Origin of the sequence: Brevibacillus sp. GCM10020057 (assembly GCF_042683565.1) — a bacterium.
Classification (GTDB): Bacteria; Bacillota; Bacilli; order Brevibacillales; family Brevibacillaceae; genus Brevibacillus.
The window spans coordinates 169,735-227,405 of sequence record NZ_JBHUJW010000023.1; the positions used below are offsets into that span (position 1 = coordinate 169,735).

The 57,671-nt window shown below is 56.1% G+C and carries 56 protein-coding genes and 2 other annotated features (2 of these 58 only partly in view); of the genes, 4 read left to right on the forward strand and 52 right to left on the reverse strand.

The genetic code is table 11. The annotated features are described in order from the left end of the window. Together ACFSO0_RS07750 and ACFSO0_RS07755 are read right to left on the reverse strand one after the other, a co-directional pair. Positions 1-671, reverse strand: the 5' portion of a protein-coding gene (locus tag ACFSO0_RS07750; RefSeq protein WP_376878606.1) for a homoserine dehydrogenase. 634 nt of this gene lie to the left of the window's left edge; 671 of the gene's 1,305 nt are visible here — the first part of the coding sequence; it begins with the start codon at positions 669-671; its stop codon lies off the left edge, out of view. A 22-nt stretch (positions 672-693) separates the two neighbouring features. Next, the gene (locus ACFSO0_RS07755) at positions 694-1,137 is read right to left on the reverse strand and encodes an ACT domain-containing protein (protein ID WP_376878608.1); all 444 of its coding nucleotides are present in this window, start codon (positions 1,135-1,137) and stop codon (positions 694-696) included. A gap of 187 nt (positions 1,138-1,324) precedes the next feature. Between ACFSO0_RS07755 and ACFSO0_RS07760 the strand changes: the two genes are divergently transcribed. Further along, a complete protein-coding gene (locus ACFSO0_RS07760) occupies positions 1,325-1,477 on the forward strand; it encodes a hypothetical protein (protein WP_376878610.1) in 153 nt (50 codons plus the stop codon). A 79-nt stretch (positions 1,478-1,556) separates the two neighbouring features. On the opposite strand, the gene ACFSO0_RS07765 is transcribed toward ACFSO0_RS07760, so the two are convergent. The 29 genes from ACFSO0_RS07765 to ACFSO0_RS07905 all read right to left on the reverse strand — a co-directional run bounded on the left by ACFSO0_RS07765 (position 1,557) and on the right by ACFSO0_RS07905 (position 32,307). Next, complete coding sequence (locus tag ACFSO0_RS07765; protein ID WP_376878612.1) at positions 1,557-2,735, reverse strand: NAD(P)/FAD-dependent oxidoreductase; 1,179 nt, start codon at positions 2,733-2,735, stop codon at positions 1,557-1,559. A gap of 37 nt (positions 2,736-2,772) precedes the next feature. Then, the gene (locus ACFSO0_RS07770; protein WP_376878614.1) at positions 2,773-3,213 is read right to left on the reverse strand and encodes a helical membrane plugin domain-containing protein; all 441 of its coding nucleotides are present in this window, start codon (positions 3,211-3,213) and stop codon (positions 2,773-2,775) included. 290 nt (positions 3,214-3,503) lie between these two features. Continuing rightward, the gene (locus ACFSO0_RS07775) at positions 3,504-4,169 is read right to left on the reverse strand and encodes a PilZ domain-containing protein (RefSeq protein ID WP_376878616.1); all 666 of its coding nucleotides are present in this window, start codon (positions 4,167-4,169) and stop codon (positions 3,504-3,506) included. Positions 4,170-4,181: 12 nt separating this feature from the next. After that, entirely contained in the window at positions 4,182-5,459 is a 1,278-nt protein-coding gene (obgE, locus tag ACFSO0_RS07780; RefSeq protein WP_376878618.1) for a GTPase ObgE, read from the reverse strand. A gap of 17 nt (positions 5,460-5,476) precedes the next feature. Then, positions 5,477-6,058, reverse strand: coding sequence for a Spo0B C-terminal domain-containing protein (locus tag ACFSO0_RS07785; protein ID WP_376878620.1), 582 nt, complete (start codon positions 6,056-6,058; stop codon positions 5,477-5,479). Between the two features lie 178 nt (positions 6,059-6,236). Beyond that, positions 6,237-6,536: a 50S ribosomal protein L27 gene (gene rpmA, locus ACFSO0_RS07790; RefSeq protein ID WP_376878622.1), complete on the reverse strand. Its 300-nt coding sequence runs from the start codon at positions 6,534-6,536 to the stop codon at positions 6,237-6,239. Position 6,537: 1 nt separating this feature from the next. Continuing rightward, positions 6,538-6,891: a ribosomal-processing cysteine protease Prp gene (locus ACFSO0_RS07795; protein WP_376878624.1), complete on the reverse strand. Its 354-nt coding sequence runs from the start codon at positions 6,889-6,891 to the stop codon at positions 6,538-6,540. Positions 6,892-6,905: 14 nt separating this feature from the next. After that, positions 6,906-7,217 (reverse strand): 50S ribosomal protein L21, encoded by a 312-nt coding sequence (rplU, locus tag ACFSO0_RS07800; RefSeq protein WP_376878626.1) that lies wholly within the window; start codon positions 7,215-7,217, stop codon positions 6,906-6,908. 10 nt (positions 7,218-7,227) lie between these two features. After that, positions 7,228-7,307, reverse strand: a sequence feature (ribosomal protein L21 leader region). Positions 7,308-7,359: 52 nt separating this feature from the next. Beyond that, the gene (locus tag ACFSO0_RS07805; RefSeq protein ID WP_376878628.1) at positions 7,360-8,850 is read right to left on the reverse strand and encodes an Rne/Rng family ribonuclease; all 1,491 of its coding nucleotides are present in this window, start codon (positions 8,848-8,850) and stop codon (positions 7,360-7,362) included. Positions 8,851-9,039: 189 nt separating this feature from the next. Continuing rightward, the gene (locus ACFSO0_RS07810; protein WP_376878905.1) at positions 9,040-9,801 is read right to left on the reverse strand and encodes a M50 family metallopeptidase; all 762 of its coding nucleotides are present in this window, start codon (positions 9,799-9,801) and stop codon (positions 9,040-9,042) included. 64 nt (positions 9,802-9,865) lie between these two features. Continuing rightward, positions 9,866-10,651, reverse strand: a complete 786-nt coding sequence (locus ACFSO0_RS07815; RefSeq protein WP_376878630.1) for a peptidoglycan DD-metalloendopeptidase family protein — start codon at positions 10,649-10,651, stop codon at positions 9,866-9,868. Positions 10,652-10,878: 227 nt separating this feature from the next. Continuing rightward, positions 10,879-11,079 carry a cold-shock protein gene (locus tag ACFSO0_RS07820; RefSeq protein ID WP_376878632.1) on the reverse strand — a complete coding sequence of 67 codons (201 nt, stop codon included), beginning with the start codon at positions 11,077-11,079 and terminating at the stop codon, positions 10,879-10,881. Between the two features lie 234 nt (positions 11,080-11,313). Continuing rightward, the gene (gene rodA / locus ACFSO0_RS07825) at positions 11,314-12,444 is read right to left on the reverse strand and encodes a rod shape-determining protein RodA (protein ID WP_376878634.1); all 1,131 of its coding nucleotides are present in this window, start codon (positions 12,442-12,444) and stop codon (positions 11,314-11,316) included. Positions 12,445-12,499: 55 nt separating this feature from the next. Next, positions 12,500-13,294, reverse strand: a complete 795-nt coding sequence (minD, locus tag ACFSO0_RS07830; RefSeq protein WP_376878636.1) for a septum site-determining protein MinD — start codon at positions 13,292-13,294, stop codon at positions 12,500-12,502. A 26-nt stretch (positions 13,295-13,320) separates the two neighbouring features. Continuing rightward, entirely contained in the window at positions 13,321-13,992 is a 672-nt protein-coding gene (gene minC, locus ACFSO0_RS07835; protein WP_376878638.1) for a septum site-determining protein MinC, read from the reverse strand. Positions 13,993-14,091: 99 nt separating this feature from the next. Beyond that, positions 14,092-16,551: a peptidoglycan D,D-transpeptidase FtsI family protein gene (locus ACFSO0_RS07840; RefSeq protein WP_376878640.1), complete on the reverse strand. Its 2,460-nt coding sequence runs from the start codon at positions 16,549-16,551 to the stop codon at positions 14,092-14,094. Between the two features lie 36 nt (positions 16,552-16,587). Beyond that, positions 16,588-17,115: a rod shape-determining protein MreD gene (gene mreD, locus ACFSO0_RS07845; RefSeq protein WP_376878642.1), complete on the reverse strand. Its 528-nt coding sequence runs from the start codon at positions 17,113-17,115 to the stop codon at positions 16,588-16,590. Beyond that, positions 17,115-18,092 carry a rod shape-determining protein MreC gene (gene mreC, locus ACFSO0_RS07850; RefSeq protein WP_376878644.1) on the reverse strand — a complete coding sequence of 326 codons (978 nt, stop codon included), beginning with the start codon at positions 18,090-18,092 and terminating at the stop codon, positions 17,115-17,117. Before mreC ends, mreD begins: the two co-directional genes overlap by 1 nt. A gap of 14 nt (positions 18,093-18,106) precedes the next feature. After that, positions 18,107-19,150, reverse strand: coding sequence for a rod shape-determining protein (locus tag ACFSO0_RS07855; RefSeq protein WP_376878646.1), 1,044 nt, complete (start codon positions 19,148-19,150; stop codon positions 18,107-18,109). A 44-nt stretch (positions 19,151-19,194) separates the two neighbouring features. Then, a complete protein-coding gene (gene radC, locus ACFSO0_RS07860; protein WP_376878648.1) occupies positions 19,195-19,893 on the reverse strand; it encodes a RadC family protein in 699 nt (232 codons plus the stop codon). A gap of 87 nt (positions 19,894-19,980) precedes the next feature. Then, positions 19,981-20,565, reverse strand: coding sequence for a Maf family protein (locus tag ACFSO0_RS07865; RefSeq protein ID WP_376878650.1), 585 nt, complete (start codon positions 20,563-20,565; stop codon positions 19,981-19,983). Positions 20,566-20,576: 11 nt separating this feature from the next. Continuing rightward, on the reverse strand, positions 20,577-20,816 hold the full coding sequence (locus ACFSO0_RS07870) for a DUF4321 domain-containing protein (RefSeq protein WP_376878652.1): 240 nt from the start codon (positions 20,814-20,816) through the stop codon (positions 20,577-20,579). Between the two features lie 161 nt (positions 20,817-20,977). Further along, entirely contained in the window at positions 20,978-22,270 is a 1,293-nt protein-coding gene (locus tag ACFSO0_RS07875) for a hypothetical protein (RefSeq protein ID WP_376878654.1), read from the reverse strand. 169 nt (positions 22,271-22,439) lie between these two features. Further along, complete coding sequence (locus tag ACFSO0_RS07880; RefSeq protein WP_376878656.1) at positions 22,440-23,465, reverse strand: ketoacyl-ACP synthase III; 1,026 nt, start codon at positions 23,463-23,465, stop codon at positions 22,440-22,442. A 243-nt stretch (positions 23,466-23,708) separates the two neighbouring features. Then, positions 23,709-25,091, reverse strand: coding sequence for a UDP-N-acetylmuramate--L-alanine ligase (murC, locus tag ACFSO0_RS07885; RefSeq protein ID WP_376878658.1), 1,383 nt, complete (start codon positions 25,089-25,091; stop codon positions 23,709-23,711). 1 nt (position 25,092) lies between these two features. Continuing rightward, entirely contained in the window at positions 25,093-26,466 is a 1,374-nt protein-coding gene (locus ACFSO0_RS07890) for a bifunctional folylpolyglutamate synthase/dihydrofolate synthase (RefSeq protein WP_376878660.1), read from the reverse strand. Between the two features lie 43 nt (positions 26,467-26,509). After that, positions 26,510-29,182 carry a valine--tRNA ligase gene (locus ACFSO0_RS07895; protein WP_376878662.1) on the reverse strand — a complete coding sequence of 891 codons (2,673 nt, stop codon included), beginning with the start codon at positions 29,180-29,182 and terminating at the stop codon, positions 26,510-26,512. Between the two features lie 39 nt (positions 29,183-29,221). After that, positions 29,222-29,461, reverse strand: a binding site (T-box leader). 32 nt (positions 29,462-29,493) lie between these two features. After that, positions 29,494-29,844, reverse strand: coding sequence for an STAS domain-containing protein (locus ACFSO0_RS07900; protein WP_376878664.1), 351 nt, complete (start codon positions 29,842-29,844; stop codon positions 29,494-29,496). A gap of 306 nt (positions 29,845-30,150) precedes the next feature. Next, positions 30,151-32,307, reverse strand: coding sequence for a PP2C family protein-serine/threonine phosphatase (locus tag ACFSO0_RS07905; protein WP_376878666.1), 2,157 nt, complete (start codon positions 32,305-32,307; stop codon positions 30,151-30,153). 169 nt (positions 32,308-32,476) lie between these two features. Between ACFSO0_RS07905 and ACFSO0_RS07910 the strand changes: the two genes are divergently transcribed. Then, positions 32,477-32,659, forward strand: coding sequence for a hypothetical protein (locus ACFSO0_RS07910; RefSeq protein ID WP_376878668.1), 183 nt, complete (start codon positions 32,477-32,479; stop codon positions 32,657-32,659). Between the two features lie 42 nt (positions 32,660-32,701). Here ACFSO0_RS07910 and ACFSO0_RS07915 read toward each other — a convergent pair whose 3' ends face one another. The 11 genes from ACFSO0_RS07915 to ACFSO0_RS07965 all read right to left on the reverse strand — a co-directional run bounded on the left by ACFSO0_RS07915 (position 32,702) and on the right by ACFSO0_RS07965 (position 44,926). Continuing rightward, complete coding sequence (locus ACFSO0_RS07915) at positions 32,702-33,697, reverse strand: hypothetical protein (RefSeq protein WP_376878670.1); 996 nt, start codon at positions 33,695-33,697, stop codon at positions 32,702-32,704. Continuing rightward, entirely contained in the window at positions 33,684-34,685 is a 1,002-nt protein-coding gene (locus tag ACFSO0_RS07920) for a phosphotransferase (protein ID WP_376878672.1), read from the reverse strand. Before ACFSO0_RS07920 ends, ACFSO0_RS07915 begins: the two co-directional genes overlap by 14 nt. A gap of 13 nt (positions 34,686-34,698) precedes the next feature. Beyond that, positions 34,699-36,300 (reverse strand): LysM peptidoglycan-binding domain-containing protein, encoded by a 1,602-nt coding sequence (locus tag ACFSO0_RS07925; protein WP_376878674.1) that lies wholly within the window; start codon positions 36,298-36,300, stop codon positions 34,699-34,701. A gap of 141 nt (positions 36,301-36,441) precedes the next feature. Then, positions 36,442-37,863 (reverse strand): protoporphyrinogen oxidase, encoded by a 1,422-nt coding sequence (gene hemY, locus ACFSO0_RS07930; protein WP_376878676.1) that lies wholly within the window; start codon positions 37,861-37,863, stop codon positions 36,442-36,444. A 12-nt stretch (positions 37,864-37,875) separates the two neighbouring features. Continuing rightward, complete coding sequence (gene hemH / locus ACFSO0_RS07935; RefSeq protein ID WP_376878678.1) at positions 37,876-38,808, reverse strand: ferrochelatase; 933 nt, start codon at positions 38,806-38,808, stop codon at positions 37,876-37,878. A gap of 19 nt (positions 38,809-38,827) precedes the next feature. Beyond that, positions 38,828-39,865: a uroporphyrinogen decarboxylase gene (gene hemE / locus ACFSO0_RS07940; protein ID WP_376878680.1), complete on the reverse strand. Its 1,038-nt coding sequence runs from the start codon at positions 39,863-39,865 to the stop codon at positions 38,828-38,830. Between the two features lie 150 nt (positions 39,866-40,015). Next, positions 40,016-40,861 (reverse strand): DUF4097 family beta strand repeat-containing protein, encoded by an 846-nt coding sequence (locus ACFSO0_RS07945; RefSeq protein ID WP_376878682.1) that lies wholly within the window; start codon positions 40,859-40,861, stop codon positions 40,016-40,018. 1 nt (position 40,862) lies between these two features. Then, entirely contained in the window at positions 40,863-41,414 is a 552-nt protein-coding gene (locus tag ACFSO0_RS07950) for a DUF1700 domain-containing protein (protein ID WP_376878684.1), read from the reverse strand. Continuing rightward, positions 41,401-41,730 carry a PadR family transcriptional regulator gene (locus tag ACFSO0_RS07955; RefSeq protein WP_376878686.1) on the reverse strand — a complete coding sequence of 110 codons (330 nt, stop codon included), beginning with the start codon at positions 41,728-41,730 and terminating at the stop codon, positions 41,401-41,403. Before ACFSO0_RS07955 ends, ACFSO0_RS07950 begins: the two co-directional genes overlap by 14 nt. 439 nt (positions 41,731-42,169) lie before the next feature. After that, the gene (locus ACFSO0_RS07960; protein ID WP_376878688.1) at positions 42,170-44,047 is read right to left on the reverse strand and encodes a bifunctional metallophosphatase/5'-nucleotidase; all 1,878 of its coding nucleotides are present in this window, start codon (positions 44,045-44,047) and stop codon (positions 42,170-42,172) included. Between the two features lie 84 nt (positions 44,048-44,131). Continuing rightward, the gene (locus ACFSO0_RS07965) at positions 44,132-44,926 is read right to left on the reverse strand and encodes an alpha/beta fold hydrolase (protein ID WP_376878690.1); all 795 of its coding nucleotides are present in this window, start codon (positions 44,924-44,926) and stop codon (positions 44,132-44,134) included. A 126-nt stretch (positions 44,927-45,052) separates the two neighbouring features. Here ACFSO0_RS07965 and ACFSO0_RS07970 point away from each other — a divergent pair, with 126 nt between their 5' ends. Beyond that, a complete protein-coding gene (locus ACFSO0_RS07970; protein WP_376878692.1) occupies positions 45,053-45,742 on the forward strand; it encodes an alpha/beta hydrolase in 690 nt (229 codons plus the stop codon). A gap of 21 nt (positions 45,743-45,763) precedes the next feature. Here the strand turns inward: ACFSO0_RS07970 and ACFSO0_RS07975 are convergent, their stop codons facing one another. From ACFSO0_RS07975 to hemA, 7 genes are all read right to left on the reverse strand, one after another. Next, positions 45,764-46,240 (reverse strand): GyrI-like domain-containing protein, encoded by a 477-nt coding sequence (locus ACFSO0_RS07975; protein WP_376878694.1) that lies wholly within the window; start codon positions 46,238-46,240, stop codon positions 45,764-45,766. A 101-nt stretch (positions 46,241-46,341) separates the two neighbouring features. Continuing rightward, positions 46,342-47,631: a glutamate-1-semialdehyde 2,1-aminomutase gene (hemL, locus tag ACFSO0_RS07980; protein ID WP_376878696.1), complete on the reverse strand. Its 1,290-nt coding sequence runs from the start codon at positions 47,629-47,631 to the stop codon at positions 46,342-46,344. A gap of 3 nt (positions 47,632-47,634) precedes the next feature. After that, the gene (hemB, locus tag ACFSO0_RS07985) at positions 47,635-48,612 is read right to left on the reverse strand and encodes a porphobilinogen synthase (RefSeq protein WP_376878698.1); all 978 of its coding nucleotides are present in this window, start codon (positions 48,610-48,612) and stop codon (positions 47,635-47,637) included. Continuing rightward, entirely contained in the window at positions 48,596-49,420 is an 825-nt protein-coding gene (locus ACFSO0_RS07990) for a uroporphyrinogen-III synthase (RefSeq protein ID WP_376878700.1), read from the reverse strand. Before ACFSO0_RS07990 ends, hemB begins: the two co-directional genes overlap by 17 nt. Next, a complete protein-coding gene (gene hemC, locus ACFSO0_RS07995; RefSeq protein WP_376878702.1) occupies positions 49,417-50,346 on the reverse strand; it encodes a hydroxymethylbilane synthase in 930 nt (309 codons plus the stop codon). Before hemC ends, ACFSO0_RS07990 begins: the two co-directional genes overlap by 4 nt. 20 nt (positions 50,347-50,366) lie before the next feature. Continuing rightward, the gene (locus tag ACFSO0_RS08000) at positions 50,367-51,185 is read right to left on the reverse strand and encodes a cytochrome C assembly family protein (protein WP_376878704.1); all 819 of its coding nucleotides are present in this window, start codon (positions 51,183-51,185) and stop codon (positions 50,367-50,369) included. A 64-nt stretch (positions 51,186-51,249) separates the two neighbouring features. Then, complete coding sequence (hemA, locus tag ACFSO0_RS08005) at positions 51,250-52,611, reverse strand: glutamyl-tRNA reductase (RefSeq protein WP_376878706.1); 1,362 nt, start codon at positions 52,609-52,611, stop codon at positions 51,250-51,252. Positions 52,612-52,886: 275 nt separating this feature from the next. On the opposite strand from hemA, the gene ACFSO0_RS08010 reads away from it, so the two are divergent. Further along, positions 52,887-53,828, forward strand: coding sequence for a DMT family transporter (locus ACFSO0_RS08010; RefSeq protein WP_376878708.1), 942 nt, complete (start codon positions 52,887-52,889; stop codon positions 53,826-53,828). Positions 53,829-53,899: 71 nt separating this feature from the next. On the opposite strand, the gene ACFSO0_RS08015 is transcribed toward ACFSO0_RS08010, so the two are convergent. The 3 genes in view from ACFSO0_RS08015 to lon are tightly spaced (at most 54 nt apart) and all read right to left on the reverse strand, a layout consistent with a single transcriptional unit that may run on beyond the window. Continuing rightward, a complete protein-coding gene (locus tag ACFSO0_RS08015) occupies positions 53,900-55,252 on the reverse strand; it encodes a protein O-GlcNAcase (RefSeq protein WP_376878710.1) in 1,353 nt (450 codons plus the stop codon). 54 nt (positions 55,253-55,306) lie between these two features. After that, complete coding sequence (gene yihA / locus ACFSO0_RS08020; protein WP_376878712.1) at positions 55,307-55,954, reverse strand: ribosome biogenesis GTP-binding protein YihA/YsxC; 648 nt, start codon at positions 55,952-55,954, stop codon at positions 55,307-55,309. Next, a protein-coding gene (lon, locus tag ACFSO0_RS08025) for an endopeptidase La (RefSeq protein WP_376878714.1) crosses the window boundary here: on the reverse strand, positions 55,951-57,671 show its 3' portion. 619 nt of this gene lie beyond the right edge of the window; 1,721 of the gene's 2,340 nt are visible here — the last part of the coding sequence; the start codon falls outside the window, past its right edge; its stop codon occupies positions 55,951-55,953. The genes yihA and lon overlap by 4 nt, the downstream gene beginning before the upstream one ends.

Consider the following 57,671-nt stretch of genomic DNA (forward strand, 5'->3'; position numbering starts at 1 on the left):
TCTTCCAGCTTCATCGGGACGCGAAAGCCCAAAGTCGCCAGAATCGCCATCTTCCGCGCAGCATCGAAGCCTTCCACGTCGGAGGTCGGATTGGCTTCCGCATACCCGAGCGCCTGCGCTTCTTTCAGCACATCGGCGTACTGTGCGCCTTCCTGACTCATTTTGCTCAAAATATAGTTGGTCGTTCCGTTGACGATCCCCATCATTTTCGTGATGCGGTCCGAGGCGAAGCCTTCGACCAGCGCACGCAAGATCGGAATGCCCCCCGCAACGCTCGCTTCGTAGAAAACGTCACAGCCTTTATCCTGGGCCTTTTTCAATATTTCCGCACCGTGCAACGCCATCAAATCTTTATTTGCCGTTACGATGTGTTTGCCGCGATCCAGCGCTTCCATGATGAACTCCTTCGCCGGATGGATGCCCCCGATCACTTCCACGATGACTTCGATCTCGGGATCACCCAGAATCTCTGCCGCATCCGTCGTCAGCTTGCCCTCCATAGACGAAATGTTGCGAGATTTTTCTGCATCCTGAACGAGAATTTTCGTGATCTCGATGCCAAGGCCTGTCTGTTTCTGCAAGTCTTCCTGATGGGCCTGGATAATTCGGACCACGCCTGTGCCGACTGTCCCGAACCCCAGTAAGCCCAGTTTGATGGTTTGCTTCTCCATGTAATTTCCTCCTACCCTCTTTCTATCCTCTTCCCACGATCATTGCTTTACGCACGCCGGGGATTTGTTGCAAGCCATCCAAAAATTCCGTGCTCGACACTTTCATATGCGCCATCTCGACTGACATGGATACGGAAGCGACGCCTTGCAGCGGAATCGTTTGATTGATGGTCAGTACGTTGCCGCCCTGATCTGCCATGTAGGAAAGCACCTTGGAAAGATAGCCGGACTTGTGCTCGAGTGATAAGGTAATGGTCATGATCGTCTCGCTCATCATGGAGTTGAACGGGAAAATGCCGTCCTTGTACTTGTAGAACGCGCTTCGGCTCAAACCGACCCGCTCGACTGCTTCATTTACCGTATCCACTTCGCCGGACTCCAGCATTTTTTTCGCTTCAATCGTCTTGACGATCGATTCTGGCAGGATGTCGGATCGAATCAAATAAAACTTTTCTTCCCGTTTCATCCGTAGTGTCCTCCTGAGAAAAACAGTTGTTTCTTCATAGAGGACATTATACCCCTTATCCAGGAGTATGACAATGCTTGTTGCCAACTTTTTTCGTGGGGTCATATTCAGTTCACTCTTGTTTACATGACATGGGCTACTTCCGCAAAGAATAGAAACGATTTACGCCACAGGAGGTGAAGCAGCGATGGCAGGACGCGGAAAGTCGGATAAATCGGAGCGCCGCAACAACCATCCGCCGGGGAAACCGAGCGATCTGGATCAGTTTGGCGCCGAAACCAAGGGCAAGAAGATGGCGCAATCCCCGAACATCGTAGAGGACCCGAGCGGAAACCGCTAGGCGGCGGATGAACACAAAAAACCCGGGATGGATGATTCCCGGGTTTTGCCATGCAAGCAGGATTTTCTTATGCTGCTGATTAGTAAGCCAAAGAAGAGAGACCGTTGATGTGGGACAGGTAACGGATGTTACTTGCTTCTTTCATCAGGGATGCAGGCAGACCTTTCAGCTTGATTTGGCTTTCGCCGATGGTACCGATCGCGTCTTTGCGGCCCAGGCTGCCCAGCGTACCGGAGAAGACAGGTACGAAGGTCTCCATTTTGGAACCGTTGAAGTGTGCGAACAGGTTGTAGCCCACTACTTCGCCCATTTGCCATGCGAGTTGGGCAGTCGGCGGGTACGGACGACCTTCTGGCCCCATCACGACAGCGCTGTCCCCTGCCAGGAACACTTCCGGATGCGAAGTGGACTGCAGGTACTCGGTCACGGTAGCGCGTCCGCGGTTCACTTCAATGCCGGATTCCGCAACGACGTGGTTGCCTTGAACGCCGCCAGTCCAGACCATGGTTCTGGTTTCGATCGTGCTGCCGTCTTTCAGGAACACGGTTGTTTCTTTCATTTCCGTTACAGGTACCCCTGTCAGGAAAGTAACACCGCGTTTTTCCAGGCTTGTTTTTGCACGCTCGACAAGGTCAGGCGCAAAACCAGCCAGAATGGAAGGACCTGCTTCCACGCAGTACATGGACACATCTGCAAAGTCTACGCCATGCTTGCGGCACAGCTCTGGCAGCATGTCCGCAAATTCGCCGACCAACTCGATGCCGGTCAAACCGCCACCGCCGACAACAAAGGTTGCGTCTGCCTTGTCCTTGCTTTGCTTGTACGCTGCGATGCGGCCTTCGATATGCTCGCGCAGACGGTTTGCTTCCTCGACGGATTTCAGCGTGAAGCTGTACTCTTGCAAGCCAGGGATTCCGAAGAACGCGGTCTCGCTGCCCAGTGCAATGACCAATGCATCGTACTTGATGGACTCGCCGCTCGCCAAGGTGACACGCTGCGAATCCAGCCCGATTTTTTCGACGGTGTCGATCACGAGGTCGATGTTTTTGCCGCGCAGCAGACGTTCCAGCGGCAGCGCCACGTTTTGCTCAGACAGATTGCCTACTGCCAGGCGGTGCAGCTCGGTGATGATTTGGTGAGTGGGGAAACGGTTTACAACCGTGATCGTCGCTTCTTCAGCCGTCATGTATTTGCGTGCAGTCAAAGCGCTCAAGAGTCCGCCATAACCGCCGCCCAAGATCAAAATATGCTTCGCCATGCTTGGTCCTCCGTCCTTTTCTTCGTTCGTCAGGTGATTAGCGTTTTTGTTGTTCGCGCTCTGCCAATACTTCCAGGAATGCTTGCGTGAAACGCAACGTTTTTTGCACTTGCGGATCTTTCAGCATTTTGAGGATGCCGAACAAGCCGATGGTCGATGTCTCCACATGCGAACGGTCGCTTGCTTCGATTGCAGCTTGCGCGATGCCTTTGGCTTTGTCCTGGATCGGTTTTACGAACTCCTCCATGCCGCCTTTCAGATCCTGGATCAGGACCTTGTCGTTCGCAACGGTCTGCACCAGGTCATACGCCTTGGTCAGGATCGTGGTCATTTCTGCCAGCTTGGGCAGGTTTGCCACCAGTACGTTGAGCGACTCCTGGATTTCCGGTTTCATCAACTGATCGAGTACGTCCGTTTGTTCCGGCGCCAATGCCGCTGTGCTTGCTACTTCAGCTTGTTGCATAGTTGTTTGTGACATAGGAAAACGTCCTCCTTTGCTTTGGGATAGAGGCCTGATTTTCTCGTTGCCTGCTCATCTGAGTGACGGCCAGTTTTCACCCTGTATCCGATAGTCTTACCTTTTTGTTATATTTTTCACAAAGTGCAGTATGCAAACGGATGGAAATATCAACGTGCAAACTTTCACAAGTTGATACAGCAGGATTGTCGCTCTGAAGGCTTGCTGCAATGAAACAGGCACGATTTAGAACTCTATGCCTATACTATATACTTTCTGGAGACGAACATCAAAGAAAAAAAACCGCTTCTTCAGGAAGAAGCGGCGGACAGTTTATGATAATAATCTTTGATGATCTGATGATGCTTCTCGTGAATATCTGTAAAAATCAGTTCAATGACGGTCTCGTTGTCCTGAAACAACTTTTCGACCACTTTGGCCATGCCGACAATCTCTGTGCGCGACTGCGGCAAAGTAAAGGACAGATGGAGGAAGTCTCCCTTGGACACATAACCGTTGGTGCTTACCACCAGCCTGTACGGAGAGAATTTGAGCAGCGTGGCAACGCCGCTTTCTTCGATCGGCCTTGCTCCCATCAACTTGTACGGAACCTTCACTTGTGAGTCCAACTCGATGAGGCCGTTTTTTCCTTTGCCGATCACGCTCTCCACGCCCACTGCGATCGGGATCAGGGCCAGCAGCTTGACTGGCCACATCGTCTGTTCCTGCACCACTTCCAGGTCGATGGTGTTGATCGCAGCGTCCGTCTCCCACCGCATCCGTACGGTCGATCCGACCAAATCTGACCTGGCTTCATACTTCAGCTCCGTCGAGACAATGAGATAGCCGCCCTTGACGTGTTCCACCATGACTTGCAGGGGTGTCTTTACATGCTTGGAAATCATCATCTGCAAAACGGCACCGCGCTGGAGCTGCTTGTCTGACAGAAAAGGGGAAAGAGATGGAACATCCGTCATAGTCTGCCTCCCTTACTCCACGAATTCAAACTCGAGCCCGCCGATGCGGACGGTGTCTCCGTCGCGGGCACCATGCCTGCGAAGCGCATCGTCCACGCCCATGCTGCGCATGATTTTGGCAAAGCGCTGTGCTGCGTCGTAGCTGTTCAGATTGGTCATCCGCACCAGCTTTTCGATCTTCTCGCCGCTGACGACGTATACTTCGTTGTCGCGGGAAACCTCGAATGGTTCCGGCTCTTTCTCCGCCTTGAACACGACCCTCTCTTCTGCTTCAGCCACTTCTTCTACAGCCGGCTTGTCCGGCAGCGTAGCGAGCAGGTCGCTGATGGCATACATCAACTCCTGTACGCCCTGTCTGGTCGCGGCGGAAATTTCGTACACCGTCACGTCCGGGACTTTTTCCTTGAAGCGCTTCAGATTTTCCTGCGCCTCAGGAACGTCCATCTTGTTGGCGACGACGATCTGCGGACGGCTTTCCAGCTTCATGTTGTACAGGACAAGCTCGCGGTTGATCTGCAGGTAGTCTTCATACGGGTCGCGGCCGTCCACGCCCGCCATGTCGATCACGTGCACGATCACGCGCGTCCGTTCGACGTGGCGCAAAAACTGGTGGCCCAGCCCGACACCCTCATGCGCCCCTTCAATCAGCCCCGGAAGGTCAGCCATGACAAAGCTGTTTTCGCCCACCTCTACCACGCCCAAATTTGGCGTGATCGTCGTGAAGTGATACGCCGCGATTTTCGGCCTCGCCGCCGTCACGCTGGACAACAGCGTCGACTTGCCTACGCTCGGGTAGCCGACCAGACCGACATCTGCAATCAGCTTCAGCTCCATCACAATATAGCGCTCCTGGCCCGGCTCCCCGTTTTCGGAGATGTGCGGGGCCGGATTGGAAGGATTGGCAAAGCGCATGTTTCCTCTGCCGCCCCGTCCGCCCTTGGCGATCACGGCTTGCTGTCCGTGCTCGATCAGGTCCGCAATGACTTCCTTCGTGTCGTCGTCAATAACGGTCGTCCCCGGAGGCACACGCACATACAGGTCTTCTGCCCCCGCTCCGTGCTGCCCTTTGTTGCGTCCGTGCTCGCCGCGCGGAGCCTTGAAATGCTTTTGATAGCGGAAATCTACCAGTGTCCGCAATCCTTCGTCGACGATGAAAATGACATCCCCGCCGCGGCCGCCGTCGCCACCGGCCGGCCCGCCTAACGGGACGTATTTCTCCCGACGAAAGGAGACGGCTCCATTCCCACCGTCTCCGCCTTTTACATAAACCTTTACCTGATCGACAAACATGGTGTCACCTCTTTCATTTACGCGAATGGAATCCGCAAGTTCAAAATCCATTCTTCATCCGTATGTATCCACTCGGTGACCTCCACCGTACTCTGCTCGCTTTTACGTATCAGTTTTTCCAGTTCTTCCAATCCGGATGCACATAGCTTCCCGGCCAGGTCAAAACGAAAATGTACGCCGCACGCATCCGCCGCCAGCGAGAGCTGCATGCTGGCAGACCCGTCGCTGCTCTGGTCTACGTGATCGTTCGCTGTGCATAATATCTCTGACAATAGCTGAAACAGCTCCTGTTCATTCAGCGAAAGCTGCGTGAGATCCACCTGGTTGCAGACCTCCACCTCCAAAAACATTTCCTTGTTCAGCGCATTGAATGTCAGGAAGAAGACAGACAACAGGGAACTGTTGAGACGGGCGACCATGGCTTCCTGCATCGCCATTTCCGCGATGCGCCTAAGGTGCGCCTCACCCTGTTCAGTACGGTTCAAATGCAAATATCCGAGCAGAACCTGAACGTGGTTCAACCAGTCATGCCGCTGCCGGTTCAGTACGGCAAGCAGCTGGTCTGTCTGTTGCGTAAACAGCCTCCGCTCGTGCTTCATCACATTCACCCAAGTCGACAAGATTTCTTTTCAGTATATTGTACCATAAAAGATTCCGCTTGATAGGAGAAAACTTGCGCTCCCTCTGCCCTCATTTTTATCGACACGACCGTATTGGCATGCCGCGAAAAAAAGAAAACCCAGCTGGATGGCTGGGTTTTCAACACTTCCTTTTCACTTACGCTTCAGAAGCTACTGGTTCGATCACAACCTGTTTGCGATCGCGGCCCAGACGTTTGAAACGAACAATGCCGTCTGCGGTTGCAAACAGAGTGTCGTCTCCGCCCTTCATTACGTTAGCACCCGGATAAATCTTCGTACCGCGTTGGCGAACGAGGATGTTACCAGCTGTAACGAATTGACCGTCACCACGTTTCACTCCCAGGCGTTTGGAAATGGAATCGCGACCGTTCTTTGTGGAACCTACCCCTTTCTTCGATGCGAAGAACTGCAGGTCTACAGGAAAACGAAAGTTCATGTCAGACACCTCCTTGCCATTTTGTATCATGAACCGTAACGTATTTGCCGTATGATTCAGCGATCATCAGCAAAGAGACAACCATGCCCTCCGCCAAAAGCTGCTGCTTCTCGCTTACCAGCGGGTCGTCTGCGGGATGCAGCTCCCACTTCAGGAAGCCGCCGTCCTTCTCTGCCAACTGAACATCCGGGTTACTATTGAGCAAAAGATCAGCCGCATTGATCGCTCCCATGCTGACAGCGGAAACGGCGGAACAGACGATGTCTGAGCCGTACTTGCCCGCATTGGCATGTCCCGAAACAGTGATGGCTTCAATCTCATTTTGCTCATTTCTTTGCACTTTTACGGTAATCATCGCATTCGCCAAAATTAAGCGTTGATTTTTTCAATCACAACTTTGGTGAACGGTTGACGATGACCTTGTTTGCGACGGTAGTTTTTCTTGGCTTTGTATTTGTACACGATAATTTTTGCTTGTTTACCGTGTTTTTCTACTTTACCAGTTACCGTAGCACCAGCAACAGTCGGAGCGCCTGCAGTTACTTTGCCGTCCTTATTTACCAACAGAACTTTGTCAAAAGTAACAGCCTCGCCTTCGTTGCCAGCCAGTTTCTCGATGAAGAGAACAGTACCCTCTTCAACTTTGTATTGCTTTCCACCGGTTTCGATAATTGCGTACACTGTGTGCACCTCCTATACTCAGACTCGCCTTGACAGGTGCGCCGCAGAGGCGACGACTTCTGTACCTGATTCGAGCGGTTACAGTATGCACGAGGCATATCTGCATGACAAACATTAGGTTATCACAGCAGCAAACGCCCAGTCAAGTCATTTGCGATTGATTTCCGTACAGGCGTGCCGCTTCTTCCTCACGTCCGGCGTATAAAATCCGGTACTCCTCCGCTTTTCCTTGGGGAGCGTTCAGCAAAAACAGCTTCGCCGGCCACTCTTTGAGCCGTTCTCCGTCCAGCTCGCTCATGACGCGATAAAGCCGCTGGGGCAACTCCAGCAGCACCGCTTCCGCCTCCTGGCCTTTTGCCAGAGCCGCGACTTCCTGCCAGAGCCGCTGCTTCATTTCCTCCACTGCCAAGACTCTGCCGCGGCCATCGCATGCCTCACACGCTTCCGTCAGCCGCTCCGCCAGGCTGGCCCTTGCCCGTTTGCGCGTCATCTCGACGAGACCGAGCGCCGTCATGCCCAGCACCGTGGTCGGCACCGGATCGCGGGCGAGCTCCCGCTTGAGAGCTGCCAGCACCCGCTCTTTGTTTGCCGCCTCTTTCATATCGATAAAGTCGATGATGATAATGCCGCCGATGTCGCGCAGCCTGAGCTGCCGGGCGATCTCCACTGCTGCTTCCAGATTGGTCGCCGTAATCGCCTGCTCTCTTTGCTGACCGCCTTTGCCTGTGAACGCTCCGGTATTGACGTCGATGACTGTCATCGCCTCCGTGCGGTCAATGACCAGATGGCCCCCGCACTTCAACGGAACGTGGCGCTTTAAGGCCTTCTGCAGCTGTGGCTCGACGCCCAGATGGTCCAGCAGCGGCTCCTTCCCCTGATACCAGCGCAGCTTGTCCGCAAATTCTCCTGCGAAAACTTGCACAATCTCCTTCACGGCCTGAAAGGTGGGGCCATGCTCCACCAGCACTTCCTCTACCCCTTGCGCCGCCGAGTCGCGGATGACGGCTTCGAGCAGCGACAAGTCCCGGCTGACAAAGCCTGGGCCTGACAGCTTCTCTGCCTGCCCCTGAATGCCCTTCCACCGATTCCGCAAATACGCGAGTTCAGCGGAGAGGCTGCTCTCTGCGGCATCCGCCGCTTCCGTCCGGACAATCACGCCCTCTCCCGGGGCAAGCCACGCTGCAAGCGTCTCCATCAGCCGCTGTCTGACAGCGGCGTCCGCGATCTTGCGCGAGAGGGACACCCCTGCTTCCTGCGGGAGGTAGACCAGGTACCGGCCCTGCAGACTGACGCGCGTAGTCACTTTTGCTGCTTTCAACTCTGTCGCTTCCTTGCTTACTTGTACGATGACCTTTTCACCGACCTGCACCCGCTCGCTGATGGTTGGCTTCCCCGACGCAGTGCCGTTTCTGGGCAGGGCGTCGTCGACGTACAGGTACGTATTTTGCCCGCTGCCGATATCGACAAAGGCTGACTGGATGCCGGGCAGAACATCCGCCACCTTTCCGCCATATATATCTCCCGCAAGCACATCCGTTCCTTCATTTTCCACCCGATATTCGCAAAGACGGCCGTCCTCCAGCCACGCTGCCCGCAACCTTCCTCCGCTCCCGCTGATCGCTACCTGTCTCACGCCCTCACGCTCCCGTCTCCCGTACGAACTATACCCGGAACAGGACATTCCGGACTCACAGGAGTAATCTATCACAGGCACCCGGAAAAGGAAAGGGAAGCGCATGAAGCTGCCATGCGAGGTTGCTCCTGGCTTATGGCGTGGAAGTGCCGACCGCTGATTATTGACTTGTTGACCGTTGCCGGCGTCTTATACGAGCTGCCCAACGGCTTCATCGTGCTTCTGTTCAAACAGCAGGGCGTGCAAGAGCTGTTCCTCCGCAAGCAGTCCTGCGCCCTGGACGTAAAACAGATGAGAGCAGCCGCGGCGCAGCTTGTGTGCGACCTCGAGAACTGTCTCTGCCGGATGGACGCTGACAGCGTGGACGGTGTATTCTTCGGGCTGTCGCACATATTTTTCCATCAAAAAACGCAAGAACTGGTACGGAAAACGCAAAAACGTCTGGATATTCACCGCCAGCAAATAAAGTCCGATCACCAGCACGTTCACTTTCAGCTCCTGTCCGGACACTCCTGCCATGATCGCCGCCAGCAGCGTGCTGACGCTCATGGAGACAATCGCCGCCTGGCGGTACGGCATAAACCAGCAGAGCACCGCCTGGACAATGCGCCCGCCGTCGAGCGGCCAGATCGGCAGCAGGTTGAACAAGGCGATCGTTACATTGCTGACCAGAAAAAACCTCGCCCACTCCTCCGTCCACACCCCGCTGTACCAAAGCAAATACGAAAAGGCCATCATGACGAGGTTCAAAAACGGCCCCGCCAGCGCCACGACGATTTCATCCAGCGGATCGGTCGCATAGGCGTCCTCTATGGTCGCTACCCCGCCAAACGGCAAGAGTTGCACCTCTGTCACCCTCCAGCCCAGCTCGCGCGCCATCGCCACATGTCCCAACTCGTGAATGAGCACGATCACGAACAGGGTCAGTACCTCCAAAAAATGGCCTGTCATGACAGACAGGCCAATCACCGCCCAGAAAAGCAGATGTATCCGGATGCGGATGCCAAACCAGATGTTACTCAAACGGGATCACATCCAAGGGGTTGACGAACTGATCCTCTGACTTGACCCCCAGGTAGAGATGGCGGGCCGTACTGCTCACCGCACGGGCTACCCCGATCTCCTGCCCTGCCTGCAGCACCTCGTCTTTTGCCACCATGACTTGCTCCAGATTGCCGAACCACACTTCACGGCCTTTTGTCAGCTTGACAATCACGGTCGTGCCGTAACCAGGCTGTTCGCCAACGTATGTGACCCAGCCAGTCTCTCCTATCGTCACCACGTCCTTTGTCCCTGTGTTAAGCACGACCTTTGCGCTCTGCGGCTCAAACGACTTGACTACCTTCCAGCTGGCCGGCAGCTTCCATACTGTTCCTTCTTTCGTTGTCGTCCCGGCGGCAGGCACGGAGCTCGGGCCATGTAGGGACGGCAGCAGTGTCGGCAGCGAGCCGAACCGCGCCTCGTACCAGTCGGCGACTCCCGCGAAGTTGAAATCCCGTGTCATGACCTCGCTCGCTGCGTTTTTCCACGCAGCAGGAATGAACGAGGTCTGAAACAGCAAGTATGCCATGCCGACCAACCCCACGGACAGGAGAATCTGCAGTCCCCACGTCTCGTGCGAATCGCGGCGTTTTCCCGGATCTTCATCCCTCAGCGGCGAAAAGGCGAATGGCTCTTGGGCAGGCTCTACAGGGTCCTTCCAGTCATCCACAAAAGGTGAAAAGCTGTCGCGCGATTGCAAGCGTATCCGTTCCAATCTCTCCCGTCTTCTTTCCTTTACCCGATCCACTTCACGAAACATCCTTATCCCCTCCGCAGGCCAAGCCTTTGTACCATCCTATGACTTGTCTACCTGCATTATGACGTCGCAGCTGGTCCCACCGACGGAGGAGAGAGGAATCGGCTCGCACCATCCGCTGCTGGGCGGCAAGGTGAAACACAGATATGGCCAGCTTCTTGCCATACACCCTTTTGAACAGCAAAAAAGACAGCCTCCCGATCGAGAGACTGCCTTGAATTGGCCGAAGTTTACAGTTTTACTACGCTAGCAGCTTGAGGACCACGGCTACCTTGAACGATTTCAAATTCAACCTTTTGACCTTCGTCCAGAGATTTGAAACCTTCTGCTTGGATCGCACTGTAGTGTACGAATACGTCGTCGCCACCCTCAACTTGGATGAAACCGTAGCCTTTTTCTGCATTGAACCATTTTACGATACCTTGTTGCATGAAACAAAACCTCCCTGAACATTCCGCCCCACGAGGCGCCAAAGTGTTGCGTCAACCGTTTTTTACAGAAATGCTTTTTGCGTCAAGGAAAAAAGTCGTACACTATCGAATTTGACAAATGGCTCGTCACACTCAACCGGTACGACTCCATCACCAATCCATCAAACACTATTACTTGTAAAAATGGTTAACTTAGGATGATTTTATCACAACGCGAGCCATTTGTCACGTATATTAGTCAAATCTGAGCTTGTCTTTGCGCATGCCAATATTGACGACCACACCGATGATCAGGAAGTTGGTGATCAAGGAGCTACCCCCGTAGCTGATGAAGGGGAGCGGAATCCCTGTGATGGGCATCAGCTGGATCGTCATGCCGATGTTCTCGAATACCTGGAACGTCAGCATCCCGACCACGCCCGCCACGACGTATGCCCCGAACGGATCTTTGGCCTCCATGGCAATGCGGATCATCCGGTAGATCAAAAAGAAGAACAGGATCATGAGCAGCCCAGCGCCGACAAAGCCCAGCTTTTCCGCGATGACCGTGAAAATAAAATCGCTCTCCCCAACTGGCACCCAGCCGAAGCTCGCCTGCGTCGGAGTATCGATCCCTTTGCCAAACAGCTGGCCCGACCCGATGGCAATGAGCGCTTGCTTGAGCTGAAATCCCCGGCCCATCGCCTCCAGGTCAGGGTTCATCCAGAAAATGATCCGGTCCCACTGGTACGGCTTGATGATCTTGAAGAAAATGTCCTGCTTGTACTGGTACAGCAAGGTCATCACAGCAAAAAAGCTGCCGACCAGCCCTGCAGCGTACATTACGTGCTTGAGCCGAATCCCCCCGACGATCAGCATTGTCGCCAGCATCCCGGTGTAGACGAGCGCAGTCCCCAGGTCTGGCTGGATCAGGATCAGCAGCAGCGGCACGCCGACGAGCATGGCCACCGGGATCAGCTTGTAAAGGTAGTAGAACTGGTCCGGATCGTCTGCGCGCTTTGCCATATATCGCGCGACTGTCAAGATCGTAAACAGCTTCATCGGCTCTGACGGCTGAAACAGGACAGGGCCAAGGTCGTACCAGCTCGTCGTATTGTTGATCGGCTTGGTCTGAAATACCCCGATCAACAAAATCAAGCCGATCGCATACAGCACGTACGACATGTTGTGAAACAGGCGGTAATCGAACAGCAGGGTACAAGTCAGCACCGCAAACCCGACGATATACCAGACGACCTGCTGATGGGCCTTCTCGATTCCTGCGGCAGAACCGGAAATCCCCAGATAACTGAAGATTCCCAGCCCCAACAATATCATGATGATGGTCCAGTCGACAGTTTTGAGATGTCGTTTTTCCAGGTCCATATTCGTCCTCCTAGAAAACGTGGCTCCCACCTAGAAGACGGGAGCCATGCCTTACCTATTTCAAGCCAAAAAACTTGCGCATCTTGTGGAACACACCTGCTTTTTCCTCCAACGGCTGCAGGGGTACGGCATCGCCCAACAATCTGCGGGCGATGTTGCGATAGGCGATGGAAGCGCGGGACTCGTGATTCATCACGGCCGGCTCCCCCTGGTTCGCCGATTTGATAACATGATCATCATCCGGCACAACGCCGATCAAGTCAATGGCGAGCAAATCCAGAATGTCCTCGACATCCAGCATATCACCATTTTTCATCATATGCGAACGCACGCGGTTGATCACCAGCTTGGGCATTCCGACCTTTTCCCGCTCCAGAAGTCCGATGATCCGGTCCGCATCGCGCACGGCCGCCTTTTCCGGCGTTGTGACGACAATCGCCTGATCCGCGCCAGCCACTGCGTTGCGGAAGCCCTGCTCGATTCCCGCCGGGCAATCGATAATCACGTAATCGCACTCCCGCTTGAGCTGGGTGACGATCTCTTCCATTTGTTTAGGCGTGACGGCCGACTTGTCCTTGGTCTGGGCAGCCGGCAAGAGCGACAGGTGCTCAAACCGCTTGTCCTTGATCAGCGCTTGCTGCAGACGGCACGCACCTTCCGCGACATCGACGAGATCGTAAATGATTCGGTTTTCCAGTCCCATCACTACGTCCAGATTGCGAAGTCCGATATCGGTATCTACCATGCACACTTTTTTCCCCAACAGGGCAAGTGCTGTTCCCAAATTGGCGGAAGTAGTCGTCTTGCCCACGCCGCCTTTCCCAGAAGTTACGACAATTCCTATCCCCACGTCCGTTCCTCCTCTTCACTCAACCATTACGCTTGCTTTTCGCCCAGTTCAGGTCGAATCCGCAACAAGTAGTTCATTTTCGCCACCAGCATCGTATCATTTTCCAGATAGGCGAATTCAGCCCCCCCGGAATTGTTCGTCCATTCTTCCCCCGGCTTGCTGATCACATCGGCGATCCGCAACTGTGTAGGACTCATGACGGCCGCGGCAATAATGACCTGTCTGTCGCCGGATATACCTGCATGAGCGTATCCGCGCAAATGACCCAAGACATAGATGTTTCCCGTACAGCGAACGATTCCCCCCGGGTTGACATCCCCGAGCAGGAGCAGGTCTCCCTCATGCTCGAGGACCTGCCCCGAACGAACTGTATTCACCTTGACGGAAAAATGGGTCTTTAGTTGTTCGGCAAAAGCCTCTTCTTTTGTAATTACATCCGCCTCGACGGTATGAATGACCAGATTTCCCTTCTGCCGGATGATCCGGGTCAACTGTTCCTGTTGCTCGGGCGACAAGTAGCGCTTGCCCAATTTAATGGAGACCCGAATGAGCGGCCCGGACAAAATCTTTTGATGGCTATGCTCTATTTTTTCACGCAAATCGGTCAGCAGTTCGTCGAAGGAACAGGTATCGTCCATGAAGAAGACGAGCCCTTCCTTTGTTCCTTTGATTGTGACCTTGCTTTTCACAGTCGTCACCTGTTTCACCTCGACCGATACCATTCGCCATACGGAAACTTTTTTCCTGCTCTGCTTGAAAAATTTGCCGAAACGGGTCAAATGACGCCGGAACTCTTGTTATTGCTTGGTTGGAGTGGAGGTGGCAGAAGCATTCGCAGATGCTGCTGCCGGATGCAAGACACCAGGATTCAGTTCATCGTACGCTTCCAGCAAGCGGCGGGCGATCGGGCCAGTTGCGTCCGAACTGGAGGTGCCGTCCTTCAAGCTGTTCGGCGCTACGACAACAAATACGATTTGCGGATGTTCATACGGAGCAAACCCGACGACCAGCGCGTTCTCTGCGCGGCGTCCTGTTTGCGCCGTACCGGACTTGGCTGCCACCTTGTACGGCAAGCCGGTAAATGCTCGGGATACGGTACCGCCCGGCTGGGTAACCATGTACATCCCTTCTTTTACCACCTGGATATATTTCGGATCGATATTGACGCGGTTCAGCACTTGCGGCTCGATCAGCGTCAATGTCTGGCCCTGCTTTTTCGGGTCCGTCGTCCCTTTGCGGATTTCCTTGACAAGATGGGGACGAATCCGGTAGCCGCCGTTGGCGATTGTCGATACGTACTGCGCAATTTGCATAGGGGTGAACAGGTCGTACTGCCCGATCATGGCATCGGCCAGGTTCCCGTAGTACAGGTTCGTGTTTTCCCAGCCTGTTTGTTCTCCGGGCAGGTCGATCCCGGTCTTCACCCCGAGGCCGAATTGGGCATTATAGAAATCAAGCACGGAAAACTGTTTTTCCCAGCCTTGCGTCCCTTTCTTCGACAGGCGGATCGCCATCTCGTACATGTACGTGTTGTTGGACACTTGCAGGGCGCGCCGGGCGTTGACCGGACCATGTCCGCCCGCCTTCCAGTTGCGCTTGTACGACGTCCCCACTTGCAGGCCCCCCCGGTCGTAGATGGTCTCGTTCGGAGTGGTCAACCCTTCCTGCAAAGCGATCATGACGGACAGCGGCTTGTACGTGGAGGCCGGCGGGTACGGAGTGTAAATAAAGCGGTTGGACTCGTTCGGCAATATCAGCGACGAGTACACCTTGTTAAACGCTTTGCGGTCATAGTACAGGTTCAGGTTGTAATCCGGATAGCTGGCCATCGCCAGAATTTCACCTGTGTTCGGGTTCATTGCCAGCACGTGTGCATCCTTGAATTCCTTCGGAGTAGACGGCCGCTTCTTGTACGCTTCGACCTCTTCCTTCAGAATCGCTTCCACCTTGCTTTGGAAGCGCCAATCCAGAGCGAGCACGAGATCGTTGCCCGGCTCCGGCGCCTGACGCATCGTTTTTTCCACGGTTTCCGAGTTTTTGTTCACGTGGACGTCCATAATGCCGTCTTTTCCCCGCAGGTACCGCTCGTAGTACGCTTCCAGTCCCGTCACCCCTACGCGGTCGATGGCATTGTAGCCCTGCGCTTCGTACTCTTTGAGGCTCTCTGGCCGAATCGCGTTGATGTAGCCAAGGAAATGCGTGCCAAACGCCCCGTCGCTCAAGCCGTCCGGATCTTGCATAATCTGCCGCACCGGCTCCATCACGACGCTGATGCCCGGCAACTCGGTCCGTCTTTCTTCAATCTGGAACATCTCCTGCTGCGAGATGTTCACCTTCACGCGCCTTGGAATATAGCTCGCCATCTGCGGAGAGCGCATCTCCTGCAAAAGAGACAGCTTGTGCCACTGGAACTGGCGCTGCTGGTCCGTCAGCGGCAAGGGCACATCCAGATCAAACAGCGATGCGTACCGCAGCAAATCCATATCCGACTTGTCCGACAGCTCTGCTGGCGTCGGGAGCGTTCTAAGCTGCGCCTTTACTTCCTTGATCAGATCATCCCTGTCTTCCTTGTCGAGCACAAGCGGGAACTGCACCTTCGCGTTGATCGCAGCCTTCAGCAGTTCCAGATCGGATAACCCGTCCAGAGCGGTCGCATTGGCGTTTTTCGTGGCAGTCTTCAGCTTGCTGAGCACCGCCTCCCGCTCTTTATCATCGAATGGCGAACGCACTCGCAAGCCGACGTACAAAGCTGTCTTGACAAGATCGTAGTCGGACATCGCGTCGATCTGCTCCTGCTTTGGCAGCTGCTGCAGCTTCGGCGTAATCAGCGCCTTTAGTTCATCCGTTTTTTTGGCGTCAAAAGCAACAGGCAGCGTGGACCGCAGCTCGATCGTTTTTTTCAACAGCTCTTTGTCGGTCCCCAGCTTTTCACCGTCGGGAATCAAAATCTTCGCCAGGCGATCTGCCACTTTTTCTTCATCAATGTCCTGTCCCTGCTCTTCTACATATTGCACCGTATATACCGGCTTGTTGGAGACGAGAACCGTCCCGTTTTTGTCGAGAATCCTGCCGCGCGGCGCCGATATGGGCAGCTCGCGAATGCTGAATTTCTCCAGCTCATGCCGGTACTGCTCGCCTTCTACCAGCTGCACGAAGGCGAGACGCAAAATAATAGCGGCAAAAAACAGGAATACGATCAGAAACAAAACGTTCAGCCGAAACGGGATATGTGATTTCGGCTCATTCGTTTCCTCCACGACTTCTCCCCTCCTTCCAGGTACGTCGTATTTACGCTATTCCGGGTGCAAGTCTCTTTTTCTCGCCTGAATCTTGTCGCACATTCTCATCATCGGGACATACACCAGCAAGGCAAACACGATGTTGAAAATGACGCTGGGCAAAATTTGGCGGGTCAGCATCCATTGGACGTCGCTCGGAGCGTTGGAAAACAGCCGAAACATGCTGTAGAGCAGCCATTCATGGCCAAACAGGATGACGGCGCTCGCCACGAAAACCATGCCAAAGCCTCGTTGGAACAAGAGCACGATCAGACCGGCAAAATAGCTCGCCACCATCATGGACATGGTGTAAATGCCGATGACCTGGCCGTACAATACGTCCTGCAAAAAGCCAAAGGCAAGGCCGTAGTAAAGCCCTTCCCGCCGCCCCAAAAACATGGAGATGAAAATGCAGCATACCAGCGCAAAGCGGGGTACTGTCGTCCATGACAGACCCCACGTAGATGCCGCAAACACCTGAACGACGGTACCTTCCAGAATAAACAGAAGCAGCACCGTCAACGTCAGTACAAAGCGCTGCATTACTGTCCCCCCCCAACCGAAGCGGTGGAAGAGGTTCCCGCCTTGTCAGCGTTTGGCATTGTTGTCGTCGTCTGGCCAGCCGCTGTGCCCTGGGGGATCAGCTCGCCGTTTGGGGAAACAGCGAAGCTGCGCTCGACGATCATAACTTCATTCAACTGGGAGAAATCAGCGCTCGGCTGAATGTACGCTGTCTGCGTCAGACCGTAATCGTCCGGCTCGACCCTGACGACGTAGCCGATCGGCAAGTTGCGCGGAACGACACCGCCGAGTCCTGAAGTGATGACCTGCTGCTTTGCTTCAATTTTCTGTCCCCATGGAATTTTCCGCATGACAAGCAGCCGCTCCTGTGGATCGTACTCCTCAACGACGCCGCTCACTGGATGGACGGTTGTCTGCCCGTTTACCACCTGGGTCGTCTGAATCACGGCAGAAATATGATCGAGCCGCTCGTAGCTGGTCAACAGCTCGACTGTCGACGAGAAGTTCGCCACGCTCTGCACCCGACCGATCAGCCCTTTGGACGTAATGACAGCCATGTCTTTCCGGATGCCCTGGGTCAAGCCTTTGTCAATAGTAATGACGTTGTTCCACGTATCCGGGTTACGCGCCACTACTTCTGCGAAGCGAAGCTGATACGATTTGAGCGTGTCCTTCGCTTGCAAGGCATCGCGCAAACGGGCATTTTCCGCCTGCAAATCCAGCAGTTCAGCTGACATTCGGGCGTATTGATCCAGCCCGGCTTTCAGCGCCTTGTTTTCTTCATAGACGTTGTAAGCATCGTTTACTTCCTGAAAAAAGCCGGAAACAGCCTGGGCAGGGCGATAAAAAAAGCCCTGCACCACGCTGAAGGTATCCTTGAAAAACATTTCTGGCCACGTCAGCCTCACCCGCTCACGAGAAGTAAAACCAACTACGGAGATGAGGAGAACCAGGCCGACGAGTACGATAATAAGCCGCTTGTTCCCGAAAAACGACATGCCCTGACCTCCGTTTATTTACCCCGTTTTTGTCGGGAAGAGGTGATGCCGTGCTTTGATTTAAACAGGTGAATGTTCTCCAACGCACGTCCTGTTCCGATCGCTACGCAGTCGAGCGCATTTTCCGCCACATGCACAGGCATACCGGTCTCTTTGCTGAGCAGACGGTCCAGGTTGCGCAGGAGCGCCCCTCCGCCAGTCAGTACGATGCCGCGATCCATGATGTCTGCCGCCAGCTCCGGCGGACTTTTTTCCAGTGTCACCTTCACTGCTTCGACGATGGCAGATACTGTCTCGGCCAGCGCCTCGGCAATTTCCGAACTGCTGACAGACAGCGTCTTGGGCAATCCTGTCACCAGGTCGCGGCCGCGGATTTCCACGTTTTCCGGCTCATCCGGAGCGATTGCAGAGCCGATCTCCAGCTTCAAGGTCTCTGCCGTGCGCTCCCCGATCATCAGATTGTATCTGCGCTTGATGTATTGGATGATCGCCTCATCCATCTCGTCGCCAGCGACGCGAATGGAACGGGAGGTTACGATTCCGCCAAGGGAAATGATCGCTACTTCTGTCGTACCGCCCCCAATGTCGACGACCATGCTCCCGGTCGGTTCCCATACAGGCAGATCGGCACCGATCGCCGCCGCGAACGGCTCCTCGATCGTGTGCGCTTCTCTCGCCCCTGCTTGTTTGGTGGCATCTTCCACGGCGCGCTTTTCTACCGCCGTAATTCCGGAAGGCACGCAGACCATGACATTCGGACGCCGGCTGAACAACCCCTGATTTTTTTGCGCCTGATTAATAAAGTAGCGCATCATCGTCGCTGTCGTATCGAAGTCGGCGATGACGCCATCTTTCATCGGACGAACCGCCACGATGTTGCCCGGCGTGCGGCCGATCATGCTCTTCGCTGCGTTCCCCACCGCTTCGATGGTATTGTTGTTCGTACGAATCGCTACTACCGATGGTTCTCTGACGACGATTCCTTTGCCCTTCACGAAAACAAGTGTATTGGCAGTGCCGAGGTCAATCCCCAAGTCACGTGTAAATCCACCAAACATAATAAAACTCCTTCCGAATATTTACGTCGCAAGCACATTTTCTTTCAGAAGTACCCTTGCTCTTTCAAACTCACGTACTTCCCGTCCCCAATAATAACATGATCCAAAAGGGTGATCCCTACCAGTTCTCCCGCTTCCCGCAAAGTGTGCGTAATGGCAATATCTTCGCGGCTGGGCGTAGGGTCGCCACTCGGATGGTTATGCAGGCAAATCACCGATGCGCTGCTTCGACGTATCGCTTCCTTGAAAACTTCTCGCGGATGGACAATCGAAGCGTCGAGACTGCCTACAAAGATCGTCTGCTTGCCAATCACATGGTTTTTGGTATTGAGAAAAAGGCAGACGAAGTGTTCCTGAGTCAGGTGAGACAGCTCTGGTATCATCAAATCGGCCACGTCACGAGGCAAACGAATGGATGCGCGGCTCTGCCGCTGCACGCCTGTCAGCCTTCTTCCCAGTTCAAACGCGGCATGCAATTCGATCGCCTTGACCTGACCGATTCCCTTTTGTTCCATTAACTCAGCGTGAGAGGCTCCGGCCAAACCTCGCAAATCTCCGAATCTGGCCAACAAGCGCTGAGCTAGTCCAAATGCAGATTCTTTCTCGGTACCTGTCCGCAGCAGTATGGCGAGCAATTCCGTGTCCGACAGATGGCCCGCTCCCACGCGAAGCAGTCTTTCGCGTGGACGATCATAATAAGGGACGTTTTTCCCTGCGTTTTTGTTACAGGTATTTGTTGCCATTCATACCGACCTCCAGCCACTTGCATTTGACCGGTAACGGCTGGCTACGGAGTCGGACTTGAGAAGCTGCTGCCGTTGCCGCTTGAACTACAGGACAGTGATGCCAAAGCGGGAAAGCATCCTGGCCGTCAATGCCAGAGGCAGGCCCACCACGGTAAAGTAATCGCCTGTGATGCCTTCCACAATCGTGGAGCCGATCCCCTGGATGGCGTACGCCCCCGCTTTATCCATCGGCTCGCGCGTTGCGATGTACGATTCGATCTCTGTTTTGGCGAGCGGGCGAATCCGGACCCGGGTGTGGCTGTGTGCGACTTCCTCGCGGCCCGATGCTGCATCGATCAGCGCGACACCGCTGTAAACGGTGTGCTCGCGCCCCTGCAGCATCGTCAGCATGCGAAACGCTTCTGCCTCATCTGCCGGTTTGCCCAAAATCTGATCGTCCAAAACAACGATCGTATCTGATCCCAGCACGACCCCTTCCTGTTGCAGAGAGGCTACTGCCCGGGCTTTGCGAACCGCCAGTTCTTCCACCACTTCATGCGGGGACAAACCCGGCGCAGTCGTCTCGTCCACGTCGCTGGTCTGCACCCGAAAAGGAATGCCCAACGTCTGCAACAGCTCCCGTCGACGCGGCGAGGAGGAGGCCAGAGTGAGAGTTGTTTCTGTTTTCATCATTTTTCAACCTACTTCATTCGACGATGTATCCAAAATGCGAGGGCAAGCCCTCCCACACTGGCCAGATTTAGTTTTACCTGAATGGTAACGTCGTACTTCAAAATTTCTAAATCAGCCGATGGTGACCAGGTGATCACTTTGCTTTTTGTCAGGAAGGGGACCCATGGACCCAAAATTTCCCCGATAATGCTGCCACACAATAGTCCACAAACCAACAGAAGCAAGAGGATCAACGTTTCCTTCCCCATAACCTTCCCACTCCCTGTTTACTAGGGGTTCTCTTTTTGCCATCAATAAGTGTAGCAAATGGCGGGGGGCGAAACAATCCCCGAATGCTCCTGGTAGTTACTGTAAAGAAAGAAAAGACTTCCTGCAAGAAAACCTTTGCGGAAGTCTCTCAATCGGCTGATTATTCGGCTTTTTGCGATTGCTGCACCCATGCGGCGTAATTCTCCAAATACTTCAGCACGCCAGCCTGGACTTGCCACGCATACGACTCTGCACTCTTCGCCTTTTTCCCCTGATTCGCCTCTGCCATTTTGCCTCTGGCGTCCATCGCCTGATTGATGCCGCTGACCATTTGGCTAACATACGGCGTCTTTTCTGCCTGCGACTGAACCAGGCGGCCCTCCTCCAGAAACTGCCGGTGCTGCTCCTTCATCTCAGCGGCTTCTTCCTGCGAAAGGGCTGGCTGCGCGCTCGCAATTACTTGTCCCGACTGAGCGGAAAGCGTCTGGGCCAGTTTCATTCCGTTGGCGAAAAACGCGTTCCAATCCGGTTTCGCACTGCCGGAATCCGCTGCTGCTGTCACCGCTACCCTTCCTTGATAGGCAGGGAAGGAAAATTCTTTGACATATACATCGACACCTTTGCTCTTCAGGCTCGAAGCGAATCCGAGAACGGCATCTCGCGTCGGCGCCGCCGCTGCGAACACGTACTGGTTCGCCTTGTTCTTGTACAGCAGATGGGGCAAGCCCAGCTTGTCGAGCGGTTCAACAGCAGCCTGCGGAGCGGTATCGGGCTGGAACACACCTGCCTGCGCCACGTACATTTTCACCTCCGGCAGCTGCACATCCACATCCGAAGATACTGCGGCCGCCGATGCAGCAGGCGTCTCCGCCATCGGAAGCTCCATTCCGGGGAGGACGGGACCTGCGACCGGGAGCTGCGTTCCCGCCTGCGTCCCGGTCGCATTTTGTGCGGTCAACGTCTGCACCGTGTCGTTCAGCACATGGCGATACGACTGGGACAGCTCTTTTTCCGAAAAGACAGTGAGGACGAGAAAACCGAACAGCAGACCGATCGCAATGGCTCCTCCTGTCGTCAGCACGGTCCGGAACACTGGTCCCTGGCTCCAGGATGAGAACAGGCGATTGACGGGCTTTTTGCTGAACGCTCTCTCCTCGTGCACATTCGCCGGATAATCGCCGCCGTCTTCCGGCACGGCCCCTGAATGATACACCGGTTCCCGGGTCGTCTCCCTTTCCGCCCTGCCGCGCAGCTCCATCATGCGGTCCCAGGCATCATTGCTGTTTTTCAATAAATGCTGCGGCGGAAAAGGGATCGGCGTCCGCTTGCCTGGCACCTTTGCCGCTCCCGGTTCATTTCTTTTCGCGTCCTTTCGCTTGTCGCTTTCCTGTCCCCAAAACCTCCCATTCATTTTGACTATGACATTGCTTCTTTTTTCTCCGCTCACACACATGCCCCCCTGTTTGACAGGCTTTCTACCAGCATACGTTCGTCAGGGACAGGTTATGACCGGGATGATCGCATCAGGCCTGCAGCAGTTCGAGCGGCAGTCCGGGCAAAATGCACGGCGCAGATGAAAGCAGGAACACTTCACCGGGACAAAAAAACCGCCGGGCAGGGGATCATCCTGCGGGCGGTTTGCGATTTCCTTTTTCTCTCTCATCCGGGCTCCAGGTCACCAGCAGGCCGGCGTGGACGAGTCCGCCCCCGAAGCCGTAGAGCAGCAGCGTGTCGCCCTCCTTTACGGCTCCGGAGCGAATGCCCATCTCCAGGGCGAGCGGGATGGTCGCTGCCGATGTGTTCCCGTAGTATTCGAGGCTGTACAGTGTCTTCTCGATCGGAAAGCCGCTCTTCTCGCAAACGGATTCGATCATGCGCAAATTCGCGCTGTGCGGGATAAACCAGTCGACGGCATCCAGCGTCATCCCTGCTCGGCTGACGACCTCGTGCATCCCTTTGGGAACCGTGGAAGCCACCCATTTGTACACTTCTCTGCCGTTTTGCACGATGCGCCCGTCTCCGGCAAGCTCGCGCCCGTACATTGTTTTGGACAGACCGGAACGGTATACGTGAATGCCGCCGTCCCCTTTTGTCCCCAGCCAGGAAGCGTGGAAGCCCTGGTTATCCCCGTCGCGTTCCACCAGGACTGCGCCTGCCCCGTCTCCGAACAGGATGCACGTCGTTCTGTCCGTGTAATCCGTCACTTTGGACAACGTCTCCGCAGCGACTACGAGCACTTTGCGGTGCAGTCCCGAGCTGATCAAGGCGTTGGCCATATGCAACGTATACGCAAAGCCTGCGCAGGCAGCGCCCAGGTCGAGCGCTCCGGTCTGCGCGATGCCGAAGTGGGCCTGAATCTGGCTGGCTACGCTGGGAAACGGGTAGTCTGGCGTAGAAGTGGCGACCAGGATCATATCGACGTCGTGCAGCGACTTGTTGTACGCAGCAGCCATGTTTTCCACCGCCGCGATCGCCAGGTGGCTGGTAAACTGATCAGGCGCGGCTATGCGCCGTTCATGAATGCCTGTTCGCTGTAAAATCCATTCGTCAGAAGTATCCACCATTTTCTCCAGATCGGCATTCGTCAGCACACGCTCGGGGACGTAGGTGCCGATCGCGGTAATTCGCGCCTGTGATGGCAAGGTCATGGTCTGTCACTCCCCTTTTGATTATGACCTTATTATAACACTAAGTATTAGTATCTGGTAATAATAATTTCTGTGCGTGTCTCCTCGCCGTTCTCCTTCTGCGCATCTGAAAACCTGGATGCGTCAAGCCTGCCTTTGGCGGTGCCTTCGTGGAAAAAAGACGGTCCAAAAAGGAACGGCAAAAGGGGCGTCCTCAAGTCAAACATCGACTTTTGAGACAGCCCCTTTTTCCTAATCGATTGCTTATTTGCCGAGCTTTTCCGCAAGCCAGAAGGCGGATTTCCAAATGTCGCCCGCCCCCATGGTCAATACGAGATCGCCGGGTTGGATCTGTTTGTACAGCTGTTCCTGCACCTGTTCCTTGGTCGGGATGTACTGCGCACGCGCATGGCTGTTGGTGCGTATTTTTTGCACCAGCACTTCGGACGATACGCCCTCGATTTTGGCTTCACCTGCAGGCGAATAAATGTCCGTGATGATCACTTCATCGGCGTCTGCAAACGCGCGGCTGAATTCGTCCATGAGGAAATAGGTGCGCGTATAACGCTGCGGCTGGAAGACAGCGATGACCCGGCGGCCGGATGCTTTCGCGCCTTTCAGCGTCGCCATGATTTCCGTCGGATGGTGGGCGTAATCGTCTACGACGAGAATGTCACGCGCCTCTCCGATGATCTGGAAGCGCCGCTTGGCTCCGCGAAACGTGGCGAGGGCCCCCGCAATTTGCGCGAAAGACAGGCCCGCGTCGAGGCAGACGATGATCGCCGCCAGCGCGTTGGCGATGTTGTGCTTGCCGGGAACGGTCAAGGCCAGCTCACCGAGCAGCTCCTCCCCGCGATACACCTGGCAGCGGCTGCGGCGATCCCCGCATTCGATGTCCACTGCCCGAAAGTCGGCCGTGCCCACAAACGGCTTTTCGATCGCGTAGGTCACCACGGTTTCCTGAACGGTTGGCAGCACCTCGCGCACATGCTGGTCGTCGATGCACAGGACCGCTTTCCCGCCTGGCTTCAGATGACTGAGAAACTTCACGTATGCCTGCTTCAAATTATTAAATTCGCCGCCGAAATGCTCCAGATGATCAGGCTCGATACTGGTCACGACTTCATACATCGGCCGGTATTCGAGGAAAGAGCCATCGCTCTCGTCCGCCTCGGCGATGACGTAATCGCTGCTGCCCGCCTTTGCGTTCGTGCCGGCATTCATCAGTTCACCGCCGATGATAAAGGTCGGATCGACGCCGCACTCCTCGAGAACATGGGAGATCATGGAAGTCGTCGTTGTCTTGCCGTGCGCTCCCGCTACCGCCACACCGGTTCGCTCGTTCAAAATACGTGCGAGCATCTGCGAGCGGTGCATGACGGGAATGCCTTTTTCCTCCGCTGCGATGACTTCAGGATTGTCTTTTGGAATACTGGTGGAGTATACGATGATGTCTGCTCCCTCCACATGGCTGGCAGAATGGCCAATATGTATGGCCGCGCCTCTCGCTTCCAGCTTCTTCGCCAATTCGTTCATGGCAACATCAGAACCGGTCACCTTGTATCCAAGGTCGATCAAGACGCGGGCAATTGCACTCATACCATATCCGCCTATGCCCACAAAGTGGACGTGCTGGGCCTGATCCACCCTATTCACCTGCCTCTTCTACTGTAGTGGGAAAAAATGCGCGCACTTGTGCGATGAAGTAGAGCGATCCACAGACGACCAACCAGTCATCCGCCTTCGCCGATTGCTTCTCCCGCATCCACGAATGGAGAAAAGCTCGCCAGTCGGGGACGGTCGTAAGCTTCTCCTCGTCCCATCCGCCTGTGCGAAACGCATCGTACAACGCCTCGGCATCTGCCGCGCGAGGAAAGTCAAACACAGTCACATTCAGGGACGCGATCCGTGACTGAAGCGGCCGCAGCGTCTCTGCCATCCGGGAAAGCGGCTTATCTGCCAGACCGGTAAACAGCAGATGCAAGCGGACGCCTTCGGGCAAAAGCCGCTCCAGGCTGCCGGCGAGCGCCTCCATTCCTTCCCGGTTGTGAGCTCCATCCAGGATCACCAACGGTCTTGGGGAAACAATCTCCAGACGTCCTGGCCAGCGAGTTTGTTGCAGGCCGCGAACGATTTCTTCTTCCTCCAGCAGGAACGAGAAGTAGTTTCGCAGCACATCGATGGTCATGAGCGCGACTGCCGCATTGTCTGTCTGATGGATTCCGTTCATCGTCAGGCGATACGTTTCTTCATTACGGCGAAGCATGCTGCGATAGCGGAACTGCTGCTCACCGAGCTGCTCCTCGACCTGTTCGGCGGAAAAATGCGTACCGATTTGATAGAGCGTGCTGCGCGTCTGCTTTGCCTTTTCCTGCAGGACAGCCAGCGCTTCCGGACGGCGTTCTCCGGTTATGACAGGAACTCCGGGTTTGATAATCCCCGCTTTTTCCCGCGCGATATCGAGCAAGTTGTCTCCCAGAACGTTCGTATGGTCCATCCCGATATTCGTGATGACCGAGACGAGCGGGAAGACGACGTTCGTCGAATCCAGACGGCCGCCCAGCCCCGTTTCCCACACGACCACAGCCGGCATCGCCACTCTCGCGAAGTAGAGGATGGCGATGAGCGTAATGACTTCAAACTCCGTCGGAGAACCGAAATCCGTCTCTGTTTCGCAGCGCTCCACCAGGCCCTTCACTTCATTGGCCAGTTGGAGCAAATCCGCCTCGGAGATCATGCTGCCGTTGTAGCGGATGCGCTCACGAAAGTCGATCAAGTACGGTGAAGTAAATGTACCGACACTGTACCCTGCCTCCATGAGCATCTGGGTCAAAAACGCGCAGGTCGAGCCTTTTCCATTCGTGCCCGCTACGTGAATATAATGCACTCTGCGCTCGGGATTGCCCATTTCTCCAAGCATCCACTGCATCCGCTCCAGCCCCGGCCTTTGGCCGAAGCGGAGAAGTCCGTGCAGCCAGTCAAGGGCTTGCTTGTAATCCTCAAATCGCTCTTCTGCATGCATACTACCATGCTCCATTCTCAAAAATATGCGCTGTGGGAGCGGATCATTCGCTCTTCAATTCAGCTAAACGAGCAATTACTTTCTCACGCTTATCCATGTAATCGGCCATTTTCGCCCGTTCTTCCGCCACCACTTTTTCCGGCGCTTTCGCCATGAAACCAGGGTTGCTCAGTTTCTTTTCAATGCGCTCCACTTCATTGTGCAGCGTCGCCAGCTCTTTTTCCAGACGTTTTACTTCCTGCTCCAGATCGATCAGACCCGCCAGCGGCAGGAACAGTTCAGCCCCGGTGATGACAGCCGACATGGCTTTGTCAGGAGTCGTCAGCTGTTCGCTGATTTCCAGACGCTCCGGATTGCAGAAGCGGACGAGGTAACCTTCGCCGCGCACAAGCCGTTCTTTTGCGAGAGCGTCGCTCGGCTTGATCAGCAGCTCGATCTTCTTGGACATCGGCACGTTCACTTCTGCACGGATATTTCGCACGCTGCGAATGACGTCCATCCAGAGGTTCATTTCCGCTTCCGCATCGGCAAAAATCCATTGTTCGTTGACAGTCGGCCAGGCCGCAACCGTAATGCTCTCGCCCTCATGCGGCAATGCCTGCCAGATTTCTTCCGTGATGAACGGCATGAACGGATGCAGCAGACGCAGCGTCTGGTCTAGTACCGTCACGAGCACGGATTGCGTCGTCTTTTTCGCCGCTTCGTCTGTTCCGTACAGCGGCAGCTTCGCCATCTCGATGTACCAGTCGCACAGGTCATCCCAGATGAAGTTGTAGAGGACGCGGCCGACTTCCCCGAACTCGAACGCATCGGTCAAGCGGGTCGCATCCGCGATCGTCGCCTGCAGGCGGGACAAAATCCACTTGTCTGGCGTGGACAGCTCGCCGGACAGGTCGATGTCCTCGTAGCGGAAGCCTTGCAGATTCATCAGGGCAAAGCGGGAAGCGTTCCAGATCTTGTTCGCGAAGTTGCGGTTGGCTTCTACCTTTTCCCAGTAGAAACGCTGGTCGTTCCCCGGGGAGTTGCCTGTCGCAAGCGTGAAGCGCAGCGCGTCGGCACCGTATTTCTCGATGACTTCCATCGGGTCAACGCCGTTGCCGAGCGACTTGGACATCTTGCGTCCTTCGGAGTCGCGGATAATGCCGTGAATCAGTACGGTGTCAAATGGATTTTGTCCGGTAAACTCCAGGCCGGTAAAAATCATCCGGGCTACCCAGAAGAAGATGATGTCATATCCGGTCACGAGCACGTTCGTCGGATAGAAGTATTTCATATCCTCGGTGTCTTCCGGCCAGCCCAGCGTGGAGAACGGCCACAGTCCCGAAGAGAACCAGGTGTCGAGAACGTCGTTGTCCTGCTCCAGCTTGTGGCTGTGGCAGTTCGGGCATTCCGTCACGTCATCGCGGGAGACGATCGTTTCGCCGCAATCCGAGCAGTACCAGGCCGGAATGCGGTGTCCCCACCACAGCTGACGGGAGATGCACCAGTCGCGGATGTTTTCGATCCAGCGCAGGTAGTTGTTTTTGAAACGCTCCGGCACGAACTTGACGCTCTCCTCGCTCGCGGCGCTGGCGAGAGCGGCATCGGCGAGCGGCTGCATTTTGACGAACCACTGGGTGGACAGGTACGGCTCGACGACTGCGTCGCTGCGCTCGCTGTGTCCGACTTGATGGATGTGCTCCTCGATCTTGAACATGACGCCTTGCTCGCTCAAGTCCTTGATAATCTGTTTGCGGCATGCGAAGCGGTCCATGCCTTTGTACTCGCCGGCATTCTCGTTCATCGTGCCGGTTTCGTCCATGACGACGATCTGCGGCAGGTTGTGGCGCAGGCCCAGTTCAAAGTCGTTCGGGTCGTGCGCCGGCGTGATTTTTACCGCACCGGAGCCGAATGCAGGGTCCACGTAATCGTCTGCCACGATCGGGATCTCGCGTCCGACGATCGGCAGAATGACCGTCTTTCCTACGAGATGCTTGTAGCGCTCGTCTTCCGGATGAACCGCGACTGCCGTATCGCCCAGCATCGTCTCCGGACGGGTGGTCGCCACTTCGATGTAGCCGGTGCCGTCCGCCAGCGGGTAACGCATGTGGTGCAGGGCGCCTTTTACTTCTTTGTAAATGACCTCGATATCAGACAGAGCCGTGCGTGCCGCAGGGTCCCAGTTGATGATGCGGTTGCCGCGGTAGATCAGCCCTTTTTCGTACAGGCGGACAAATACTTCGCGAACGGCGCGGGACAGTCCCTCGTCCATCGTGAAGCGCTCGCGGGAGTAGTCAAGGGCCAGCCCGAGCTTCTCCCACTGCTCGCGGATGTGCGTCGCGTAGATGTGTTTCCACTCCCAGACCTTCTCGACGAACTTTTCGCGGCCGAGGTCATGACGGGAGATGCCTTCTTCGCGCAGCGTCGCTTCCACGCGCGCCTGCGTCGCGATCCCCGCATGGTCCATCCCCGGTAGGAACAGGGTGCTGTACCCTTGCATCCGCTTCGTGCGGGTGATGATGTCCTGCAAGGTCGTGTCGAGCGCATGTCCCAAATGGAGCTTGCCCGTCACGTTAGGCGGGGGAATGACGATCGTAAACGGGCGCTTGTTCGGATCGCGCTCCGCCTTGAAAAATTGTTTCTCGATCCAGTACGGATACCATTTGCTCTCTGCCGCTTTTGGATCGTAGTTCTTCGGCAGCAGCTGGTCGATGTCTTGCGTCGGTTGAGATGACATGCGTGACTCCTCCTAGAAAAAAATAAAAAAACCCTTCATCCAAAGGACGAAAGGATATTTTCGCGGTACCACCTTTGTTAACACGCAAAGCCAATACAGGCGATGCGTATTCCCTCAAACACGATAACGGCTGCGAACCGTTTCCGGCTGGACCATAGCCTTCACCGGAACAACTCCCGGGCGACCTTCCGTCATTCATCTCCTTAGAGAATCTCGCAGCAGGTGATTCTCCTCTCTGCCAAGGGCTCCTGACGTACTCTTCCCGATCATCGCTCATTGCATATGGAATTTTTGGTGACAGTTCATTGCTATTATATACAATCAGTCTGTTTCGCGTCAAACCCGGTTTCGTCAGCCTTGGCCACAGAGATGCCGAGCGCTTTTGTAAAGCCCAGCACACTCAAGATGTCCAGGATTTCTTCCCGCACATTGACGATTTCCACCCGTTTGCCCTGCGCCAGCAATTCTTTCGTCGTAAAAAACAGACTGCCTATTCCCGAAGAATCAACAAATGAGACGCCCTGAAAGTCGACAATCACGGATTGATTGCGCTCCCCATACTGCGAAAGCAGCTCTCCGACCCGGTCCCCTACCGTCATGTCCAGTTCACCGGCAATAAACAACGTGGCTTGTCCATTGTTTTCAGTCGCCCTATAGTCCATGCAAAAACTCCTCTCATCGAAATAGTACCGTCTAGCCATTCACCTTTTCTTTTGTACCCCGATTCATCGCCCGGCAAACCTCCATTCCCCGCGTTTACCCGAGCGGACGCGGCTTGCCCTCGTCAAACGCACTCCGCATATTCCGTACAGTGCGCTGCCGATGATGCGAAAATTACCGGCAAGTTCCACCTCCAGCCAACCATGCAGCTACTTTTTCTGACTGAATATTCCGATGGCTGACGGTGGCAAGCAGGACTGTCGGGACAACCCTCACACACGATCACAGGTAGTACCCTTTTGAGCAGATTACCGATCCAATGCAGTTGCTGGCGCGATGAAAGCGCCCAGATCCAGAACAGGCTGCCCAGCAGCGGTGCGTTCTGTCCCCTGAAACTGCAGGATCAGCACCGAAATATCGTCATGCTGCTGCCGTCCTCGCGTTATTTCCCGTATGTACGATTCCACCTGATTCATCACGGCCCGATCGTCATGCTCGTGTTTGTCCAGAATCAGGGCGAGATCGCTGAGCCATGACTGGAACCGGTGCCCCTCTTTTCTTCCCTTGTCCACCAGTCCATCGGTGTAGAGCAAGAGCAAGCCCGGCTCTCTCAATGGTACTTTTTCCAGTTTGTAAGTGCTGTCAGGCAAAAGCCCCAGTCCTACTCCGCCCGCGCAAGGCAGCTCTCCCCTTTTGCCCGCCGACAGGTAGAGGGGTTGGGGATGACCCGCGCGGCTCACCAGCAGCGCGTGCTCGTGTCCGTCGTACAGACAGACGATCATCGTAATGTAAGACCTCGTCCGGGACAAATCTTCAAAAAGAAGCTGATTGATTCGCGCCAGCACCTCGTCTGGCGACAAGCTTTTCTGCAAAACAGCCCGAACCGCCGTCCGGATGCCAGCCGCTAGGAGACTCGCAGACAAGCCGTGCCCGGAGACGTCCGCGACAATAAAGCATGTATAGCGCTCATTTATGCGGATGCAATCAATGTAGTCGCCTCCCACGTAGGTAAACGGCATGTACAGCGATCGCGCGCGCAAGGCGGGCAGTACCAGCTCTTCCTTGGGCACCAGCAAGGATTGCACGCGCCTCGCCAGCTCCAGCTCCGACACCACGTCGCGCAGCTCGCGCGACTGCTGATGCTGCAGACAGCGCAGCGTCAACCCGCGCACACTGACCAGCAACAGCTGAAAAAACGACTCCAGCTCCTTTTCCAGGCTGCTGTCTTCCCGCACCCAGACTTCCATGACAACGTAGCGGGGCGTCAACGCCGTGTCCAGCTTTTCGTGGACGACGATCCGCTCCTGGATCACCGTCAGCCCTGCCTGTTCGGTACGCTCTCCTCTGGCTGCCGTAAAGTAGGCGCTCCGGGCTTCAGATTCCAGTGACAGGCTCAAGTGGACGAGCGAGTCGATCCTGTCGTACCACGTCCCCACCAGCTCTTCCATCACGTGCTGCAGCGTCTCGAACGTCACTTCCCGCATGCTGTACTCATTGCTCGCCACGAGCAGGTACTGATAGTTTTCCTTGTGTCCCAGAACTTCTGCCAGCTGCTGGCTCGATTTTTTCGCCAGGGCCATCTGCTCCTTGCACTGGTGTTCCAGCTCGGTGGCAGCCTGCAGCGCCCGCTCCAGCAGCTGCCGGCTGCCGCGAATGGTCAGCCAGCAGCGCATCCCCCCGAGCAGAATGGCCGCCCACAAGCCGCCCTTTCCGTAACTGGGGAAAGCAGGGACAACAACCAGCACGGCTGCCGAGAGAAGCAGCATGACGAAGGCCATGATCGCATCCCATTTGCAAAACGCGAGCCGTTGAAACAGGCGGCGGTATTCAGGCATCTCCTGCCTTGCCGTCAGCCACTCCCCTGAACGGTTGTGAGCCAGCAGCAGGCACGCGATGGACACGGCCCCGCCGACAACCAGAGCGGCTGCCGTCTCAAATGGCCGCAGCATCAGGTAAACGGCAAACAGGCAGGTAGCCAGGATCAATCCCCCCTGTTTGATCCGGGCCTCCGCGTGCAGGAGCGCGTCCTGCCCCTTTTCCGCCAGCATCGTGAAGGCGGGAATCAGCAGAAACAGGCCGCCCTCGATATGAAAAAGCAACGGCAGATGACCGTTCGTCGCAGAGGCCATCTCGCTTAACAGCGCAATTGCCGTGAACGTCGCGACAAGCGTCACGCTGTCCCATACCGTCTTCCACAATTCGTAGGCCAGACGGACACGCTGGAGCGCATGCAGGGATAACAGAAAAAACGTATAGGTTAAAAAACTGACGGGCAAACAGATTTTTTGTACCCAGAGCAGGGGAACCAGCGTGAGCAGATTGCCAGCCCCCCACGTCATCAAACCCATTCCCTGCAAGCACGTCACATTGTACCATCGCCTGCCGGAAGCGGCTTTGCAGGCACTCCTCACGAGGTAGGCGCCCGCGAACATGCCAGCCCCGTACAGCAAGGCTTCCCAGATCATGTCCATCACCTTGTATGTAAGTCCTAATCGGTCCTGCCCATTACGTTCCCGTTTGTTTCCTGCCTTAAACCTCGCTGTTTTTGTCCCGGGCCTGTCTTCCCTCGCCGTCCACTCGCCCGGATAGCACTGTCACATCCGTTGACGCATAGAATAAAATGAGGTGATTTATATGAATTTCCGCTGGAAGTACAATCCCACTTATTTGCGCATCAAATACGGATTCAAGCAGGTCCTGATCCCTCTTATCATTTTTCAATTCATCCGCACCATTATCCTGCCTACCTCCTTCGATGTCGTCATTTTAGGCATTCTGGCACTGGCCTATGTGGCGATCACTCTCGACTGGTGCTAATCCAAAAGAAAAACAACGCCCCACGCGGTGAGACGCTGCTCGCTAAAAAGCCTGCTGGACCCAACGATGGAGCCGTATCAGGCGGTCCATATCTTTTTCCAGCCGTTTGACCGCGTACAGCTCGCTCCAGTCGCGGCGCCCGTTGTAGTAAATGTCGACATCCCGCATGATCCGCTCGGGGTAGGAGAGGAAAGCAGCCAGCAGCTCGATCTCCTCGGGGCGCAGCGGAAAGATGGCGGAGTAGTGGCGAAACAGCTGGGAAGCTCCGGTCTCATCACCTGCCATCTGAAAGTACGTCCGGTAGAACAAGGTCAAATCCCGGATCGGGGTGTCAAAGGCAGCGCGGTCGAAGTTGAGCAGCTTGCCTTTGCCAAACCGATCCAGCACGACATGCGCAGGATGCGGAGCACCGTGGACGATCGACAGGCGGAAACGCGCGTGGGTCTCATGTCTCTCGCGCCAGTCGAGCAACAGATCCGTCGCCGACCTGGCCAACTCCGCGATGAATGCCCGATTGGCGAGGAAGACCAGATCAAACGGCGATTGATAGGGACGCTCGCTGGCGGTCTGCGCCGCTTTTTCCACTTGCTTTTGCCAATATTGCCAGCGGGCGAGCAAGGAATCGATCAAAGGCTCCACCTGCCGCGGATCGTCGAAGCGGTAGTTCTGCGTCAAATGGTGCAGCTCTGCCAGCCTCTCCAGCGCAGGGGTCGCCCATGCCAGCGGCTGATCCTCTCCCGGCTCGCTGCGCGGATGCCAGGCCGTCAAATAGTAAGTCGCATCCTTCATCCGGACGATCGGATCGTCGTACTTCGTGTGCAAGAGGGGGACAGCCCCGTCCCACCCCCTCCGCTTCAGCTGGCGCAGCACGTCACTGATGTACAGAAGACGCTGTTCCGGCGCCTGCGTGCGCTTGCAGACGTACGAGCCGTAGGGAGTGATCGCCTTGAAGACATTGGGCTCCTTTAGAACTTCGATGCTCTGGGCGTACATGTCGTACTCCTGAAACAGCGGAAAAATGTCGTCAAAGCGGCTCATAATCTGTCTCACTCCTTGGTCGCTCGGCCCGTTCGGCAATGTGCCGCAGCAAAAGGTCTACCGCCTGTTGGGTTTGCAGCGCCTGCTCAATTCCTGCAACCGACGCCTCCTTGCTGTCCGAAACGCGATTTGCGTATGCTTCCACGCTCCTCCATACTTCCCGGGGGCGAGCCATAAACGCGAGCATCAACGTGTAATCCGCGTAGCTGAGCGGCTTGATTTCCTCGTAGCCATCCAGAAACGAGTCGATGCGGGCCAGGTCGCGGCACTCCACATAAAGATCGCGCAAATACCTCGCCACATCCCGCTGCTGCACGGACAGACTGGGTCGGAAAAAGCCGCGCAAGTACAACTTCCCGTTCATCAGTCCAAAGTTGTCGCCCAGAAGCTCCCGGTGAGACACGCTGACGGCATCCGGGGCGATGCTCTCGCTGCCGAGCATGGCAATAGACCGCTCCATTCGCTCCAACAACGGCTTCATCAGGCTCCCTACCCAGCGCTTTTCTCCTTTTTCCCTGGCGAACCTGGCACGGTACGATTCCAGCAGCGACTTCGCACGGGCGCATTCCGCCTCTGCCTTTATCTGCTCCTGTTTCAAATAATCGACCCCGGGCAGCAGCACATTGCTCTCCTGCTGGGACAGGTGCATCATGGCGACGACACGACCGCACTGATAGGCAGTATCTTTTTCTGGCGGCAATTTCTCCAGCTTCCGCACATGATCGGTCATCGTGACTCCCTGTTTGCCCGCGATGACATACGGTTTGGCATCACGAGTGCGGATGAAGCGTTCCACCTCGCGAAAGCCTTGACGCGCCAGTCGTTCGCGCCAGGCAAACGACCAGCGCATCACATCGACACGCGGCCAGACGTGCAATTCCTTGGGGCCCCGGTTTGTCTCCAGCAGGTAGCAATCGTCGAACGGTGTGACGCGGATGACGCGTGCCCGATAGTTTCGACAAACCTCGGAAAGATCGATCTTGTCCACGGTCCCCCACTCCTCACTGTGGAATGTAAAGGATTTGTCCGGCGACAAGCTGCTCGGAGGCCAAACGGTTTACTTCCACGATTTTGGATACGGGCAAGGAATAGCGCTGGGAAATCTGTTCCAGCGTCTCGTCACGCTGGATGATGCACATCTTCAGGCGGCTGTACCGCTCTTCTTTGTGCCGGATGAAGGAAGTCAGGTTTTGCATGGCCTCCAAAGTAGTCAGCGAGGCACTCGGCACAACCCCCTTCTGCGATGAGCTGGAGGAAGATTCGGCCTCCTGTGCCAGCATAGCTTCCTGCCTGGTGCGGCTCGCCTGGGAAAAGATGGAGGTCAGGTTCACATTGCCAGACTCTTCCCGGGACGGTTTGCCGGAGATCGCAACGCGCATCTCCCCCCCGTCGCCAGCTTCCTTTTCCGCAGTCGTTTCTGCAGTCGTTTCTGCAGTCGTTTCTGCAGTCGTTTCTGCAGTCGTTTCCGCAGCCGTTTCTGCCACCGGTTTCGCCGCTTCCTCCGCTGCAAGCGGGCTCTCCCGTTCCGTCTGTTCCATGGCAACGGGCATAATGTCCGGACTTTGCTGATCGTGAATCGCGAGGGACGCTTCCTCTGTCTCCTCCTGCTGTGCCGGCACGTCCGCCCACTCTTCGGACTGATCCCCATGGGCAACCTGCGCCTCGTAGACAGGAGACGAGTAGGAGGTTGATTCAATCGCGGGCAGATCCGCCGCTCCCCAGGAAACAGCCGCGTCCTCATACGTCTCATTCGGAGCGAAATGCTGCTCCTTGGTCGCGTACTCCTCCATCGGGTTGAAGCGCTGCTCCTCGGCCGCTTCAGTCACTTCGCTTACTTCGCCATAGGCTTGGTGCGGGTAAAATTCGCGTCCGGATGCTTCCACGGCCGGAACATCGTAAATGTCCGGGGTATCGTACATGTCCGGAGAATCGTACTGCGAAGCCGAGTCTTCCACCTCATAGGCTGTCGGTTCGGTCTGTCTTTCCATCTGCTGCTCCAGCATCGCCAGCTTTTGCTCGATTTCCTCCAGCGAGGCTGGCTGCGGCGCTTCATCCGCATGATCCGAAGCCACATGGGCGAATTGCCATTCCTCCTGTACGGCTTCCTGCTGCTCGAACGTCTCTGGTGGCTGACTGGCCGACTGGTCGGAGAGCGAGATCCCCATGATCTTCAGTTCGGCTTCGATCAGCAGCTGATGGGGCGATTCCAGCTTGTAGTCAAAGCTGTCCACGATGGCGTAAATATCGCCGATTTCCGCGATGCGCTCCTGGGGAATGGTAATGTTGAGCGGTATCCGATGCCCGATCTGTTCCTCCCAGCCGTAATACGGTCCTTCCGAGCCTTCTGGCCGAAACGGTGTGAATGACATAGCCTGAACCAGAGTTTCCGTCCCACCGCCGTCGGATGCAGCGGTATCCCTGATCGGCTCGTACTTCCCGGACAGTTGCAAGCAGCCTGTTATGGAGATGTACGAATCATTCTCCAGCACCTCTACATCCGGTACCAGCTCCAGCTCTTGCAATTCGCCTATTCCGGCTTTATCGGATGAGAGGAAAATGGTCTCCTTGATGGCAAACGACAGCAGCCCATCCTGTAATGCCATTCATGCTCCTCCTTTCAGGTGCAGGACATTTCCCTACACTATATGGACAGGACGAGCCGTTTAGCACATGAAAAAGTTTCGCAGGCGAATCTGCCGCTCCCATACAAAAAAGCCCGGCTCTGCACCGGGCTTTCTCTTTCGCTATCTTTCCTGCTTCGCTGCCTTTTGCACAGACGCAAGCAAATTCGGCACTGCTTTTTTTCCTTGGTCAATGCAATCCGGCACGCCCACGCCGCTATAGGAAGCGCCAGCCAGCAGGACGCCTGGGAGGCTGTCTGCGACTTTGGCGGATACGTCCTGCACCCACGCCTGATGACCGACGACGTACGGGATCGCATTTTGCAGACGGGTGACGCGGTAAAAATCCGGTTTCTGCCGGATCGTCATCGTCTTGTGCAGATCGTGCAGGGCCATTTCCACGATTTCCTCGTCCGTCATTTGCATGAACGACTGCTCCTTGGCTTTACCTACGAAGCAGCGGAGCAGCGCCTTTCCGGCTGGTGTCGTATGGGGCCATTTTCGATGGGCCCAAGTGCATGCCGTAATCTTCGCTCCGGAATTGCGGGGCACGATAAAGCCTGTCCCTTCCAGCCGCAAGTCGACGGCTGTCTCCGGAAACGCCAGGCTGATCGTCGCGACCATGTGTGGCTTCGCGCTCGGCAGCGACGGGACTGCGGCGTACGGACGCAACAGCGGCTCGGCGGCTGCATGGGGTATGGTAAACAGGACGGCATCCGTTTCGATCCGCTCGCCGTCTTTTGTGACGAGCGTATAGGAGCCGTTTTCCTGTTTGCGCAACTCCTGCACCCCGGTATTTTTGCGGACAGCCTCCGCAGGCAGCCGGCTTTCGATCCCTTCTACCAGCGATTCCAGCCCGTTTTTCAGCGTCAGGAAAATTCCTTTCGGCTTCCCTTGCCCTTTGGCCTGGGGACGGGAATGCTTCATCGCCAGGATGAGACTGCGGTGCTGCTTTTCCATTTGGGCAAATTGCGGAAAGCTGGCGAGCAAGCTAAGGTTGTCGATATCTCCGGAATAGACGCCCGACAGCAGCGGCTGGATCAGGTTTTCGATGACCTCGTCGCCCAGGCGCCGCCGGAAGAAATCGCCGACAGAAATATCGCCGTCTCCCACAGTGGCAGGCAAAATCAGATCCGCCGCTGCCCGCAACTTGCCTGGCCAGGAGATCAGCTTCGTCGTGACGAACGGCATGAGCTTCGTCGGGACGCCCATTACCGCCCCTTCCGGAATGGGCATTAGCCGCTCCTTGTGCCAGATGTACGCCTGCCCCGTACTGTTTCGCACCAGGTCCTGCTCCAGTCCGAGATCGGCTGCCAGCTGGGCTGCGCTCGTCTTGCGCTCCAGAAACGAATCCGGTCCTTGTTCTATTACGAAGCCTTCGTGGCGCCACGTCTGAATCTTTCCGCCGAGCCGATCTTTTTCTTCCAGCAGAAGAAACCGGATGGGCAACCCTTTCGCTTCGATTTCCTTTTGCAAGTAAAAGGCGGCTGCCAACCCCGTGATGCCGCCGCCTACGATCGTAATATGACGCTTTTTGTCACTCATACGCTCGATCCCCTAATCCGCCAGCTTCTTCCCGACAACATCAGCCAGACAGGAAATGAAGGCAGGTCTGGCGTTCGGCATCGGCGGGCGGTAATAATGAACGCCCAACTCTTCGGTCACTGCCCTGCATTCATAGTCGTTGTCGTACAGCACTTCCAGATGCTCGGCTACGAAACCGACTGGACAGTAGACAAAAGCGGTAAACCCGAATTTGGTGTAAAGCTCGCGAGTCAAATCCTGCACATCCGGTCCCAGCCACGGCTCCGGCGTGTTGCCCGCGCTCTGCCAGCCAATCGCAAAATCGGGAATCCCCGATTGTTCCGCGATCAGCTTGGCCGTCTCCTCCAGTTGCTGCGGGTACGGGTCCCCCGCTTTCAAGATTTTTTCCGGCAAGCTGTGCGCCGAAAAAATGACGACGGCTTTTTCGCGATGCTCCGCCGGCATGTTCGCGAAAGTCTCCTGGATCGCCTGCACCCAGTAGTCGAGAAAAGCAGGCTCCCGGTACCAGCTGTCGATGCTGTGAATCACCGGACCCCCGATCGACTCCGCATGTTCCTTTGCCCGTCCGTTGTACTCCTTTACGCTGTAGCTGGAGTAATGCGGAGCGAGCACCAGGCTGATCGCCTCCGTGATGCCGTCTGCTTTCATCTTTTCGACGGCGTCCTCGATGAACGGCGCAATATGCTTGAGGCCAAGGTACCCGACGAACTCCCGATCCGGATAGCGCTTGTTCATTTCCTGCACCAGTCCGTCCACCTGCTCGTCCGTGATCTCGGCAAAGCGGTTCAACCCGCCGACCGCTTCATAGCGCGCCTTCAGATCGTCCAGCTGCTCTTGCGGAGGTCTGCGCCCGCGGCGGATATGTGTGTAGTAAGGCTCGATATCTTCCGGGCTGCGCGGAGTCCCGTAGGCCATCAACAGAAGCCCGGTCTTTCTTTTTGCCATCTTCCCTGCGCCTCCTTGGTTAACCGTTGCGTTGGTAGCTGTGGATGAACTGGGTCAGCCTTTGCAGCGTCTCGACTTTCGCATCCGGGAATACGCCGTGCCCCAGGTTGAAAATGTACCCTGGCTGCTGCGTGCCCTCGTCCAGGATTTCTTTCGCTTTGGCTTCGAGTTTTTCCCATGGCGCCAGCAAGAGGGTCGGGTCCAGGTTGCCCTGCAGCGTCTTTGTCACGCCCAGGTTGCGAGCCTCTGTAATGGAAGTGCGCCAGTCCAGCCCGACCACGTCCACCGGCAGCTGATTCCATTCGAGCAGCAGGTGACCCGCACCAATCCCGAAGTAGATGGTCGGTACGTTCGTCTCTTTCAGCGCGGTGAAAATGCGAGTCATCACAGGAGCAATATATTCGCGGTAGTCTTCGCTGTTCAATGCGCCGACCCAGGAGTCAAACACTTGAACGGCCTGTGCACCGGCAGCAATCTGCGCTTTCAAATAGGTGATCGTCATGTCGCCCAGTTTATCCATCAAGGCCTGCCACGCCTGCGGTTCCGTGTACATGAACGCCTTGGTCTTGTGGTAGTGCTTGGATGGACCGCCCTCGATCATGTAGCTGGCGAGGGTAAACGGAGCGCCTGCGAAACCGATCAGCGGCACGGACAGGGTCTCGCGCAAAATTTTGATGGATTCGAGTATATAGGGAACATGTGTCTTTGGTTCCAGGTCGTGCAAGCGCTGTACATCCGCGAGAGACTGAATCGGATTGCCGATAATCGGTCCGATCCCCGATTCAATGTTCACATCGACCCCGAGCGGCTTGAGCGGCGTCATGATGTCAGCAAACAAAATCGCCGCATCCACCCCCAGCTGTTCTACTGGCAAGCGCGTCACTTCCGCGCAAACTTCCGGTATGTAATTCATTTCAAAAAAGCTGTGCTTCGCCCGGATCGCGCGGTATTCAGGCTGGTAACGACCAGCTTGACGCATGTACCACACCGGCACATGGTCCGTCGCTTCCTTTCGACAAGCTTTCAAAAACGTATCGTTAAATGGTTTTGCGGTCATGAATAAACCTCTCTTTACACAAAAATCTTCCCCTCCACAATATGATACCATTGGGTATTCGACATGGCAGGCCTGTTTTGTGTCAAAATCTTATCGTTTCGTTTTTCCTCATCTTTGCCAAGCTCTTCCACAAGTTTTTCCAATCATCGCCTATTGAATGCGGATATCGCCTGTCGCAGTTTTCACAAACAGCTTCGATCCACCCGTGCCGACAGAAGCCTGGACATGGTGCTCTTCCTTGCGCTCGTACGTCAGCTGCGGCCAGTCCACCTGGACGTCGCCGGAGTCGGACTCCAGCTCGAGGCTGGCTGCCGCCGGCTTTTGCGCTGTGGAAATGCGCACATTTCCCGTGTCCGTGCGAATCTCGACATCACGCGCCAACTCGGTCAGTACGTTGTTCACATCGCCGGTGCTGCTCGTGACAGTAAGTGCCGAATCGACATCAATCAGCTTCATGTCGCCGGTATCCGTCTGTATCGACAACTGGCCGCCATGAAAGCCTGCAAGGTCGATGTCTCCCGTGCTCGAGGTAATGCTCGCCTGCTTCGCAAAGATCGCTTCGCTCCTGATATCCCCTGTCGTTGTGTCCAGGATGATTTTCTCGTACACGGCATCCGGCAGCAGCACTTGCACCTGCAGATGTCCGTGCCCCATGAAAAACAGGCTAAATCGCGGCTGCTTGCGCACGTGCACCCGCAGCGTTCCGTCTGTCCCCACATCACTCGAAAAAGAAATCCGCTCCCTCTCCTCGTTCGGCGCCTCTCCCACCAGGCGAACAATGGCATTGGACTGGTTGCTTTTGCCGATCAACACGTCCGTCGTATCCGTGGACAGCTCCAGCGCGGAGATGCTCCGGGACACGATCCGTTCCTCGTTCACCGCTCTCAAGGAGAATGTGAACTGCTCCTGCTTGGCAAGCAGCCAGACGAGCCCTGCCGCTCCGACGACAAAGAGCAGCAAACAGAGGCCAAACAGCTTTTTCCCCCAATTTCTCATCTCATTTCCCCCTGATCATCTGGACGTTGAACTGCAAATAGCGCAGAAACAGCCGATACATCCAACGGGTCAAGCGGAGCAACCCGATGAACAGCATGCCCCCCAATCCGACCGAAGCGAGGCTGCCGAACAGCAGAAAGAGCCGTTCGTGAGAAAGCGTCGGAATGCCGAAGTGGAAGACCATCCCCAGCGGTACAGCCAGCAAAGATACCGCTATGCCATAGCATGAGAGCAGCACACCGACAATGGCCATAAACGGCCCGAGCACGAAGAGCACATTGAAAAATCCAAGGCTGACCGTCGCGAGTATGGCCCGAGACATGTTGCCTACTGTGGCATTGGAATTGGCCTGGGCGATCCGGTAGCCCGCCAGCAGCTCGCGTGCGACGACCTTGGGACTGCCCAGCGCCTCGGCAATTTCATGCTCGCTCTTGCCTCTTTGCATGCCGTGCAAAAAATGCTCCGTGTAATCAGCCAAAATGTCCAATCTTTCCTTGTCAGGCAGCTCACTGAGGAGCATGTCCAACTCATCTATGAACTCACGCCTTGTCATTCCCGAGTCCCTCCCCTATGATCTGGTTGACACCGCGGTCGAAAATGCGCCATTCCAGAACAAGATCGTTCATATACTGACGACCTTGCTCGGTCAGCCGGTAGTACTTGCGCGGCGGTCCTTCCGGCGATTCCTTTACATATGTGGTGAAAAAGCCTTCCTGGGTCAAGCGGCGCAGCAGCGGATACACAGTGCCTTCCGCAATGTGAAACTTTTCCGAGATGCTGGCAACAAGCTCGTAGCCGTAACGGTCGCGCTTTGCCGCCAGCACAAGGACACACAGCTCCAGGACGCCTTTTTTAAATTGCACATTCAACGCTCATCACCCATGTAAAAGCTTACCAGAGCGGTATTGTGTATTGCAAGGTACTTTATGATATTGTGGTGTGGGCGCGGGCTTCGCTTTTTTCTCTTCCTCTGTTCCAGCTCTCGTGCCGGGGCGGAAAAAGGGGAAAGCGCTCCAGGCTAGTAGGGACACTGCTTGGGGGGTATTCCTGTCCGGCTCCGCTCCGAAATCGGAACGGCGGCCAAAGTTGTCGGCTCGATGATGCGGATTCAGAGGTGGCCGCTCGGGCGTGTTCCGCTTTCTTCGCTCCGCCTCGGCTGTGTCCCTAATGCCTTGCGCTTCTTTCCCCTTTTTCCTGGACAGCTGTTTGTTGTCGGCGGGCTTTTTCTTGCGTTGTCTTTGTCCGTTCTAATCGGCACAAAAAACAGGGAGCCTCTTTCAGCCCCCTGTCTTTCGCTTGAACTGTTCCTTATTCTTTTACTTCCACGATGCGGCCTTCCACTTTCGGGTTGACCACCTGGCGTTTGATCAGCGCTTCTTCTACTACGCTGTACATGGACAGGCCGGTGTTGAAGAACGGCTTCTTGAGCGATTCGTAGCCGTCGCCGCCTGATGCCAGGAAGTCGATGGTTGCGACTTTGTACGTTTTTTCCGGATCGAGCGGCTGGCCGCCTACTTTGACTTCGATGACGCGCTCGCCTGCCGGTTTGGTCGGGTTGTACGTGAAGCTCATGCCGCTGATTTGCGGGAAGCGGCCTGCGCCTGTCTCTACCTGGCTCACGCCGTTTTCCAGAGCCGCCCGCAGCTCTGCGCCTGTCACTTCCACGATGGACAGGGTGTTGTTTTCAAACGGCAGGAGGGTGTACAAGTCTTTCTTGGTGATGTCGCCGGCGTTCAGCTGTGTGCGGATACCGCCGCCGTTGGCCAGGGCGACATCTGCCTCGTGCCCCTTGATGGATTGGGTACGCTCGAGCATGATGTCCGCAATCAGGTTGCCCACGTTCGTTTCTCTCGAGCGCACCAGTGTGCGGTCGCCGTCCAGCGGCACTTCGGATTTCGCGATGACGACGTTCATGACGCTGTCGATTTTCGCGACGACGTCTTTTACCAGCTTATCCACTTCCGGATCTGCCTGCACGTTTGCATCGTATTCCTTCAGACCGCCGGAAAAGGCGACGAGCTCTTCGCCCAGGTAGTACAGGTCTGCGCGTCCCAGCGATTTGCCGTATTCCCAGTCCTGAACGATGTAGGTGCCGTTCACTACTTCCGGCGTTTTCAGCGGCGTATGGGAGTGGCCGCCGACGATCAGGTCGATGCCTGGTACGTTTTTCGCGATTTCACGGTCAACGTCCACCCCGATGTGAGAGACGACAATCACGTGATCCGCTTCTTTTTTCAGTTCAGGAACGATTGCTTTCGCTACTTCTACCGGGCTTTTGAAGGTCAGCCCCTTGACGTTGTTCGGGTGTGTCAGCACCGGCGTATCTTCGGCAACAAAGCCCACGAACGCGAACTTCTTGCCGCCGATCTCCGCCTTGTACGTCGGCACCAGCAGGTTTTTGCCGTCTGCAGTGTAGACGTTGGCGTTGATGACTGGATAGCCCAGAGAGTCGCGCAGTTTCAGCAGCTGCTCGTAGCCGAAGTCAAACTCGTGGTTGCCTGCCGTCATCAAGGTGTAGTTCAGGCTGTTTAAGATGGGCAAAATCGACTCGCCCTTGAACTGATTCACAAAAATGGTTCCCTGGAAGGTGTCCCCTGCGTCCAGCAGCAGGAAGTTCGGATTTTCCGCGCGCCATTCCTTGAGCAGCGTCGCGATCTTGGCGAAGCCGAATTCTTTTTGCGACGGATCTTCCTGGATATGTCCATGCGTATCGTTCGTATGCGCCAATGTAATATGGGTAGTGGCTGCTTCGCCCAACGCGTTAAAGAACTCGCCGCGCGTCACCGCCGCTTTGCTTTCCAGATTGACTGTGTAGCCCAGTTTTTTCGCCACTTCCGCGAGCTTGGCAGCGGACGCCGCTTGCGTCGCCTTGGCGAAATCTTCCTGCGCGACTGCACCTTGCGCCTTTGCCCAGTTCAGGTAAGGAGTCGCCCAGTTTTCCCCGGCGGCTGGCGCTGCGATTTGCGCGCCTTTCAGCTTGGCTAAAACGACGAGCGCTTCCGCCAGCGTAACATTGCGATCCAGCGCAAGGTCACCGTTTTTCCCGGCGGAGATGATCGACTTTTTCTCCATCCAGTCTGCATGGGAAACAGGGTGAAGCGGTGCGGCAAATGCAGAAGTTGCCATCAGCGAAGCGAAGACAACCGATGCAAACGCCGTCATCGTAATGCGACGTGCTTTTTTCAATGGAATTCCCCTCTCTTATGTATCTGTTTTGATAGGACCTTAGTCTATTATAGCAAAATTTACATGATCATTGGTGCGATTTTCCTAATTATCCGACAAAAAGCGGACAATCTCCTCTGCCAGCTGCTCCGGCGCCTCGAGCATCCCCATATGCCCTGCGCCAGCCATCCGCAACTGCCTGATGTTCGCTCCATTTGCAGTAAACGTTTTTTCAGGAGCAATGATCTGGTCCTCTTCACCCGCGACTAGCAGCACAGGGAGGCGGGTGTCTCGCAGCACGTGCGTACGATCGGGCCGATCCCGCATCCCTTGCAGCGTCCGGATCGCACCGATCGGCTCCGTGCGTACCCCGATTTCCTTCGCCAGCTGGACCTCATCGGGCATCGTCGCAAGGTGCGCTGGAGCGAACAGCTTCGGCACCAACGCCTTGACAAACGGCTCCATCCCGCTTTCGCGAATGCTCTTTGCTCCCTTGTCCCGATTTGCCTTGGCCGCTTCATCATCTGGATAGCCTGTGGAGTGGATCAGGCCGAAGCTGCCCAGCATGTCTGCGTACTTTTCCGCGAAGGCGAGCGTTACATAACCGCCGAGCGAATGGCCGAACAGGTGAATCGGCGCCAGCCCTAGCTTGTCGACTGCCGCTGCCAGATCATCCGCGAAGCGTTCCATCGTATGAGGCTCGTCCGGCACGGAGCTGTCGCCATGCCCTCGCAAATCCGGGGCAATCACCCGATGAGAGCGGGAGAGAAGCGGGATCAGCTTGGTCCAGTACGCCGAGCTGCCGCAAAAGCCGTGCAGCAAAACGATCGTCTGCGCGCCGCTGCCCTCCTCCTGATAAGCGAGCGTCAGCCCGTTTTCCAACTGCAACTGTTTTTTCATATGCTCTCTTCCTTTCCATCCTTTTTCGCGCGTTGGCTATTGCTGCTTGCCACCATGTATTTTGCCCGTTTATGATAGGAAACATCATCACTATTATCCAAATTTTTCTAGAGGAGGCTCTCATCCATGCTGCAAACGATAGCCGAACAAGCCGTCGGGCACAACGGCCAGCCTGTACGCTACACCCGCATCCAGCCGTCCGCATCTCGCTCCCGTGCGATCTGCTTTTTCTGCCCCGGTGCTAGCTATTTGTTCGACAAGCCGTACCTGTATTACGCGACCATGCTCCTGCTGGGCCGCAGCGTCGATCTGGTCCATATCGAGTACACCTGCGTCAGGGACAATACCGCCTTCAGCAAGCTTACCATGGCGGAACGAAGCCGCTGGTTGCAGGAGGACGTCAACGCTGTCGTGGAAAACGTGCTCGCGGAGCATCCCTATGAGCAAATTCTTTTTCTCGGAAAGTCGATTGGGACGATGCCGATCGTCGATGGTTTGCTGCCGAATCCCCTCTACGAAAAAGCCTCGGCAATCCTGCTGACTCCGATCCTGACCAGCGAGCAGCTGGCAACAAACCTGCTTGCGGCAGAGCAGTCCGTCTTTCTCGCCATCGGTACGGGAGACCCGTTTTACCAAAAGGATCTGATCGAACGACTGGAAACGACTAAGCCAAATCTGCGCCTGTGCGTCGTGCCGAACGCCAATCACGCCCTGGAAATCGGGTGGGACGTCCGGTCATCTATCGCTGCCCTGGAGCAAGTCATGGGGAAACTGGAAGGTTTCGTATCTCCGCTGCTGCCTGCGGAGAGCAAGTAGCGGCGAGCGGTGCGGCATTTGCTACAGGATCGGAATGAAGATGTCGTACGCATTTTCCGCTCGCTCGCGAGGGTGGCGCGCCGGTATGTAACGCTCATCGTAACGCTCCATGCGCAGGGCCGTTTCGTCTATGCGATACCCTTCGTCGCCCAGCCATTGAAAAGCCTGCCTATACGTCTGCTGCACCTGTTCCATCGGTCCGGTATGGGTAAAGCGCGCATACGTCCGCTCCGGCAAGGTGATGCCGATCATCCCAGGCGGAATCTCCTCGAAGCGCTCCACCTCCGTCACGACGTACTCGGTATACCACTGATACGCGTGATTTTCCTGGCTGACGTCATAGCAGATCGACGGCTGGATCACGAAGGGGATTTCCCCCTGCCGCTGCAAAAAGGATTCCCACACTTTGGGCATTTCGGCGACCAATGCCGGAAATGTTCCTGAAAAGCTCAATCCGACCAGTTTTTTGGGCGGCACGACTTCGATGCTTCCACGCATGAATACCCTCTCCTTTTTTCTTTTATTATATCACAGGATTCATACAAATTTTGGCAAAAAGGAAGCCCCTCCCGCTTTACTCCCGGGAGGGGCTCGACCGTTTATTTGACTGTTTTCTGCATCGCGCGGTAGCTGGCTTCAATCGTTCTCTCGATGTCATCCTCCGTGTGCGCCAGGGAGACGAACATCCCTTCAAACTGTGACGGCGGAATCATGATGCCGTCGTCCAGCAGGTGGCTGAAGTACGCGGAGAAGCGCTCCAGATCGGACGTTTTGGCGGTCTCGTAATTGATGACCGGCGTATCGGTAAAAAACAGGCAAACCATCGAGCCGACACGGTTGAGCGTATGCGGGATGCCGAGCTTCGCCGCATTGTCCGCGAGGCCCTCAGCCAAGCGGGCGGACAGCTTTTCCAGACGCTCGTAGACGCCCGGCTTCTTCAGTTCTTCCAACGTCGTCAAACCGGCCGCCATCGCCAGCGGATTGCCGGAGAGTGTGCCTGCCTGATAGATCGGACCTGCCGGAGCGATCTGCAGCATGATTTCGCGCTTGCCGCCGTATGCCCCGACTGGCAGGCCGCCGCCGATGACCTTGCCCATCGTGGTCAGGTCCGGCGTGATTCCGTACAGCTCCTGGGCACCGCCGCGCGCTACGCGGAAGCCGGTCATGACCTCGTCGAAAATGAGCAAGGTGCCGTATTGCTGCGTAATTTCGCGCAGGCCTTGCAAAAAGCCGGGGAGCGGCGGCACGACGCCCATGTTGCCGCCGACTGGCTCGACGATGACCGCCGCCAGATCGTCACCGAACGAGTCGAAGGCGAGCTTGACGCTTTCCAGATCGTTGTACGGAACGGTGATCGTGTTGGCTGCCGTCCCTTCCGGCACACCAGGGCTGTCCGGCAGGCCGAGCGTGGCGACGCCGGAGCCAGCCTTGATCAGCAGGCTGTCCGCATGACCGTGATAACAACCCTCGAACTTCATGATCTTGTTGCGCTTCGTGTAGCCGCGCGCCAGGCGCAGGGCACTCATCGTCGCTTCCGTGCCGGAGTTGACCATCCGCACTACTTCAACGGAAGGAACCAGCTCGCAGACCAGCTTGGCCATGACCGTCTCGCGCTCTGTCGGGGCCCCGAAGCTCGTGCCCAAGGCTGCCGCTTCCGTAATGGCGGACAGGACGCGCGGGTGGGCGTGGCCGAGAATCAGCGGCCCCCAGGAGCCGATGTAGTCAATGTAGCTGTTGCCGTCCACATCGAAGATTCGGGAGCCTTCCCCTCTCTCTATGTAAACAGGATTGCCGCCGACACTTTTGAAGGCGCGCACCGGGCTGTTGACGCCGCCGGGAATGTACTGCTGCGCCTCTGCAAAAAATTTCGCTGATTTTTCCCGATTCATCCGTTACTCACCTCGCAGCCATTTTGCCACGTCTTTGGCATGGTACGTGATAATCAGGTCGGCACCCGCGCGCTTGAAGCCGACCAATATCTCCATCACGATTCGCTCTTCGTCGATCCAGCCGTTCGCAGCCGCCGCCTTTACCATGGAATACTCGCCGCTCACGTTGTACGCCACGATCGGCAGATTGAAGTTTTCGCGCAGGCGCACGACCATATCCATGAATGCAATGCCAGGCTTCACAATCAAAAAGTCCGCGCCCTCTTTTACGTCGGAGGCTGCTTCCCGCAGTCCTTCGCGAGAGTTGGCAGGGTCCATCTGATACGTCTTGCGGTCGCCAAATTGCGGCGCGGAGTTTGCTGCATCGCGGAACGGGCCGTAGAATGCCGACGCGTATTTGACCGCATACGACATGATCGGGATATGGGCAAAGCCCGCCTCGTCCAGCGCTTCGCGGATCGCGATCACGAATCCGTCCATCATGTTGGAAGGAGCGATGATGTCAGCCCCTGCCCGCGCCTGGGAAACAGCCGTCTGCGCCAGCAGCTTGAGCGACTCGTCGTTGTCGACATCGCCATCGTACAGCACGCCGCAATGACCGTGATCCGTATACTCGCACAGACAAGTGTCCGCGATGACGACCAGCTCCGGGTAGGCTTCCTTGATCTGACGAATGGCCTGCTGGGTAACGGCGTTGTCGTCGTATGCGCCAGAGCCGCATGCGTCCTTGTATTCCGGCACGCCGAACAGGATGACGGACTGAATCCCCGCCTCGACTATTTCCTTCATCTCGATCGCCAGCTGATCCAGGGAGAATTGGAAGACGCCAGGCATCGACGGAATCTCGTTTTTGACGCCCTCTCCTTCCACCACGAACAGCGGATAGATCAAATCTTCCATCCGAACGTGATTTTCCCGAACCAGATTGCGCATAGCCGCACTTTTGCGCAGGCGGCGATGACGGTCAAATGTTAGTGCCATGTCCATTCCCTCCCAGATTTTCTATCAAAGCTGCAAGCAATCCCTCAACCGTAAACTCCGTCGCCACGACGTCGACAGTCAGCCCGTTTTTGCGCGCCGTCTCGGCGGTAATCGGCCCGATGCAGGCGATCCTAACGCCAGAAAGCCAGCCTTCCTGCGCATAGGGAGCCATCGCCTGCACAAAATGCGTCACGGTTGACGAGCTGGTAAACAGGATGCCGTCGATTTCTCTCTGCTGCAAACGGCGCGCCGCTTCCGGTGCCAGCTCGCCGTCAATGACGGTGCGATAGACGTCTGTCTCCGTCACTTCCAGACCGAGCCTGGCCAGCTCCTGCGGCAATGCCTTGCGGGCGATGTCTGCGCGCGGCAGGAGCACCCGCTGGCCGGGCAGCAGCCGATCGTGCAGACTGGTCAGCAGTCCTTCCGCCACGTAGTCGGAAGGGATGAGGGCGACCTCAAGGCCGGCTTCCCTCAGAGCAGCAGCCGTCTTCGGCCCGACGGCAGCCACCTGGACCCGGATCGCACTGATCTCCGCACCGATCTTTCGCATCCGCTGCAGAAAGAAGCGCACACCGTTGACGCTGGTAAAAATCAGCCAGTCAAACGTCTCCAGCCGGGAAATGGCCGCGTCCACCTGACTCCAATCGTCGGGCGGGACCATTTTCAGGAGCGGAAACGCATAGGCTTCCCCGCCCAGACTCTCGATTTTCTCGACCAGCTCCCGCACCTGGCTGCGAGAACGCGTCACCATGATACGCTTGCCAGCCAGCGGTCCGGCCGATTGGTGCTGCGCATCCGGCATCGTCATTGCGCATTCTCCCGCAACACTTGCGCCAGCACGTCACCCGCGCCTTGTGCCAGCAGCGCTTCCGCTACTTGTATGCCCAAGGCTACCGGGTCATGCCCGCTCGCCGTATTTTTGAACATCTGCTGTCCGTCCGGAGAACCGACCATGCCCGTCATCGTGATCAGGTTTCCTTCTCCGATGGTCGCATAAGCGCCAATCGGCACCTGACAGCCGCCCTGCAGCTTGTGCAGGAAGCTGCGCTCGGCAGTGACCGCAAGTCTCGTCGGCTGATCGTCCAGCTGGCGCAAAAGCTCCAGCGTCTCGGTGTCTTCGGCACGGCATTCGATTGCCAAGGCCCCTTGTCCTACTGCCGGCAAACTGATTTCGACTGGCAAATACTGCGAGATCGTCCCCTGGAAGTCGGCTCGCTCCAAACCTGCGGCCGCCAGGATGATGCCGTCAAAGTTGCCCTCCTCCAGCTTGCGCATCCGCGTGTCGATGTTTCCCCGCAAAGATTCGATCTGGATGTCCGGGCGATACGCCAGCAGCTGGGCGGAGCGGCGCAGGCTGCTCGTGCCCACGATGGCCCCTTTTGGCAATTCGTCCAGCGTTTTGCCGTCTTTGGAGAGCAGCACATCTCGCGGATCGACCCGCTTGGGGATCGCCCCGATGACCAGACCCTCCGGCAGTTCTGCCGGCATGTCCTTTAAGCTGTGGACGGCAAAATCCGTCTCCTTGTCGTAGAGAGACTGTTCGATCTCTTTGACAAACAAGCCTTTCCCGCCGACTTTGGACAAAGTCACATCGAGGATGCGGTCTCCCTTTGTCACGATTTCATGCAGCTCGAACTGCGCCTCGGGATTCAGTTTTTTCAGTTGATCCACGACCCAGTTTGTCTGGATAAGCGCCAGTCTGCTGCGGCGTGTACCCACATTCCATTTTTTCATGAGAGCCTCCTAAATCAGCCTTACCACCAGCTGTGAAATGTTGAAGTCAACGCTCCAAAAAAGTTGATCAAAAGCAAGGCAAACGCCACGATGTTCCACTGCTGCATCCTGCGGATCGGCATTGTGTCCCGGTAGCGCTTGTACAGCCAGAACGAATAGCTGATCAGCACCATGAGGGACAGCACGACCTTGGCGTCCAGCATGAACTTCTCCGGCAGTACCATTTTTCCCCAAATGATGCCCAGCACGATCGACAGCAAGAGCATCGGCACCCCGAGCATGTTCATCCGGTACGCGAAGCTCTCCAGCTGATCCAGGCTCGGCAGCCGCCGGAGCAGCTGCGTCCAGCGCCGTTCCTTGAGCATTTTGTGCTGCAGCAAAAACATCCCGGAAAAAATGAGGGACAGGGAAAACGCTCCGTAGCTGAACATGGCGAGCGTCACATGCGTGAGGAGCAGCTCCGAGGTCAGGATGCTGGAGACCGCAGCAATCGGCGTCTCCGGTAAAAACATCGACATGACCAGGACGACAAACCCAATGATATTGGCAAAAAACTCCAGTAAATCAACCCGAAAAAAATAGTGAATGGCAAGAGACAGACTCACCAGCACCCAGGAATAAAAAAAGAGCGTCTCAAACAGTGTAATGACAGGAAAATACATCTTCGTGATGGTCTGCGATACAAAAAAAGCAGTTTGCAAGGCCCAAACGACAACAAGCAACCCGAAAGCCAGGCGTTTGACTTTCCGGTTGCTTTGCAAGAAGTCGTTAAAATAGAAGAGAACACTTGCAGCGTAGAGAAAGATCGTCAGGTCGTAGATCCATCTCAGCTCGGCCATGCACTCTCTCCTCTCTTTCCCAATCAGTTTCTATCAGTAGCTGCCCGTGATCGGTCTATCCAGCCTACTTACGGACGCGGGATGCCAGCACCTGCTCGCGAGGAGATACTTGTTTGGTTTTCTCATCTGCCCATTTGGCTTCCTGCTGGTCGCGTTCCACGATCTCTTCCAGGGCGAAGATTTTGGAGAAAATCTCCAAAATTTCCTCCTTGTGCTTCGAGGCCGCCATTTCTTTCAGACGCACGACCGGATCATGCATGAGCTGATTGACGATACCTTTGGTCGTCTTGCGGATGATATGAATCTCCCGCTCAGTCAGGTTGGGCAGCTTGTTCTCGATTTTCCGCATCGCTTCCCCTTGTATCCCCAGCGCTTTTTCGCGCAAAGCCGCGATCAGGGGAGCAACCCCCAGCGTTTGATACCAGTTCGTAAAGACGACGATCTCGTCTGCAATCATGACCTCCAGACGTTCGGCTTCGCGCGAGCGCTCTGCCACGTTGCTCGCAACGATGCCTTCCAGGTCGTCAATGTCGTACAGGTAGACGTTGTCCAGATCGTGCAGGTCGGGATTCAGGTCGCGCGGCACCGCGATGTCCACCATGAACAGCGGGCGATGCTTGCGCTTTTTCATGATGGGAGCCAGTTCGCTTTTGCCCAGAACATAACCGCTCGCCCCGGTCGAACTGATGACGATGTCTGCGGTGAGCAGCGCCTCTGGCAGCTGCTCCATCGTACAGGAGTCGCCTTTGAACTTTTCTGCCAGCAGTTGTGCCCGCTCCAGCGTACGGTTCGCAACGATCACCTTGTCCGAGCCGTTGGCGTGCAGATGCTTGGCTGTCAACTCGCTCATCTTTCCTGCGCCGATAATCAGCACGGACTTGCCTGCGAAGGAACCGAAAATCTTTTTCCCCAGTTCGACCGCGGCGTAGCTAACGGAGACGGCGTTTTGCCCGATTGCCGTCTCGGTGTGAGCGCGTTTGGCAAACGTAATCGCCTGCTTGAACAGCGTATTGAACACCGTTCCGGTCGTCTGGTGCTCCTGCGCCAGCAAAAAGGCGTCCCGCACCTGCCCCAAAATCTGCGTCTCTCCCACCACCATGGAGTCGAGCCCGGAAGCGACGCGGAACAGATGGTCAATCGCCTGTTCATTTTCCTTTATATACAAATGTTCTTTGAACTGTTCTTTGTCCACGCCGAACCATTCGGCCAGAAAACGGCGCGTATAGTCACGGCCAATATTGGCCTGATCGCATACAACGTAAATCTCCGTGCGGTTGCACGTTCCGAGAATGATGCATTCCGCGATACTCTTCGTCTGGGAGAGTAGATGAAGAGCACGAGCGGTCCCATCGTCGCTGAACGTAAACTTTTCGCGGATTTCGACAGGAGCCGTTTTGTAGTTGAGTCCCAGCAAAAGAATATCCATAATGTCCTCCCAGAATAACGTGCTTGCATACACCATGAGTAAACGCACTATTATTATAACATTATGTCCAGATTCGACCACGAGTAATTGTGAAAAGTTTTTAACGGAGTGTGCCTTACAAGAAAAACGGCGAAGCAAAGATCGCCCCGCCGCAAAATTCGACTGTCGAAAGTCTTTGCCGCATCGGCTTGCGCTTCGCCGCTGAATGGCTTATGATGCAGGCTAGATAAGAAGATACATAGCTGGAAATACGCCGGAGGGAGAGAAATGAACCGTTGAAGAAACCATGGGTAGCAGACATCACATTGCTTTTGATCGCTTTTATCTGGGGGACTACTTTCCTGGTCGTCCAGCAGGCGATCGCATCGTTGCCCCCGAACACGTTTAATGCGGTCCGCTTTACGATCGCCGCCCTTTTTTTGCTCGTCGTTCACGCCGTCCTGTATCGCCAGCAATGGAAGGCCTGGCGCAAACCGATGCTCAAAGCCGGTGCCATCCTTGGCTTCTGGCTCTGTCTCGGCTACGCCCTGCAAACCGTGGGGCTGCTCTACACGACACCGTCCAAAGCCGGCTTTATCACCGGACTCTCCGTCGTGCTCGTGCCGCTTTTCTCGCTGCTGCTGTTAAAAGATCGGGTCAAGCCAGCCGCCATCATCGGCGTCATACTCGCAGCTGCCGGACTGTACCTGCTGACGCAAAATCAGGAATTTTCGTTCAACCTGGGCGACCTGCTCGTCTTTGGCTGCGCCATCTGCTTCGCCATGCAAATCGTCTTTACGGGAAAGTACGCGCCGCACTTCCCCGCCCTTCCCCTGGCCATCGTGCAGCTGGGCACCGTCGCTATGCTTAGCTGGCTGTATGCGTTTTTCTTCGAGGACTATAGCCGCGCCTTCGATCCGGGCGTCCTGTTCAGACCGGAAGTCGCCCTGGGCCTGATCGTCACCTCGATCTTTGCCACTGCGCTGGCCTTCCTGGCGCAAACCGCCCTGCAAAAGCAGACCAGCTCCACGCGGGTCGCTCTTATTTTTGCCCTGGAACCCGTCTTTGCCGCCTTGACTTCGTTCGTCTTTATTCATGAAGTGCTGAACGGGCGCCAGCTTTCGGGCTGTCTGATGATCTTCGTCGGCATGATCCTCGCCGAGCTGCCGATCCAGGAATGGCTGCGCAGCGGACGCGAACGGAAACAAAAAGCGAGCGGCGGCAGCAAATCTGCCTGACCTCGCCACATGAAAAAAGGTTCCTTCCCCAGTCGGGGAACAGGAACCTTTTTTCGTAACGTAACATCCGGCTAGGTCGCCTTGCGCACTTCCTGCAGCACGGCTTCCACGAACAGGTTCATGACCTGCCCGCACACCTTTTGCGGCAATTTCTCCGTCCGCTTGAGCCATTGCTTCAGCTTGAGCAAGTGATACGCCGCCTGCGTCGTACGCCCGCTTGTGCCCGCCTCGACCAGCCCTGCCGCTGATCTCCCGACTTTGGCCCAATGGCGATACTTTTCCAGCCATGGCCTACATTCCCGCGCCAGCTTCTCGTTGCTCATCCCTTGCAAAAGCTGCTCGGCCGACTGCTCCATCTCTACAAACAGGGCAGAAAGCTGTCGGACAGCCGCTTGCCGGTCTCCCTGCGTAAACTGGAAGCGGAAGCGCAAAAAGGCTTCGATCAGCGCAGGCGATTCGCTCTCGTTCAAAAACGAGCTTTGCACGTTGTCAGCGAAACGCATAAAGGCGGGCGCATCCTTTGGTCCCGCCACTTCCTCCACTGCCTCGATCCAGGAAGTATGCGGATCGTAGCCGTGCGGATCGCGCAAGTACGCCGCCGTCGTAATCAAAGGAATCTTCGAGCATTCCGGCCTGGACATGGCGTTTGCCACATAGCCCTCGGAGTGGCTCCACAGATCGGGATCGCGGTGCCGCAGCGGGCCGATGTGCAGCTCGTTTGCCATTGCCAGATCGTTTACGGGGTAGTTGTCCCAGTACAACGGCTTGTGCCCGGTATACTGCAAAAACCGCAGTGCGTCGCCGTCCGTCAAAAACGGCGAGCAAACAAAGCGGCCGGTCCAGAACAACGCGATCTCCTTGGGCAAATGCAGCCCCAAATGCCGGATATACGGCTCTTTTCCCAGGCCGTTGTACTGTGTCGGGCAAACGATCAGCCTGACAGCATCCGCCCAGCCGCCCATCGCTTCCCATACGCGCAGCGTGACGTCGACATGCGCGGCAGCCAGATGCTCGTACCGTTCCATGTCCGATAGATGCAAAAGCTGCATCGGAATGTCATCGAACAAAAGGCCAAAGCAGCGCACTCCCTGATCGTACATCGCCCGGTATTTGTCTAACAGCAACTCAAGATGCTGCCCGTTGGCGTATTCCATGCCAAGGCCGGGACTCAAGCAGTAGACGAATTGCACATCCACGGAAGCTGCTGCGCGGATCAACTCGCCAAGCTCGGCGAAAGCCGCTTCCGGATGCGGTTCCATCCACTTTTCCCGCAAGTACAGATCGTCCTTGGGCGAGTAAAAGTAGGCATTGTATCCATGCCGGCTCATGAAGCGGATCATGTCCAGCCGCTCGGCATGCGTCCAGGGCGTTCCGTAGAAGCCTTCGATTACACCGCGTACGGCAAAGCGTGCAAGCTCGCTCACGAAAACTTCCCTCCCCTTCCCCTTCGGTATGGGTCACAGCCTTCCGCGCGTCTGTTATTCCTGATTCGCTGCCGGAGCGGACTTCTCGGCAGAGCTGTCCTGTGCTTCATCCGTCGCGAGGCGCAAGCGGCGGAGAATCTCTGCCCACAATTCATCCTTGCCTTGTCCGGTTTCCGAGGAAAACACGATAATCGTGTCGTCGCCGCGCATCTGCAAGTTTTGGCGGATGATCTTCGTATGCTGCAGCCAGCGTCCGCGCGCGATCTTGTCGCCCTTGGTCGCGACGACGACGGTCGGAATCCCGATCTGCTTGCACCAGTCGTACATGGCAATGTCGTCCTTGCTCGGCGCGTGGCGGATGTCCACCAGCTGGATCACGAAGCGCAGCTCCTTGCGGTTTTTGAGGTAGCCTTCGATCATTTTGCCCCATTGTTCCTTGAGCGACTTCGCGACCTTGGCGTAGCCGTAGCCGGGGAAGTCGACGAAATAGAGCATGTTGTTGACGCGGAAGTAGTTCAGCGTCTGGGTTTTGCCCGGGCGGGAGCTGATGCGCGCCAGCCCTTTGCGATTCATCATTTTGTTGAGAAGAGACGATTTGCCCACGTTGGAACGGCCGACGAGCGCGATCTCGTGCAGGCCGTCCACCGGGTACTGCTTTGGTCCTACGGCGCTGATGACAAACTCGGCTGAGGTTACTTTCATTTCTTTTCACCTGCTGGCTGTCTGGTCAACGCGTGTCGCAGCACTTCGTCCAAATGCTCCACGGGATAGAAGGTCAAAGCGTCGCGCACGCTTTCCGGAATATCCTCGATGTCCTTTTCGTTGTCCTTCGGCAAAATGATTGTCGTCAGACCTGCGCGGTGGGCAGACATGCACTTCTCCTTCAGTCCGCCGATCGGCAGCACCCGTCCACGCAGCGTAATTTCGCCGGTCATGCCGACCTCCTTTTTCACCGGAATGTTCGTCAGCGCCGACACGAGAGCGGTCGCCATTGTGATTCCGGCAGAAGGCCCGTCTTTGGGGATCGCTCCCTCCGGCACGTGGATGTGGATGTCGTTCTTCTCGTGGAAATCCGGGTCGACTCCCCACTCGGTCGCGCGGGAGCGAATGTAGCTGAAGGCTGCCTGCGCGGATTCCTTCATCACGTCGCCGAGCTGTCCGGTCAGCGTCAGCTTGCCTTTGCCCGGCAAAATGCTGACCTCGACGTTCAAGGTGTCTCCCCCTGCCTGCGTCCAGGCCAGACCTGTCACGGAGCCGATCTGGTCCTTCTTCTCGGCCAGGCCGTAGCGGTAGCGAGGCTTGCCGAGCAAGGTCTCCAGCGTCTTGGCAGTTACCACCACGCGCTTCTTTTCCCCGCTCACGATGATTTTCGCCGCTTTCCGGCACACATTCGCCGCTTCCCGGTTCAGGTTGCGCACGCCCGCCTCCCGTGTGTACTGGCGCACCAGCTTGAGCATAGCATCCTCGTTTACCTGCAGCTTATCTTTGCCAAGGCCGTGCTCTTCCATCTGCTTCGGCAACAGGTAACCGCGCAGGATGTTCAGCTTCTCCACCTCGGTGTAGCCGGAGATCGAGATCACTTCCATCCGGTCGAGCAGCGGACGGGGAATGGTGTCGAGGCGGTTGGCCGTCGTGATGAACATGACGTTCGTCAAATCGTATGTCTCTTCTATATAATGATCGCTGAACTTGTCGTTCTGGTTCGGGTCGAGCACTTCCAGCAGAGCCGAGGCCGGGTCTCCGCGGAAATCGGAGGCGAGTTTGTCGATCTCATCCAGCAAAAACACCGGATTGATCGTGCCAGCCTGCTTCATCCCCTGAATGATCCGGCCTGGCAGCGCCCCTACATAGGTGCGGCGATGACCGCGAATTTCTGCCTCATCGCGTACGCCTCCAAGGGAAATCCGCACGAACTGGCGTCCCAGCGCACGCGCAACGGAACGGGCCAACGAGGTTTTCCCCACGCCAGGCGGGCCGACCAGGCAAAGAATCGGTCCGCGCATGGCATTGACCAGCTTTTGCACCGCCAAATATTCCAGCACGCGCTCCTTCGGCTTTTCCAGTCCGTAATGGTCTTCGTCCAGCACTTTCTCTGCGTGCTTGATGTCCAGATTGTCCTCTGTCTTCTTCGTCCACGGCAGAGACAGCAGCGTATCGATGTAGGTGCGGACGACCGAGCCTTCCGCAGAAGTGGTCGGCATTTTCTCCAGCCGCTCCAGCTCTTTCTCGATCTTGTTCTTGATCCGCTCCGGTGCGTCCGATTTCTCCAATTGGGCGCGCAGCTCATCGATTTCCCCTTGACGGCCATCCTTGTCGCCCAGCTCTTTCTGGATCGCTTTGATTTGCTCGCGCAGGTAGTATTCCTTCTGCGTGCGCTCCATCTGCTTTTTCACGCGGTTGCCGATCTTGCGCTCCAGCT

Coding starts and splice junctions, on each gene's coding strand:
- hemL (WP_376878696.1), bottom strand. CDS start 47,631: ATGAATCGGGAAAAATCAGCGAAATTTTTTGCAGAGGCGCAGCAGTAC.
- ACFSO0_RS07895 (WP_376878662.1), bottom strand. CDS start 29,182: ATGTCATCTCAACCGACGCAAGACATCGACCAGCTGCTGCCGAAGAAC.
- ACFSO0_RS07875 (WP_376878654.1), bottom strand. CDS start 22,270: ATGTGTGTGAGCGGAGAAAAAAGAAGCAATGTCATAGTCAAAATGAAT.
- hemA (WP_376878706.1), bottom strand. CDS start 52,611: ATGGATATTCTTTTGCTGGGACTCAACTACAAAACGGCTCCTGTCGAA.
- hemC (WP_376878702.1), bottom strand. CDS start 50,346: ATGAAAAAATGGAATGTGGGTACACGCCGCAGCAGACTGGCGCTTATC.
- ACFSO0_RS07890 (WP_376878660.1), bottom strand. CDS start 26,466: ATGCATGCAGAAGAGCGATTTGAGGATTACAAGCAAGCCCTTGACTGG.
- ACFSO0_RS07925 (WP_376878674.1), bottom strand. CDS start 36,300: ATGGCATTACAGGATGGGCTGCTGTCGTTTGCCATCAAGGAGACCATT.
- ACFSO0_RS07915 (WP_376878670.1), bottom strand. CDS start 33,697: ATGAGCCGCTTTGACGACATTTTTCCGCTGTTTCAGGAGTACGACATG.
- ACFSO0_RS07795 (WP_376878624.1), bottom strand. CDS start 6,891: ATGATTACCGTAAAAGTGCAAAGAAATGAGCAAAATGAGATTGAAGCC.
- hemH (WP_376878678.1), bottom strand. CDS start 38,808: ATGGCAAAAAGAAAGACCGGGCTTCTGTTGATGGCCTACGGGACTCCG.
- ACFSO0_RS07865 (WP_376878650.1), bottom strand. CDS start 20,565: ATGAAAACAGAAACAACTCTCACTCTGGCCTCCTCCTCGCCGCGTCGA.
- rpmA (WP_376878622.1), bottom strand. CDS start 6,536: ATGAACTTTCGTTTTCCTGTAGACCTGCAGTTCTTCGCATCGAAGAAA.
- ACFSO0_RS07870 (WP_376878652.1), bottom strand. CDS start 20,816: ATGGGGAAGGAAACGTTGATCCTCTTGCTTCTGTTGGTTTGTGGACTA.
- ACFSO0_RS07900 (WP_376878664.1), bottom strand. CDS start 29,844: ATGGACTATAGGGCGACTGAAAACAATGGACAAGCCACGTTGTTTATT.
- ACFSO0_RS07815 (WP_376878630.1), bottom strand. CDS start 10,651: ATGTTTCGTGAAGTGGATCGGGTAAAGGAAAGAAGACGGGAGAGATTG.
- hemE (WP_376878680.1), bottom strand. CDS start 39,865: ATGACCGCAAAACCATTTAACGATACGTTTTTGAAAGCTTGTCGAAAG.
- mreD (WP_376878642.1), bottom strand. CDS start 17,115: ATGCAGCGCTTTGTACTGACGTTGACGGTGCTGCTTCTGTTTATTCTG.
- ACFSO0_RS07770 (WP_376878614.1), bottom strand. CDS start 3,213: ATGTCACAAACAACTATGCAACAAGCTGAAGTAGCAAGCACAGCGGCA.
- ACFSO0_RS07965 (WP_376878690.1), bottom strand. CDS start 44,926: ATGAAAAAACAGTTGCAGTTGGAAAACGGGCTGACGCTCGCTTATCAG.
- obgE (WP_376878618.1), bottom strand. CDS start 5,459: ATGTTTGTCGATCAGGTAAAGGTTTATGTAAAAGGCGGAGACGGTGGG.
- ACFSO0_RS07755 (WP_376878608.1), bottom strand. CDS start 1,137: ATGAAACGGGAAGAAAAGTTTTATTTGATTCGATCCGACATCCTGCCA.
- ACFSO0_RS07975 (WP_376878694.1), bottom strand. CDS start 46,240: ATGCGTGGAAGCATCGAAGTCGTGCCGCCCAAAAAACTGGTCGGATTG.
- ACFSO0_RS07810 (WP_376878905.1), bottom strand. CDS start 9,801: ATGACAGGCCATTTTTTGGAGGTACTGACCCTGTTCGTGATCGTGCTC.
- ACFSO0_RS07785 (WP_376878620.1), bottom strand. CDS start 6,058: ATGAAGCACGAGCGGAGGCTGTTTACGCAACAGACAGACCAGCTGCTT.
- ACFSO0_RS07970 (WP_376878692.1), top strand. CDS start 45,053: ATGCTGCAAACGATAGCCGAACAAGCCGTCGGGCACAACGGCCAGCCT.
- yihA (WP_376878712.1), bottom strand. CDS start 55,954: ATGAAAGTAACCTCAGCCGAGTTTGTCATCAGCGCCGTAGGACCAAAG.
- mreC (WP_376878644.1), bottom strand. CDS start 18,092: ATGTCGTTTTTCGGGAACAAGCGGCTTATTATCGTACTCGTCGGCCTG.
- ACFSO0_RS07855 (WP_376878646.1), bottom strand. CDS start 19,150: ATGTTTGGTGGATTTACACGTGACTTGGGGATTGACCTCGGCACTGCC.
- ACFSO0_RS07820 (WP_376878632.1), bottom strand. CDS start 11,079: ATGCAACAAGGTATCGTAAAATGGTTCAATGCAGAAAAAGGCTACGGT.
- ACFSO0_RS07945 (WP_376878682.1), bottom strand. CDS start 40,861: ATGAGAAATTGGGGGAAAAAGCTGTTTGGCCTCTGTTTGCTGCTCTTT.
- ACFSO0_RS07765 (WP_376878612.1), bottom strand. CDS start 2,735: ATGGCGAAGCATATTTTGATCTTGGGCGGCGGTTATGGCGGACTCTTG.
- ACFSO0_RS07760 (WP_376878610.1), top strand. CDS start 1,325: ATGGCAGGACGCGGAAAGTCGGATAAATCGGAGCGCCGCAACAACCAT.
- ACFSO0_RS07880 (WP_376878656.1), bottom strand. CDS start 23,465: ATGACCTTGCCATCACAGGCGCGAATTACCGCGATCGGCACCTACGTC.
- ACFSO0_RS07905 (WP_376878666.1), bottom strand. CDS start 32,307: ATGATCTGGGAAGCCTTGCTGTACGGGGCTGGCATGTTCGCGGGCGCC.
- ACFSO0_RS07775 (WP_376878616.1), bottom strand. CDS start 4,169: ATGACGGATGTTCCATCTCTTTCCCCTTTTCTGTCAGACAAGCAGCTC.
- hemB (WP_376878698.1), bottom strand. CDS start 48,612: ATGGCACTAACATTTGACCGTCATCGCCGCCTGCGCAAAAGTGCGGCT.
- ACFSO0_RS07990 (WP_376878700.1), bottom strand. CDS start 49,420: ATGACGATGCCGGATGCGCAGCACCAATCGGCCGGACCGCTGGCTGGC.
- ACFSO0_RS08000 (WP_376878704.1), bottom strand. CDS start 51,185: ATGGCCGAGCTGAGATGGATCTACGACCTGACGATCTTTCTCTACGCT.
- hemY (WP_376878676.1), bottom strand. CDS start 37,863: ATGAGTGACAAAAAGCGTCATATTACGATCGTAGGCGGCGGCATCACG.
- radC (WP_376878648.1), bottom strand. CDS start 19,893: ATGGCAACAAATACCTGTAACAAAAACGCAGGGAAAAACGTCCCTTAT.
- ACFSO0_RS07910 (WP_376878668.1), top strand. CDS start 32,477: ATGAATTTCCGCTGGAAGTACAATCCCACTTATTTGCGCATCAAATAC.
- rodA (WP_376878634.1), bottom strand. CDS start 12,444: ATGGACCTGGAAAAACGACATCTCAAAACTGTCGACTGGACCATCATC.
- ACFSO0_RS07950 (WP_376878684.1), bottom strand. CDS start 41,414: ATGACAAGGCGTGAGTTCATAGATGAGTTGGACATGCTCCTCAGTGAG.